40 protein-coding genes (1 of these 40 cut by a window edge) are annotated in these 46332 nt (G+C 62.5%); 22 read left to right on the top strand and 18 right to left on the bottom strand.

Translation table 11 applies throughout. From position 1 onward, the window contains the following. The 3 genes from AC3WQN_RS05555 to AC3WQN_RS05565 all read left to right on the top strand — a co-directional run. Window positions 1-1875: the 3' portion of an autotransporter serine protease gene (locus AC3WQN_RS05555; protein ID WP_103399035.1), read on the top strand. It extends 1209 nt beyond the left edge of the window; the window shows 1875 of its 3084 coding nt (coding positions 1210-3084); its start codon lies off the left edge, out of view; its stop codon occupies window positions 1873-1875. 57 nt (window positions 1876-1932) lie between these two features. Continuing rightward, window positions 1933-3627, top strand: a complete 1695-nt coding sequence (locus tag AC3WQN_RS05560; protein ID WP_103399036.1) for a polyurethane esterase — start codon at window positions 1933-1935, stop codon at window positions 3625-3627. Between the two features lie 98 nt (window positions 3628-3725). Further along, on the top strand, window positions 3726-5579 hold the full coding sequence (locus tag AC3WQN_RS05565) for a polyurethane esterase (RefSeq protein WP_103399037.1): 1854 nt from the start codon (window positions 3726-3728) through the stop codon (window positions 5577-5579). 47 nt (window positions 5580-5626) lie between these two features. On the opposite strand, the gene AC3WQN_RS05570 is transcribed toward AC3WQN_RS05565, so the two are convergent. Next, window positions 5627-6025 (bottom strand): hypothetical protein, encoded by a 399-nt coding sequence (locus tag AC3WQN_RS05570; RefSeq protein ID WP_256587209.1) that lies wholly within the window; start codon window positions 6023-6025, stop codon window positions 5627-5629. 214 nt (window positions 6026-6239) lie between these two features. Then, window positions 6240-6464 carry a YgdI/YgdR family lipoprotein gene (locus AC3WQN_RS05575; RefSeq protein WP_103399038.1) on the bottom strand — a complete coding sequence of 75 codons (225 nt, stop codon included), beginning with the start codon at window positions 6462-6464 and terminating at the stop codon, window positions 6240-6242. 262 nt (window positions 6465-6726) lie between these two features. Between AC3WQN_RS05575 and AC3WQN_RS05580 the strand changes: the two genes are divergently transcribed. Further along, a complete protein-coding gene (locus AC3WQN_RS05580) occupies window positions 6727-8379 on the top strand; it encodes a VRR-NUC domain-containing protein (protein WP_103399039.1) in 1653 nt (550 codons plus the stop codon). Further along, the gene (locus tag AC3WQN_RS05585) at window positions 8376-10640 is read left to right on the top strand and encodes an ATP-dependent DNA helicase (RefSeq protein WP_103399040.1); all 2265 of its coding nucleotides are present in this window, start codon (window positions 8376-8378) and stop codon (window positions 10638-10640) included. Before AC3WQN_RS05580 ends, AC3WQN_RS05585 begins: the two co-directional genes overlap by 4 nt. On the opposite strand, the gene AC3WQN_RS05590 is transcribed toward AC3WQN_RS05585, so the two are convergent. The 5 genes from AC3WQN_RS05590 to AC3WQN_RS05610 form a co-directional block, all read right to left on the bottom strand. Continuing rightward, window positions 10605-11129: a GNAT family N-acetyltransferase gene (locus tag AC3WQN_RS05590; protein ID WP_103399041.1), complete on the bottom strand. Its 525-nt coding sequence runs from the start codon at window positions 11127-11129 to the stop codon at window positions 10605-10607. The genes AC3WQN_RS05585 and AC3WQN_RS05590 overlap by 36 nt on opposite strands. 87 nt (window positions 11130-11216) lie before the next feature. Next, window positions 11217-11579, bottom strand: coding sequence for a cupin domain-containing protein (locus tag AC3WQN_RS05595; protein ID WP_095147684.1), 363 nt, complete (start codon window positions 11577-11579; stop codon window positions 11217-11219). Between the two features lie 35 nt (window positions 11580-11614). Further along, window positions 11615-13009 carry an NAD(P)/FAD-dependent oxidoreductase gene (locus AC3WQN_RS05600; RefSeq protein ID WP_103399042.1) on the bottom strand — a complete coding sequence of 465 codons (1395 nt, stop codon included), beginning with the start codon at window positions 13007-13009 and terminating at the stop codon, window positions 11615-11617. A 19-nt stretch (window positions 13010-13028) separates the two neighbouring features. Then, entirely contained in the window at window positions 13029-14318 is a 1290-nt protein-coding gene (locus AC3WQN_RS05605) for a nucleotide disphospho-sugar-binding domain-containing protein (protein ID WP_103399043.1), read from the bottom strand. A 98-nt stretch (window positions 14319-14416) separates the two neighbouring features. Then, on the bottom strand, window positions 14417-15349 hold the full coding sequence (locus AC3WQN_RS05610; RefSeq protein WP_103399044.1) for a GntR family transcriptional regulator: 933 nt from the start codon (window positions 15347-15349) through the stop codon (window positions 14417-14419). Between the two features lie 397 nt (window positions 15350-15746). On the opposite strand from AC3WQN_RS05610, the gene AC3WQN_RS05615 reads away from it, so the two are divergent. The 9 genes from AC3WQN_RS05615 to AC3WQN_RS05655 all read left to right on the top strand — a co-directional run bounded on the left by AC3WQN_RS05615 (window position 15747) and on the right by AC3WQN_RS05655 (window position 24365). Further along, window positions 15747-16802, top strand: coding sequence for a polyamine ABC transporter substrate-binding protein (locus AC3WQN_RS05615; RefSeq protein ID WP_103399045.1), 1056 nt, complete (start codon window positions 15747-15749; stop codon window positions 16800-16802). 85 nt (window positions 16803-16887) lie between these two features. Continuing rightward, window positions 16888-17748 carry an ABC transporter permease gene (locus AC3WQN_RS05620; protein WP_103399046.1) on the top strand — a complete coding sequence of 287 codons (861 nt, stop codon included), beginning with the start codon at window positions 16888-16890 and terminating at the stop codon, window positions 17746-17748. Then, on the top strand, window positions 17745-18551 hold the full coding sequence (locus tag AC3WQN_RS05625) for an ABC transporter permease (protein ID WP_103399047.1): 807 nt from the start codon (window positions 17745-17747) through the stop codon (window positions 18549-18551). Before AC3WQN_RS05620 ends, AC3WQN_RS05625 begins: the two co-directional genes overlap by 4 nt. Continuing rightward, a complete protein-coding gene (locus AC3WQN_RS05630; protein WP_103399048.1) occupies window positions 18544-19623 on the top strand; it encodes an ABC transporter ATP-binding protein in 1080 nt (359 codons plus the stop codon). The genes AC3WQN_RS05625 and AC3WQN_RS05630 overlap by 8 nt, the downstream gene beginning before the upstream one ends. 32 nt (window positions 19624-19655) lie before the next feature. Further along, the gene (locus tag AC3WQN_RS05635) at window positions 19656-20939 is read left to right on the top strand and encodes a nucleotide disphospho-sugar-binding domain-containing protein (protein ID WP_103399049.1); all 1284 of its coding nucleotides are present in this window, start codon (window positions 19656-19658) and stop codon (window positions 20937-20939) included. Then, window positions 20932-21300 carry a cupin domain-containing protein gene (locus tag AC3WQN_RS05640; RefSeq protein ID WP_103399050.1) on the top strand — a complete coding sequence of 123 codons (369 nt, stop codon included), beginning with the start codon at window positions 20932-20934 and terminating at the stop codon, window positions 21298-21300. The genes AC3WQN_RS05635 and AC3WQN_RS05640 overlap by 8 nt, the downstream gene beginning before the upstream one ends. A 153-nt stretch (window positions 21301-21453) precedes the next feature. Then, window positions 21454-21798 (top strand): cupin domain-containing protein, encoded by a 345-nt coding sequence (locus AC3WQN_RS05645; protein ID WP_103399051.1) that lies wholly within the window; start codon window positions 21454-21456, stop codon window positions 21796-21798. A gap of 5 nt (window positions 21799-21803) precedes the next feature. Beyond that, window positions 21804-22847: an aminoglycoside phosphotransferase family protein gene (locus tag AC3WQN_RS05650; RefSeq protein ID WP_103399052.1), complete on the top strand. Its 1044-nt coding sequence runs from the start codon at window positions 21804-21806 to the stop codon at window positions 22845-22847. A gap of 18 nt (window positions 22848-22865) precedes the next feature. Continuing rightward, complete coding sequence (locus tag AC3WQN_RS05655; protein WP_103399053.1) at window positions 22866-24365, top strand: aldehyde dehydrogenase family protein; 1500 nt, start codon at window positions 22866-22868, stop codon at window positions 24363-24365. Window positions 24366-24422: 57 nt separating this feature from the next. Here the strand turns inward: AC3WQN_RS05655 and AC3WQN_RS05660 are convergent, their stop codons facing one another. The 3 genes from AC3WQN_RS05660 to AC3WQN_RS05670 all read right to left on the bottom strand — a co-directional run bounded on the left by AC3WQN_RS05660 (window position 24423) and on the right by AC3WQN_RS05670 (window position 28305). Further along, entirely contained in the window at window positions 24423-25736 is a 1314-nt protein-coding gene (locus AC3WQN_RS05660; protein WP_103399054.1) for an NAD(P)/FAD-dependent oxidoreductase, read from the bottom strand. Further along, on the bottom strand, window positions 25733-26821 hold the full coding sequence (locus AC3WQN_RS05665) for a polyamine ABC transporter substrate-binding protein (protein ID WP_103399055.1): 1089 nt from the start codon (window positions 26819-26821) through the stop codon (window positions 25733-25735). Before AC3WQN_RS05665 ends, AC3WQN_RS05660 begins: the two co-directional genes overlap by 4 nt. 125 nt (window positions 26822-26946) lie before the next feature. After that, window positions 26947-28305 carry a glutamine synthetase family protein gene (locus AC3WQN_RS05670; RefSeq protein ID WP_103399056.1) on the bottom strand — a complete coding sequence of 453 codons (1359 nt, stop codon included), beginning with the start codon at window positions 28303-28305 and terminating at the stop codon, window positions 26947-26949. A 162-nt stretch (window positions 28306-28467) separates the two neighbouring features. On the opposite strand from AC3WQN_RS05670, the gene AC3WQN_RS05675 reads away from it, so the two are divergent. Then, entirely contained in the window at window positions 28468-29400 is a 933-nt protein-coding gene (locus tag AC3WQN_RS05675; protein WP_103399057.1) for a helix-turn-helix domain-containing protein, read from the top strand. Here the strand turns inward: AC3WQN_RS05675 and AC3WQN_RS05680 are convergent. Continuing rightward, entirely contained in the window at window positions 29397-29996 is a 600-nt protein-coding gene (locus tag AC3WQN_RS05680; protein WP_178081881.1) for a cupin domain-containing protein, read from the bottom strand. The two genes, AC3WQN_RS05675 and AC3WQN_RS05680, sit on opposite strands and share 4 nt — an antisense overlap. A gap of 201 nt (window positions 29997-30197) precedes the next feature. After that, window positions 30198-32159, bottom strand: a complete 1962-nt coding sequence (locus AC3WQN_RS05685) for an oxidoreductase (protein ID WP_103399059.1) — start codon at window positions 32157-32159, stop codon at window positions 30198-30200. A gap of 216 nt (window positions 32160-32375) precedes the next feature. On the opposite strand from AC3WQN_RS05685, the gene AC3WQN_RS05690 reads away from it, so the two are divergent. The 7 genes from AC3WQN_RS05690 (at window position 32376) to AC3WQN_RS05720 (ending at window position 40524) form a co-directional block, all read left to right on the top strand. Then, complete coding sequence (locus AC3WQN_RS05690) at window positions 32376-33425, top strand: ABC transporter substrate-binding protein (RefSeq protein WP_103399060.1); 1050 nt, start codon at window positions 32376-32378, stop codon at window positions 33423-33425. A gap of 73 nt (window positions 33426-33498) precedes the next feature. Beyond that, complete coding sequence (locus AC3WQN_RS05695) at window positions 33499-34284, top strand: class II aldolase/adducin family protein (RefSeq protein WP_103399061.1); 786 nt, start codon at window positions 33499-33501, stop codon at window positions 34282-34284. Window positions 34285-34408: 124 nt separating this feature from the next. Continuing rightward, the gene (locus AC3WQN_RS05700) at window positions 34409-35056 is read left to right on the top strand and encodes a TetR family transcriptional regulator C-terminal domain-containing protein (protein ID WP_103399062.1); all 648 of its coding nucleotides are present in this window, start codon (window positions 34409-34411) and stop codon (window positions 35054-35056) included. 92 nt (window positions 35057-35148) lie between these two features. Next, entirely contained in the window at window positions 35149-35865 is a 717-nt protein-coding gene (locus AC3WQN_RS05705; RefSeq protein ID WP_103399063.1) for a response regulator, read from the top strand. A gap of 5 nt (window positions 35866-35870) precedes the next feature. Then, a complete protein-coding gene (locus AC3WQN_RS05710; RefSeq protein WP_103399064.1) occupies window positions 35871-36644 on the top strand; it encodes a substrate-binding periplasmic protein in 774 nt (257 codons plus the stop codon). Beyond that, complete coding sequence (locus AC3WQN_RS05715; protein WP_103399065.1) at window positions 36641-38902, top strand: ATP-binding protein; 2262 nt, start codon at window positions 36641-36643, stop codon at window positions 38900-38902. The genes AC3WQN_RS05710 and AC3WQN_RS05715 overlap by 4 nt, the downstream gene beginning before the upstream one ends. 209 nt (window positions 38903-39111) lie before the next feature. Further along, the gene (locus AC3WQN_RS05720) at window positions 39112-40524 is read left to right on the top strand and encodes an amino acid permease (protein WP_103399066.1); all 1413 of its coding nucleotides are present in this window, start codon (window positions 39112-39114) and stop codon (window positions 40522-40524) included. 128 nt (window positions 40525-40652) lie between these two features. Here the strand turns inward: AC3WQN_RS05720 and AC3WQN_RS05725 are convergent, their stop codons facing one another. From AC3WQN_RS05725 to AC3WQN_RS05750, 6 genes are all read right to left on the bottom strand, one after another. Next, a complete protein-coding gene (locus tag AC3WQN_RS05725; protein WP_492589280.1) occupies window positions 40653-41291 on the bottom strand; it encodes a DUF6708 domain-containing protein in 639 nt (212 codons plus the stop codon). 200 nt (window positions 41292-41491) lie between these two features. Then, window positions 41492-41803, bottom strand: a complete 312-nt coding sequence (locus AC3WQN_RS05730) for a hypothetical protein (protein ID WP_103402427.1) — start codon at window positions 41801-41803, stop codon at window positions 41492-41494. Beyond that, a complete protein-coding gene (locus tag AC3WQN_RS05735; protein ID WP_103402426.1) occupies window positions 41800-42264 on the bottom strand; it encodes a DUF6708 domain-containing protein in 465 nt (154 codons plus the stop codon). Before AC3WQN_RS05735 ends, AC3WQN_RS05730 begins: the two co-directional genes overlap by 4 nt. 380 nt (window positions 42265-42644) lie before the next feature. Beyond that, on the bottom strand, window positions 42645-42956 hold the full coding sequence (locus AC3WQN_RS05740) for a hypothetical protein (protein WP_146038413.1): 312 nt from the start codon (window positions 42954-42956) through the stop codon (window positions 42645-42647). Continuing rightward, window positions 42953-43417, bottom strand: a complete 465-nt coding sequence (locus tag AC3WQN_RS05745; RefSeq protein WP_103402410.1) for a DUF6708 domain-containing protein — start codon at window positions 43415-43417, stop codon at window positions 42953-42955. Before AC3WQN_RS05745 ends, AC3WQN_RS05740 begins: the two co-directional genes overlap by 4 nt. A gap of 380 nt (window positions 43418-43797) precedes the next feature. Next, the coding region (locus tag AC3WQN_RS05750) for a T6SS effector BTH_I2691 family protein (protein WP_492606937.1) at window positions 43798-46332 on the bottom strand (2535 nt) is incomplete at its 5' end.

The raw sequence follows: 46332 nt of genomic DNA on the forward strand, positions 1-46332 counted from the left end.
TCACTGTACGGCTGGGGCATGATCAACCTGCGCAAGGGCATCGACGGCCCCGGCATGTTCGTCGCCGACGCCGATATCCCGCAGGAATTTCGCGTAGAAGGTGCCTATGGCAACGGCCAGTTCGTCGCCGACCTGCCGGGCATCGGCGCGGTCATCGATGCCGGCAAACCCACGCAACGCCTGTGCACTGACCTCAGTTGCGGCCTGGATGTCTGGGGCAACGACATTGCCGGTCACGGCGGCTTGACCAAGCAGGGCATCGGCACGCTGGTGCTCACTGGCAACAACACCTACAGCGGCCCGACCCTGGTCAATCAGGGACGACTGGCGATCAATGGCTCGCTGGACTCGACGGTGACCGTCAACGACAGCGGCATCCTCGGCGGTTCCGGGCGGGTCGGTGCACTGCACGCGAACAGCGGCGGCACGGTGGCACCGGGTAACTCGATCGGCACCTTGAACGTGGCCGGCGATGTCACCTTCGCACCGGGTTCGACCTACGCCGTGGAAGTTTCACCTACGAGCAGCGACCGCATCGTCGCGGGTGGCCAGGCCACCGTTCAGGGCGCGACCGTCAGCCTGTCCCTGGAAAACAGTCCAACCCTGCTCAGTACCACCCAGGTCCGCAGCCTGCTGGGCACCCAGTACAACATTCTGCAAGCGGCTGGCGGTATCCAGGGTCAGTTCGGCGCGGTGTTGCCCAACTACGCGTTCCTCGGCGGCACCCTCGACTACTCGGCCACCGCCGTGCAACTGGAAGTCGGGCGCAACGGCAACAGCTTTGCCAGCGTCGGCCAGACCCCGAACCAGCGTTCGGTAGCCGCGGCCACCGAGCAACTGGGTGCCGGCAATGCCCTGTACGAAACCGTGCTGCTGTCGCCGGACGCCGCCAGCGCGCAGCAAGCGTTCCAGCAACTGTCCGGGGAAATCCACCCGGCCATCGGCACCTTGCTGGTCAACGACTCGCGCTACCTGCGCGATGCCGTGGGTGAGCGCTTGCGCGATCACAGCCTGTATGACGCCGCCACCCCCGGCAGCGACGACAACAACGGTTGGGTCAAAGTGCTCGGCGCCTGGGGCAAGACCGATGGCGACCAGGGTGATGCCAACTACACCCATTCCATTGGCGGCCTGCTGGCCGGCGTGGACGGCTTGATCGCCGAAAATACCCGCCTGGGCTTCGTCACCGGTTACAGCGACAGTTCGATGAGCATGGGCGACGGTACCCATTCCTCGGCTTCGGTCGACAGTTACCACCTGGGGCTGTACGCCGGGCATCAGCTCGACGCGCTGCGCCTGAGTGTCGGTGGCGCCCACAGCTGGCACCGCATCGACAGCCAGCGGGAACTGCAGTTCGGCGACGTCAGCGCCAAGCAGAAAACCAAGCGCGATGCGCAAACCACCCAGGTGTTCACCGAGGCCGCCTACCGCCTGGACCTGCAACCGATGGCCCTGGAACCCTTCGCCAACCTGGCGTACGTGCACGTGGGCAGTGACAGCTTCACCGAAAAAGGCGGGGCGGCAGCGCTCAAGGGCGGCGACGACAACCGCGATGCCGTGCTCTCAACCCTCGGCCTGCGCGCCAGTCAGCGCGTGGCACTCAGCGCGCAGCAGTCACTGGACCTGTCCGGGACCCTGGGCTGGCAGCACAACCTGAGCAACATTCACAGCGAAGAGAACCTGGCCTTTGCCAACGGTGGCGGTACCCCGTTCAGCGTGCAGAGCGTGTCCATGGACCGCAACGCCGCGGTGGTGGGTGTACGCGCCGGCCTGGCGCTGGCGCGGGATGTCAGCCTGAACCTGGACTACAACGGTCTGCTGGGCTCCAACGACAAGACCCACGGCGTGGGGCTGACCCTCGACTGGCAATTCTGATGGCCGCCTCAACCGTACAACCGCAACACGCAACCGCACTGACCAAGAGGCAAGACCATGGGTGTATTTGATTACAGGAACTTCGGCAGTGAGGCTGGCAAGGCGCTGTACAGCGATGCCATCGCCTTGACGCTCTACGCCTACACGCCGACCGGCCAGCCGCTGGCGTCCGGCTGGACGCCGGTCACGGCCGGGCAATTGGGTTACCAGGGTACCGTGGGTGCCCAAGGTACCTTCTTTGGCGAGCAGGCCGGCTTCACCAGCGCCGAAGCCGAGGTGCTGGCCAGGTACGACGGGGCGGGCAAGCTGCTCGGCCTGGGCATTGCGTTTCGCGGCACCGGCGGCCTGGGGTACAGCGATACCTATGGCGACATGAAGAACAACCTGCTGGCGGCCGTAGGTCCCACGGATTACGCGAAGAACTACGCCAAAAGTGCCTTCGACACCTTGCTCAAGGACGTTGCCGCGTTCGCCACCAGCCAGGGTCTCAGTGCCAGGGACGTGCTGATCAGCGGCCACAGCCTGGGCGGCCTGGGCGTCAACAGTGTCGCCGAGCTGAGCCGTGATCATTGGGGCGGCTTCTACAAGGACGCCAACTATGTGTCCTTTGCCTCGCCGACCCAAAGCTCGCCCGGTACCCAGGTGCTGAACATCGGCTATGAAAACGACCCGGTGTTCCGTGTGCTGGATGGCACCACTTTCACCGCTTCGTCGCTGTACAAGCACGACCAGCCCCAGGCGTCGGCGACCAACAACCTGGTCAACTTCAACGACCATTACGCCTCCACCCAGATGACCCCGTTCAGCATCGCCAACCCGTCACACTGGGCGGCCCATGGCTCATTGGGTTATGCCGATGGCCTCAATCGGGTCATCGACTCGGCGTTCTACGACCTCACCCACAAGGACTCGACGATCTTCGTCTCGACCCTGTCCGAGAGCGCCCGTGGCAGCACCTGGATCGAAGACCTGGGCCGTAGCGGTGAAGCTCACACCGGCAGCACCTTCATCATCGGTACCGACAGCAACGACCTGCTGCGTGGCGGCAAGGGCAATGATTTCCTGGAAGGGCGCGACGGCAACGACAGCTTTCGCGATGGCGGCGGCTTCAACATCCTGCTCGGTGGCCAGGGGCACAACCTGCTGGAACTGCAACAGCCGCTGCAGAACTTCAACCTGGCCCATGACGGCGATGGCACCTTGTACCTGCGCGACAGCTACGGTGGCATCAGCCTGACCCGGGACATCGACGCGCTGGTGAGCAAGGAGTCCGGCGCCCTGTGGGGGATGTTCAACAAGGACGTCAACTACAGCGTCACCGACCAGGGCTTGCTCAACGGCACTGACCTGACCCGTTACAACCATTCGCTCAATGGCGATGCCTACGGTAACTCGCTGGTGGCCAGCGCCGACGGCGACTGGCTGTTCGGTTTGTCGGGCAACGACCACCTGCAAAGCGACAAGCAGCAGGTGACCTTCGTCGGCGGCGAGGGCAATGACGTCATGTCGGCCAGTGGTGCCAACAACACCTTCCTCTTCAGTGGGGCGTTCGGCTTCGATGCCATCAACGGTTACCAGGGTGGCGACAAGTTGGTGTTCATGGGCGTGCAGGGTGCAGGGCAGGGCTATGACTACAGCCAGCATGCCTCGCAATCGGGCAGCGACACCTTGCTCAAGGTCGGCGACTACGCCGTGACCCTGGTGGGCGTCGGCCTGGACAACCTGTCAGGCGCGGGAATCGTATTTGCGTAATCGCATCACCAGGTAATACGCGGGAACGTCCCGTCCGGCGGGGCGTTCCGGCTGCGTGAGCTATCTCTGACAATTCCAACAACGAGAGAGGCAATACCATGGCTGTCTATGACTACAAAGACTTTACCGCATCAGAATCCAAGGCGTTGTTCAGCGACGCGATGGCGATCGCGCTGTACGCCTATCACAACCTCGATAACGGTTTTGCCACGGGCTATCAGCACAACGGTTTCGGCCTCGGGCTGCCCGCCACACTGGTCACTGCGCTGATCGGCGGCACGGATTCGCAAGGGGCGATTCCTGGTATCCCCTGGAACCCCGATTCGGAAAAAGCTGCGCTGGAAGCGGTGCAACAGGCCGGCTGGACCCCGATCACCGCCACGCAGTTGGGCTACGACGGCAAGGTCGACGGGCGCGGCACCTTTTTCGGCGAGAAGCCCGGCTACACCAGTGCCCAGGTGGAGATCCTCGGTAAGTACGACGCCCAGGGGCAACTGACGGAAATCGGCATCGCCTTTCGTGGCACCAGCGGCCCGCGGGAGTCGCTGATCAGCGACTCCATTGGCGACGCGATCAATGACCTGCTGGCGGCGCTGGGTCCTGAGGACTACGCGAAGAACTATGTCGGCGAAGCCTTTGGATCTTTGCTCCAGGACGTGGCCGCCTTTGCTGCCGCCCATGGCTTGAGCGGCCAGGACGTGCTGGTCAGCGGCCACAGCCTGGGCGGGCTGGCGGTCAACAGCCTGGCCGACCTGAGCGGCGATCACTGGAATGGCTTCTATCAGGACGCCAACTACATCGCCTACGCGTCACCAACCCAGAGCAGCAGCGACAAGGTGCTGAACATTGGCTACGAAAACGACCCGGTGTTCCGAGCGCTGGACGGTTCCGACTTCAACCTGGCGTCAGTGGGTGTCCACGACACGCCTCAGGATTCGGCGACCAACAACATCGTCAACTTCAACGATCACTATGCCTCGACGGTCTGGAACCTGTTGCCGTACTCCATCCTCAACATCCCGACCTGGATTTCCCACCTGCCCACGGCCTACGGCGACGGCATGACCCGGGTGCTGGACTCAGTGTTCTACGACCTCACGAGCAAGGACTCGACCCTGATCGTCGCCAACCTGTCCGACCCCGCACGCAGCAGCACCTGGGTACAGGACCTCAACCGCAACGCCGAAACCCACACGGGCAGCACCTTCATCATCGGCAGTGACGGCAACGACCTGATCCAGGGCGGTCAGGGCACTGATTACCTTGACGGAGGCGCCGGCAACGACACTTTCCGCGATGCCGGCGGCTACAACATCATCGAGGGTGGCGGGGGCAACAACAGCCTGGACCTGCAGCAGTCAGTGAAAAACTTCAGCTTCGCCAACGACGGCGCGGGCACCTTGTATGTTCGCGATGCCAATGGCGGCATCAGTATCACCCGCGATGTCGGTAGCCTGAGCAGCAAGGAGCCGGGGTTCCTGTGGGGACTGTTCAAGGACGACGTGGTTCACCGGGTCACCGACACCGGCCTGCTCTCGGACAAGGGCCTGACGCACTACGCGTCATCAGTGAAGGGCGATAGCGGCGCCAACACCCTCACGGCGCACACCGGTGGCGACTGGTTGTTCGGGCAGGACGGCGACGATCATCTGGTCGGGGGCCAGGGCAATGATGTGTTGATCGGTGGTGCCGGCAACGATCTGCTGACGGCGGGCGGTGGCAGCAACAGCTTTGTGTTCAGTGGCGACTTCGGTCACGACCGCATCGTCGGCTTCCAGGACAGTGACACCCTGGTGTTTCTCGGGGTCGCAGGCGTAGGGCTGGGGGATCCACTGCAGGGTCATGCCTCCGCGGTGGGTGCCGACACGCTGCTGAGCTTCGGCAACGACTCGGTGACCCTGGTGGGGGTGAGTCTGGAGCACCTGGGCAGCGCCAGCCTGGTGATCGCCTGAGGTAAGAACGCCCGGCGCGCGGTAGAGCGCGTCGGGCCGATCAAGGCTTATTTGTAGTGAATCACGATGCCTTTGAGTTTGCGTCCCTGGATGGACTGGATATCCCGGTCCCATAGCGGGCCGCTGACATAGGCCGACACCGGCTGGATCCGGTCGTACACCACCACCACAGCATCACCGCCCATCGCGGCGGCTTCGGTGCGCAGCTTCTGTTCGATCTCGGTCACCGGCGGTGGCGGCTCGACACTGGCGTCGACAATCACTTCACCCACCCGGACATGGGGCCGCGTGGGTTCGACGCGCAGCACTTGCACCGACTCGGGCAGGGTGGGCGCAAAGTGCTCGCCGCCCACGTATTGGGTGGAGCTGGCGTTGATGCTGGCGCAGGCACTGAGGCCGAAAACGGTCAGGGCAATGGCCAACACCTTGAAACCCCGCACCGGCAGTGCGAAGTCCTTGAGGCTCAGGGGCGGTTGATGGGTGCTCAAGCGGATACTCCTTTCTGGGGTTCGGCCATCAGGCTGTCGACGCTCAAAAGCATAGACACAATGGGCTGACCGGCCAGACAGGAAGTGGATTTTTATCCACGATGCACCCGGTAACGACGCCGGGACATGCTCATGGGCGGCCCCGGCCCCTTGTTGGTCATGCGGCAGGCGATCATTTTTCCTTGCGGATGGTGGCGACCTCGTCGGCCCTGACCCTGATCACGGTGCCGGAAATATCCTCGAACTCGAAGAAACCGTCTTTGGTGTGGGTGTCGGGCATGTCCTTGGTCACATACTGTGTGCCGTTTTGCAGGGTCACGACGGTGGGCGTCGAGCAGCCCGACAGCGCCAGCAAGGCCACGGCAGCAAACGACAACCCCTGAATGCGGATGTTCATAGCAAAAACCTCTCGTTCAAAAAACACATCATTGTCGCGATGCCCGGGCACCGGGCCGCTTTCAACAGGCCCTTGGCCTACTGTAATCGCGGTAAGTTCGGTCACCCCCTGAAAACGCCCGGTACCTCAATCAAGCGTAAACCCTGTGCAAGGTGCGGAAGCGCTCAAATGACCGCCATTGATCCTTTTCCATTTGCCAGCACCGGTGCCAGGCTGGTATCTGTACGCATAACCAGTATCTGCACGACATGGCGCCCTCTTTGTGACACTCAATCCGCTCGATGATCCCTTCTACTACCTGAACAACTTTCAGCGAGTGCTCGCTTGGCTCGAGCAGCGTTATGCCGACGTGCTCAACCGGCAAGAGCAGCAATTCATTGCTGATTTCGGGCGCTTGCCCCGTGCCTCCCAGGCATTGCTGGTGCGGATGGTGATGCGCAAGGGGCTGCATTTTCGCCTCGGCAAGTTGCAGTATCCCGAGATCGGCGACAGTGCCGAAGCCGCCGAGCCCTTGCTGGCGCTTGGTTGGGTGGACGAACGGGCACCGTTGTCGATCGACGACCTGTTCGAGGTGCTGCTCAAGCCGGAGATCGTTCAGTGTTTTGGTGCGCTGATTGAGCAACCCAAGGCGAAAAAACCGCAGTGGCTAGCGGCATTACGTGAGCGCTTCGACGACCCGCGGACGTTCAATGACTGGTACCCGGCACTGGATGACCGGCTACTGAGCCTGAGCATCATGGACCTGGCCGACCGCTTGCGCCTGATGTTCTTTGGCAACCTGTACCAGGACTGGTCGGAGTTCGTGCTGGCCGATCTGGGCATCTTCACCTACGAGAATGTCGAGTTCTGTGCCGAATCCCGTGGTTTGCGAAGCCGCGACGATCTGGAGGCCTACCTCTATCTGCACCAGTGCCAGCAGCGCTTTGAAGCCGGCGAGGATGTCACGCAGGTGGTCGAACAGATCCACGCACTGCAAACGGCCAACCCCTGGCTTGAGCAACGGCGAGGCAAATTGCTGTTCCAGCTCGGGCAGCACTGTGAACGGGTGGCCGATTGGCCGACGGCGCTGGCGATCTATCGCCAGTGCCGGTATGCCGGGGCCCGCTTGCGGCTGATCCGGGTGCTGGAGCGGTGCGCCGAGTTTCAATTGGCGCTGGAGCTGGCAAGCCACGCCGAGCAGGCACCGGAGAGTGCTGCCGAGCACCAGCAACTGCTGCGGGTCCTGCCCAGGTTGCGGCGCAAACTGGGCGGGGCGCCTGCATCACGGAGCAAGGCGCGGGAGGTCGAGCGCCTGGACCTGACCCTGGAGCGGGTCGACCCGGCCTTGTCGGTGGAGTGCCTTGTCCAGGCTCATCTGGATGATCCCCGTGGGCCGGTGCATTACGTCGAGAACAGCCTGATCAATTCGTTGTTCGGGCTGCTGTGCTGGCCGGCGATATTCGCGCCGTTGCCCGGAGCGTTTTTTCACCCGTTCCAGCGCGGGCCTGCGGACCTGCTCAGCGAAGACTTCCATGCCCGGCGTGCGGACCTGTTCCAGGCCTGCCTGGCAGAACTTGCGGACGGGCGTTACGTCGCGACCATCCGCCAGCGTTTCCATGACAAATACGCGGTGCAGTCGCCCTTCGTGTTTTGGGCCGTGCTGACCGAGGCGTTGCTGGAGCAGGCCCTGGCCTGCCTGCCCGCCGAGCACCTGAAACTCTGGTTCGAACGCCTGCTGCAGGACATCAAGGCCAACCGCGCCGGCATGCCGGACCTGATCCAGTTCTGGCCGCAGCAGAAAACCTACCGGATGATCGAGGTCAAGGGCCCGGGGGATCGCCTGCAAGACAACCAACTGCGCTGGTTGGAGTTCTGCCGCGAGCACCAGATGGCCGTCACCGTCTGCTATGTGCAATGGGCGGGGCCTGAAGGGTGAGCTATGGCATTGCGGTGCGTGCCCTGTGTGAATTCACCGCCAAGACCGGTGACCTGGACCTGCGTTTTACGCCGTCACCCACTGCGTTGGAAGGCATCGCCGGCCATCGCACCGTGGCCTCGCGGCGCAGCGCGACCTATCAGAATGAAGTCGCGCTGCAAGGCCAGTACCGGCAGTTGACCGTCAGGGGCAGGGCGGATGGCTATGATCCGGAGCAGAACCGCCTCGAAGAAATCAAGACCTACCGGGGTGAGCTGGAGCGCATGCCGGCCAATCACCGGCAACTGCATTGGGCACAAGCGAAAATCTACGGCTGGCTGATGTGCCAGAAACTGCAACTGGCTCACATCAACCTGGCACTGGTGTATTTCGACATCGTCGGCGAACGGGAAACCAGCCTGGTGGAAACCTGGAGCGTCACGGCGCTGGAGGACTTTTTCAACGTGCACTGCGGCTTGTTCCTGCACTGGGCCGAGCAGGAAATGGCCCATCGAGATGCCCGCAATCAAGGCACGCAGGCGCTGCTTTTCCCGCACCCGGACTTCCGGCCCGGGCAGCGCCACCTGGCGGAATCGGTGTTCAAGGCCGTCAGCACCGGGCGTTGCCTGATGGCCCAGGCCACCACCGGCATCGGCAAGACCCTGGGCACCCTGTTCCCGATGCTCAAGGCCTGGGTGCCCCAGCAACTGGACAAGGTGTTCTTCCTCACGGCCAAGACACCGGGACGCAAGCTGGCACTGGATGCCGCGCAAGTGCTGGTCGATAGCAGCAATGGCCTGCCGTTGCGCGTGCTGGAGATGGTTGCCCGCGACAAGGCCTGCGAGCACCTGGACAAAGCCTGTCACGGCGAGTCCTGCCCGTTGGCCCATGGCTTCTATGACCGCTTGCCGGCAGCACGGGCGGCGGCGCGCAAGGTCACGTTGCTCAATCAGGCCGCGCTGCGCGAGATTGCCCTCGAACACCAGGTGTGTCCGTATTACCTGAGCCAGGAGATGGCCCGCTGGGCCGACCTGGTGGTTGCCGACTACAACTACTATTTCGACTTCAGCGCGCTGCTGTACGGCCTGGCCCAGGCCAGCCAGTGGAAGGTCGCGGTGCTGGTGGACGAAGCCCATAACCTGGTGGAACGCGGCCGCCAGATGTACAGCGCCAGCCTCGATCAATCGACCCTCGACAGCGTGCGAAAAACCGCGCCCGAGGCATTGAAAAAGAGCCTGCAACGGGTCAACCGCGAGTGGAACGCGCTGCACAAGGAGCAGGTCGCGCCCTATCAGGCATACGCCAGTGTGCCGGACAAGCTGCTGCAAACGCTCGCGTCCTGTACCGCGGCCATCGGTGATTACCTGAACGAGCATCCCCAGGGGCTGGATGGTGCCTTGCAAGGTTTTTACTTCGACGCGTTGCAATTCAACCGGGTGGCGGAACTGTTCGATGAGCAGTTTCTGTTCGACATCAGCCAGCGTGAAGCCAAGGGCAAACGCAGTCTGTCGCGGCTGTGCCTGCGCAACGTGGTGCCGGCCGGGTTCATTCGTCCACGGCTGACGGCGGCACGCAGTGTGGTGATGTTTTCCGCGACCCTGGACCCGCAGCGCTTCTACACCGACATGCTGGGCCTGCCACCGGGCACGGTGTGGGTCGACGTCGAATCGCCGTTTCGCGCCGAGCAACTCAAGGTGCAGATCGTCAGCCAGATCTCCACCCGCTTCGTACACCGCCAAGCCTCCCTCGGGCCGATTGTCGAGCTGATGGCCGACCAATACATGGCGCGTCCCGGCAATTACCTGGCGTTTTTCAGCAGCTTCGATTACCTGCAACAGGTGCAACAACTGCTCGCCGAACAGTGGCCGCAGATTACCCAGTGGGCACAGTCGCGGGGTATGGACGAGACGCAGCGCCAGGCCTTCCTCGACCGGTTCACCACCCGTAGCCAGGGCATCGGCTTTGCCGTATTGGGCGGCGCTTTTGGTGAAGGCATCGACTTGCCGGGGGCACGGCTGATCGGTGCCTTCATCGCGACCCTGGGGCTGGCCCAACTGAACCCGGTCAACGAGCAACTCAAGCAGCGCATGGCTGTGTTGTTCGGTGCCGGCTACGACTACACCTACCTGTTTCCCGGGGTGCAGAAGGTGGTGCAAGCCGCCGGGCGAGTGATTCGTACCCAGCAGGACCAGGGGGTGGTGATGCTGATCGATGATCGCTTCGGCGAGCCCAAGGTCCAGCAGTTACTACCGCGCTGGTGGTCGGTCGACGGTCGGCGCTGAGGCCCATTGAAACTCGAACAGGGTACAGGGGTAACCGTCGATAGACCGTTGCTGGCAAGTGAAACTACCTCCCGTCATCTGCGGGATGACCTTGGCCCAGAACGCCCGGGCCGGCAGGTTGGCGTCGAGGTGGAAAATCTGCCAGTGCCCGGGTAACTGATCGAGCAGGGCCGCCACCGCATAGGCTGCCACCCCGTGCCCGCGATAGCGGCGGCCGACGAAGAAGTAACCGATGTTGTACTCGACGCCCTCGCAATGCGCCTCGTCATCCACGGTGACGAAGCCGGCCAGGTCCCCGTCCACCTTGATCAGGAACGCCTGGGTCGACGGCTTGCGCCAGTAGTTGAGCTTGGGCTGAACGTTGAACAGCCCATGGCGACCGAACTTCAGCGGCAGCCACTCACTGAAGTCGTACAGGTAGAACTGCATCAGGTTTTCGATGCACTCCAGTTCGTCCCGCTGTGCGCGCTGCAGTTCAATGGTGGCCATGGTGCGCGGCTCCTGATTGCGACCCTGCCTATGATCTTAGTGTCCTGTCTCGCACATGCTGTTCCGTTTTGACGGTGTCACAGGACACTAGCGCAAAATCACGTAGACCTTTCTCACGTCCGTGAGGTTTTCCCAGGTGCCCTCGAACCCGGCGGCCACCACGAAGGTACTGCCGGCCTCGAAGGTGCTGCTGTTGCCGGCGCTATCGGTCAGGCGCACTTGGCCTTCGAGCAGATGGCACAGCTCGTCGTAATCGCAGTGGCACCGCTCCTTGTGCGGGCCGGCCTCCCAGACCCCGGCCGTGAGCTGCTTGTCGTCGTTGCTGAAATGCCGCCAGGTGATGCTCTGGTAAGGCTTCTCGACGATCTGCGGATCGCTGACTTCCTGGATCAGCGCTCTGGTTGGTTGCGTGGCAAAGTCAGTGACGAACGCGGGTTGCTGGCGATGCATGAGAGGCTCCTTGTTAACGCAGTTCGCTAGTTTATTCAGGAGTCGAAACCGACCCCGAAGGCATCCAGGGTTTTCAGGAACAGGTTGCGTTGGCCGCTGCGGTCTTCATGGGCCAGGCCGCGTTGCGCCAGGCGCACGCCAATGAAGCGCAAGGGTTCGGGCGGAAAGCGCACCGGGGCGCGGTTGAGCATGTCCAGGCGAGTGCGGTGGCTGTCCTGGCCGTCCAGCAGGTCCAGCATCGTCGCGCCGGCAAAGCGGCTGGCAGCGATGCCCTGGCCAGTGAAACCCATGGCGTAGGCCACCCGGCGGTCATGGGTGGTGCCGGTGAACATCGTCGTGCGCGCGGACGAGTCGATGACGCCGCCCCAAGCATGGCTGAAGCTCACGTCGGCCAAGGCCGGGAAGGTCTGCTGAAACTGCTCGGCCAGGCGCACAAAGGTTTCCGGGCGCTGGGTCAGGCCTTCGTCCAGCTTGCTGGCAAAGGGGTAGATGGCGTCGAAGCCGCCCCACAGGATACGGTTGTCGGCGGTTTTGCGCAGGTAGTGGAACTGGTTGCCGGAGTCGGCAATGCCGTGGCGCCGGTCCCAGCCAATGGACTGTAACTGCGCCTGGGACAACGGCTCGGTAGTCAGGGCGTAGTCGTAGATCGGAATGACCGTGGTGCGCAATGTAGGCAACAGCGATGGGAATACGTTGGTGGCCAGTGCGACCCGGGGGGCCTGGACGCTGCCGTACCCGGTCTGCAGGAGTACGCCATTGCCGAGGGCTTGCAGGCGGGTGACCGGCGAGTGTTCGAACAGCTCCACGCCGTGCTCGATGCAGGCCCGGCGCAATTCGCGAACCATCTTCGCCGGGTTGAGCAGCGCGTAATTGGGCTCATACAAACCGGCGCTGTAGAGTGGTGAGTCCAGGTAAGCCTTGAGTGCCGGACCTTCCAGCCAGATGCTGTCGATGCCATGGTGCCGGTACTTTTGCTCAAGTGCGCGCAAGCCCTCGACTTGCCACGGGGTGGTGGCCACGTTGAGTTTTCCGGGGCGTTCGAATTCGACCTCAAGGCCCAGCCGCAGGATGTCCTGCGCCAGCTCATCGAGATTGTCGCGGCCCAGGCGAATCAGGGTCTCGGCTTCCCTGGGCCAGCGTTTCATGGCGTTGGACACACCATGGGAAATGCTCGGTGCGCAGAACCCGCCACTCCTGCCGCTGGCCGAGGTGCCACAGGTGCGGCCCTCCAGCAGGACAATACGCCCGGTGGGCATCCGTTGCCGGGCCAACAGCGCGGTCCACAGCCCGGTGAAACCCCCACCGACGATCACCAGGTCGGCGTGGATGTCGCCGGTCTGCCGTTCGCACGCCTGGGGCGGCGTGTCGGTGTCCAGCCAATACGGCCTGGGGATCGTGTGCTTGAGGCTGTGCAGGGCGGATGGGCGCATGACGGACTCTTTTTCGTGGCTATGACGAGGGGGTAGGCAACGCCAGGATCGCCCGCGCGGCGAGCTCGGTGCCGCGGGACGCCTGCATGGCCGCGCCGATCGCGGCAAGGCGCTGCTGCATCGAGGTGTCGTTGAGCAGATGCGCGAGGGTGGCGGGCAGGGCGGCCAGCGGATCGGCGAAACGCGGCAGGTAGCGACCGATGCCGACCTCTTCGCCACGCACCGCGTTGTCGTGGCCGTCCCAGCAGTAGGGAATGATCACCGAGGGCAAGCCAAAGAACAGGGCTTCGCAGAAGCTGTTGTTGCCGCCGTGGTGAATGAACAACTGGCACTCCTTGAGCACCGCCGGCTGTGGGAACCAGCTGTCCAGATAGATATTGTCCGGGACCTCGGTGTAGGTCTCGCGGTAGGCACCGACGTTGATCAGGAAGCGATAGGGCAAGGTTTCCAGGGTGGCGATCAGGCGCTTGATCATCCGGGTATCGGCCGCGCCCAGGCTGCCGAAGCTGACGTAGATCAGTGGCGCGTCATTGTGCCGTGGGAAATCGGGCACGATGTACGGCGCTTCGCGGCGCACACACCCGTCGAGGTACAGGTAGCGTTGCGGGTCCAGCGGTTGCTCGCGCTCATAGCGTACCGGGGTCGGCGACAGCAACAGGTTGAGCCAGGGCGAGTCCATCAGGAACTGGCCAGGTGGGCAGGGCGCGGTGTCGTGGCTGGCGAGAAAACGCGAAAAGCGCTCATGGGCCGGGGCGACGGCTTTGTGGTAGTGCTCGACAAAGACCTGGCACGCCACGCTGTCGCGCTGGCTGCAGCCGGACAGGTAGGGGGGCACGGCGTTGTCCGGCAACTCGGTTTCGGCACAGGAGACCATGCGCACCCACGGGCAACCGGCATGGGCGATCGCCGGGAACATCACCACGTTGTCCAGCACGATCGCGTCCGGCTTGAGCCGGGCCAGCAACTGTTGCAGGGGTTTCTCGGCCTCGATGGCCGTGTCGATGATGGCTTCCCAGGCCGGCGCCACGTAGCTGTCGATCTGGGCCAGCGGGGTCTGGTCGAAGTAGGGGATATTGCGCTCGATGAAGCGCTCCCAGTAATGCTGATGTTCGGCCGCTGACAGCGGGTTGGCCTCGGGAATCGGGTACTCGGCAAAACCGTACTCGGCGAAGATCCCCTGGAAATGCCCGTGACAGATAAACACCGGCCGGGCACCCAGCTCACGCAGCGCCTGAGCGATACCGATGCAGTTCAGGGCCGCGCCAAAACTGGCTTCGGGGAACAGCGCGATCAGTTTTTCTTTGCGCATGGCATGGGACCGTCTGTAGCGGGTTGACCCCGCCTTTCTTGAAGGTGTTTTTGATGCTGTCTTATTTCATGAAAAAAAGCACCACAATTTTTCCGGGGTCAACCACGCCCGAAAGGATGGCGATGGGGGATGCCACGGTTGGCGGTTTGTGGGCGTTGCGCCGCGGACAGCCGCAGGTGCAGGCGCATCAGGTCGGCGGCGATCTCCATCTGCCCCCGTTCGATCTGGGCAATGATGTGCAGGTGTTCACGCAGGGCTTCGTGCAGGCGGTGCACGCTGACACTCGGCAGCAGGTTGGGCAGGCGGCGCAGGCTTTGGTGCTGGAGCAGGGCGTCGCTGACGAAACGGTTGCCGCAACTCTGGCCGATCAGTTCGTGAAAGCTGATGTCCAGTTCGCGGAACTGCTGGAGGTCGAAGTCTTCGACCGGTGTCGCCAGCAGGGTTTCCATGCCCGCGCGCAGCAGCGTAAGGCGTTGCGGGTCGGCATTGAAGTGGGGGCTGAGCAGGGCTTCGGGCTCCAGGATCAGACGAAATTTCAGGCTTTCGTCCAGGGCCGCGAGGCTGTTGAGTGAAGGGCGGAACAGCCAGGACTGGCCGGGGCCGCGCTCGATGGCCTGGCTTTCGCTCAGTTGGGCCAGGGCTTTCTGGGCGGCGGGGCGGCCGATGCCGTAGCGGCGCATCAGTTCACTGATGCTGATGCTGTCACCCAGGCGCCCGGCCATGCGGTCGCGCAGTACCGAGGTGGCCAGTTCTTCTTCGGCGGCCTGGGGCAGGGCGCTGTTGAAGGGCTGGCCGGCGGGCGGGGCAACCAGGCGATAGCCCTTGCCCGCCTCATGGCTGAGCAGGTTTTCTTCGTGCAGGACTTTCAATGCCCCGCGCACCAGGGTGCGCGACACCTGGAAAGTGCGGGCCAAGGCTTGCTCGGAAACCGGGTCGCCAGGCACCACTCCCGTCTCCTGAGTGTGCTCGAGAATGCGCCGGGCCAGTTCCAGGTGATTGGTGCGGGGTTTCTTTTCGATTGTTGTGCTCAAGGCGCTCTTCTCTTGTCGTAATGCCGCTCAATTGGCTGTGAACGCCCGTGGCGAGGGAGCTTGCTCCCGCTGGGCTGTGCAGCAGCCCCAAAAAGGTTGCCGAGGTCTCTTTGAAAGACCGCAAGCGCCTTATCAGGGCTGCTTCGCACCCCAGCGGGAGCAAGCTCCCTCGCCACGGGCGTTCCGCGCTTCGACTGAGCTGCATGACTTCTCTGGTCGGTCACTGCGCATTCATGCACTGATCTTATGTCATGGGCAGCCTGTCAGTCAGGTGCGAGAAAACCATTGACATCCTGCTATGCTGGTCCTAATTATTAAAAAAATACACCGCAAGCCGTTTCTTATTTTTTGCCGCACTGCCTTCGAACACAACAATAACAGTCGTTAGGTGAGCATTATGAGAAAGCTGAAGCACCTTGTTTGCGCAGGACTGGCCGTTTCCGTTGCAATCGCCTCATCAGCCGCCAGTGCCAAGGATATGGTCATCTCCATCTGGGACGGCTACATGGCTCCCGATGCGCTGGACAAGTTCAAAGTGGCCAGCGGTGTCACGGTCGACAAGGCCTTGCACGCCACCAACGAAGAAATCATGGGCAAGCTCATGGCCAATGGCGGGGAAGGCTACGATGTGGTCTTCGTGTCCTCGCCCTTTGCCGAAGTCCTGCACAAGCAGGGGCTGCTGGCGGACATCGATCCGGTCAAAGTCCCCAACCTGAAAAACCTTTACCCCGAAGCCACTGACCTGGAATACGACCCGGGCAACCAGTTCTCGGTGCCTTACACCTGGGGCACCACCGGAATCTGCTACCGCTCCGACAAGGTCAACCCTGCGCCCAGCAGATGGAATGACCTGCTCAACCCCAGCGATGCCCTCAAGGGCAAGGTGACCCTGCTCGCCACCGACCGCTGGATGCTCGGCGCCGGGTTCCTGGCCAAGGGCTGGTCGGTCAATGACAACGACACCCAGCATATCGGCGCGGTACGTGACCAACTGATCGCCACCAAGAAGCGCATCCTCGCCTTCGACGACACCACCTTCTACTCCAAGCTCGCCTCCGGCGAATCGCTGATGGCCCATGCGTGGGACGGTTGGTGCAACTACGGCACCCAGGCCAATGCGGCGATCCGCTTCGTGGTGCCCAAGGAAGGTTCCGACCTGTGGGTGGACACCATGGTGGTGCTCAAGGGCTCGAAGCATCAGGACGAAGCCTTCAAGTTCATCAACTTCATGCTGGACAAGGGCAACCACGCCTGGGTCGCCGAAAACATTCTCTACAAGGTACCGAACCAGGCCGCCATGGCCGGGTTGTCCGCCGACCTGCTCAAGCAGTACCCGAACCTGAGCATCGCCCCGGCCGAACTGCTGAAGATGGAGCAGTTACGCGACCTCGGTGGCACCACGCAAAAGGCCTACACCCGGGCCGTCACCGAAATCATGGCGGCGCAGAACTAGCCCGCGGATTCTGACCGGGGCATGCCGACGCATGCCTCGCCATTCTTGGCCACCTTGCTGCGTGCGGGGTCGGAGGATACGGGTAATGAGTGCATTGCATGCCGACAGGCGTCTGTCGGCCTGGTTGCTGACGCCTGGAATTGGCTGGCTGCTGGTGTTCCTGGTGGTGCCGTGCCTGTTGGTACTGGTCTACAGCTTCGTGGAGCGCGGCGCCTATGGCGGTATCGACTGGGTGTTCAGTTGGGAAAACTACCAGCGCGCGCTCGATCCGCTGTACCTGGGGATCGTCCTCAAGTCGGCGAAGATCGCCGGGCTGGCGACCCTGTTTGCAGTGCTGATCGGCTACCCGGCGGCGTATGCGATAGCCCGGGCGCCACGGCGTCGGCAGGCGGTGTTCCTGTTCCTGGTGATGCTGCCGTTCTGGAGCAACTACCTGATCCGTACCTATGCCTGGATCGTCCTGCTCAACCGCGAAGGCCTGATCAACCGCCTGCTGCAGTTACTCGGCTACAGCGGTGACCCGATCAACCTGCTGTACACCGAGGCTTCGGTGGTGCTGGGGCTGGTCTACAACTACATCCCCTTTGTGATCCTGGCGATCTTTTCCTCGCTGTCGCGGATCAACAGCGAACTCTGGGATGCCTCCAGGGACCTCGGCGCCTCGGGCTGGATGACGTTCCGCCGGATCATCCTGCCGCTGAGCGTGCCGGGTATCGCGGCGGGCGCGGTGTTTGTCTTCGTGTTGAGCATCGGCAACTTCATCACCGCTGACCTGTTGGGCGGCAAGCAGGTGCAGATGGTCGGAAACCTGATTTATTCGCAGTTCCTCACGGCACGGGACTGGCCGTTCGGCGCCGCGCTGAGCTTTTTCCTGATCGCCATCATGCTGATCCTGTTGTTCATCCAGGCGCTGGTCGCCCGGCGTGCCGAAGGAGGTCGCCCATGAGCCAGCCACGAACGGTCGGCGGGTCGTTCCTCAACGCGCACCTGGGCTTGGTCTATGCCTTTCTCTATGTACCGATCCTGGTGCTGATCCTGCTGTCGTTCAACAAGTCCGGGCTACCGACGGCCTGGGGTGGCGTGTCGTTCAAGTGGTATGTGTCGCTGGCCAACAACTCGGCGATTCTCTCGGCGGCGCTCAACACCCTGATCGTGGCGCTGTCGGCGACCTTGATTGCCTGCGTGCTCGGCACGTTGCTGGCCTTGGGGGTCGAGTTGCGGCGCAAGGGCAATGACAAGGGCCAGGTGGTCGACACCCTGCTGATGGCACCGATGATCATCCCCGACATTGTGCTGGCTATCGCCTTGCTGAGTTTCTTCAACCTGCTCAAGGTCGGCCTGGGCCTGCACTCGATCATCGTCAGCCATGCGGTGTTCAACATTGCCTTTGTGTGCGCCGTGGTGCGGACCCGGCTCAAGCATTTCGACTATTCGATCCTCGAAGCCTCCATCGACCTGGGCGCCGGCTGGTTCACCACCTTTCGCCGGGTCCTGCTGCCGGTGATTTTTCCCGGTGTGCTGGCGGGTGGGTTGCTGGCGTTCACCCTGTCGGTGGATGAATTCATCATCGCTTTTTTCAACTCCGGGTCCGGCCAGGCCTCGACCACGTTGCCGATGCAGATCTACGCCATGATCCGCTTCGGCGTGACTCCCGAAATCAATGCCCTGGCGACGCTGGTGATGCTGGTCAGCATCACCGCGTTGCTGGCCTCCCAGCGTCTGAACAAGGCTCCGCGCACCCATGAATAGCTCATCTGCGGTACTGATCCTGGACAAGGTCAGCAAGTCCTACGGCAATGGCCTGGCAGTCAACGAAGTGTCGTTGAACATCCGCGAGAACGAGTTCTTCGCGCTGCTCGGGCCGTCAGGCTGCGGCAAGACCACGTTGCTGCGCATGCTCGCCGGATTCGAAACCCCCAGCGCTGGCTGCATCTACCTCGACGGCCTGGACATCTCGCCGCTGCCGCCCAACAAGCGGCCGTTGAACCTGATGTTCCAGTCCTATGCGCTGTTTCCCAACATGACCGTGCGCAAGAACATTGCCTACGGCCTGGAGATGGAGCGCCTGCCGGAGGCGCAAATACGCCAGCGGGTCAATGAGGTGCTGAGCACCGCACAGCTCACTGAACTGGCCGATCGCAAGCCCGATCAACTGTCCGGCGGGCAGCGCCAGCGGGTGGCCCTGGCCCGTGCACTGGTCAAGCGCCCGCGGGTCCTGCTGCTCGACGAACCCTTGGGGGCGCTGGATAAAAAGCTGCGGGAAAAGATGCAACTGGAACTCAAGCGCCTGCAACACGAGAGCGGCATCACCTTCATCGTGGTCACCCATGATCAGGAAGAAGCCCTGGTGATGTCCGACCGCATGGCGGTGCTCGACGGCGGCAAGGTCTGCCAGTGCGGCAGCCCCAGCGAGCTCTACGAAAATCCCAACAGCCGCTTCGTGGCCAACTTCATTGGCGTCAGCAACCTGCTCGAAGGTCTGCGTAGTGGTGAGCAGCGTGTAACGGTCAACGGCCACGAACTGAAGGTCGAGCCCCAGCCCGGCGCGGTGCGTGGCGAAGCGGTGGCGGTGGTGGTACGGCCGGAGCGCCTGCAAGTACTGGGGGAGCAGGGTGGTGAGTGCGACAACCAGGTCCAGGGGCAGGTCGTCGAAGTCGCCTATCACGGGCTGGATACCAACCTGCACGTCAAGACCACCCTCAGCGACAAGCCGCTGATTGTCCGCGTGCCGTCCTCACAGTTCGAGTTTGCCCACTTCACCAGCAGTATGGACATCCGGCTGGGCTGGCAGGCCCGGCACGCCCGCGTACTGACGCACTGAACAATAACAAGACCAGGCAGGAGTAGCTCTCGATGAAACAGAAAGTGATCGCCTTCTTTCCGGAGGCCGCCTACGGCCCGGCCCTGAACTCCGTCGGGATTGCGCAGGCGTGCGAAGCCCTGGGGCACAAGGCGGTGTTCCTGACCGACCCCGGCATGAGCGGCGTGTATGCCGGTTATGGGTTCGAAGAACACCCGGTGAACATGTCGGCGCCGATGCCCGCCGAGGAAATGGCCCGTTACTGGGTCGACTTCATCAACGGTCACATTCCGAATTTTCGCAAGACACCCCTGGAGCAGATCGACAACTACGTGAAGGAGTGCTGGGCCGCCATCGTCGAAACCGCCAAGTGGGCGCAAAAAGACCTGCCGGCGGTGCTGGACCGGGTCAAGCCGGACCTGATCTGTGTCGACAATGTGATTCTGTTCCCGGCGATCAAGCAATACGGCAAGCCGTGGGTGCGGATCATTTCCTGTTCGGAGAACGAGATCGAAGACCCGGACATCCCGCCGCACCTGTCGGGCATGAGCGTCGATGACAAGGCCGGTCATGCCCGATTTCGCCAGCGCTTCGAAGCAGTGGTCGGGCCGATTCACCAGGACTTCAACCAGTTCCTCATGGAGCATGGCGAGGCACCGTACCCGCTTGGGATGTTCTTTGAAGCGTCGCCCTACATGAACCTGCTGCTGTACCCGGATGCGGTCAAGTTCGAGCGCCGTCATCCACTGTCGCCAGAACGTTTTCACTACTTGCAGGGATGCGTGCGCAGCGACACCGCGTACCAGATCCCGGCGTTCCGCGCCCACCCTGACAAACCCCTGATCTACGCCAGCTTCGGCAGCCTGGGCTCGGGTGACGTCGAGCTGCTCAAACGCCTGATCAGTGCACTTGGCGAGTTGCCCTATCGGGCCCTGGTCAATGTCGGCGAGCATCTGGACGAATACCACGACCTGCCGGACAACGTGCAGATCGCCAACTGGTTCCCCCAGCCCTCGGTGATCGCCCAGGTCGACGTGGTGATTCACCACGGCGGCAACAACAGCTTCACCGAGTGCCTGTACTTCGGCAAACCGGCGATTGTCATGTCCTACGTCTGGGACGGCCACGACAATGCCATGCGCGCCGAAGAAAGCGGCCACGGGTTCAAGCTCGATCGCTATGACTGGAGCCCGGCGCAACTGGCCGGGAAACTGGCCGCCTGCCTCAGCGACCCGTCGATGCGCCAGCGCCTGCAGCGCACCAGCGCCCAGATGCAAGCGCGCAAGGGCCCGGAAGACGCGGCGAAGATTCTCGACAAGGTATTGAACGATGAGTGATGTGAACACCACGGCGGGGTTCACGCCGTACCTCGAAGACGTGAGTCGCCGCACCGACCTGGTGGAGTGGGGCGTGCAGAGCGACCCCCTGGAAGGGGTTTCCCGTTCCAGCGGGCGCCTGCTGTTCAAAGGCCCGGACAACCGCCCGGAAACCGGTCTGTGGGTGTGTACGCCAGGCCGCTGGCGGCTGTCGATTCCGCGCGACGAGCTGTGCCATTTCCTGGCCGGGCGTGCCACCTACCGCAACGACGACGGCGAAGTGATCGAGGTCTACCCCAACACCCTGGTGCTGTTCCCGGCCGGCTGGACGGGCGAGTGCGACGTCCGGGAAACCCTGCGCAACGTTTATATGCTGGTGTAGGCGCCGGGCATGCCCGCACACCGCAGATCCCCTGTGGGAGCGGGCTTGGTTCGGGCGGCGTGTCAGTCAAGCTTGATGTTGAAACTGATGGCCTCTTCGCGGGCAAGCCCGCTCCCACAAAAAAGCACATCCACATCGATAGGAGAGCCACCCATGACCACTCCGTTTCTGTATGACCCGCTGAAGATCACCGAAGTAAAAGACTGGGGCGTGATCCCCACCATGCTCGAGGGCGAGTCCCGCGTGTCCGGCGTGGTGCTGCACAAGGGCCCCGAAGGCCAGTCCGAATGCGGCCTGTGGATCTGCACGCCGGGCACATGGTTTTGCCATGTCACGAGCGATGAGTTCTGTCATTTCATGGAAGGCCGCTGCACCTATGTGCATGAGTCGGGGGAAGTGATTGAAATCAGGCCCGACACCATTGCCTTTTTTCGCAAGGATTGGAAAGGCGTGTGCACCGTCCACGAGACCGTGAAAAAGGTCTACATGATCAGGTGAGCGACATGAACGATGCCCTTGCACTGCCGCGGGCCCCCGACGTCGAGCGCGAACAGGCCCGGGCGCAATTCCTGGCCCGGGCCGGGTTCGCCCATGCGCCATTGCAAGCGTTGCCGGCGGATGCGTCCCGACGCCGGTATTTCCGGCTGACGGGGGCTGGCCTGCTGCTGATGGACTCGCCCCCGGACAGCGAGCCTGTGGGCCCTTATGTGCAAGTGGCGCGTTATCTACGCCAGTCGGGGCTGTCCGCGCCGACGCTGGTGCAGGTCGACGAAGAGGCCGGCCTGGCACTGATCGAAGACTTTGGCCAGGACACCTACACCCGCTTGCTGGCGGCCGGGCACCCGGACGAGCCCTTGTATCGCTTGGCGGTCGATGCGCTGCTGGCCTTGCACCGGGCTCCGGCGGTCAGTGGCGATCAACTGGCGCCTTACGATGCCGCCCGCTTGAGTGACGAGTATGGGCTGTTCATCGACTGGTATGCGCCGTTGCTGATCGGCAAGGAGGCGGCCCAGGCCCTGCGTGAGCCCTACATGCAGCTGTTTGCCCACGCCTTGCAGGACGTCGCTCTGCGCCGTGAAACCCTGGTGCTGCGCGATTTTCATGTCGACAACCTGATGCTGCTCAACGGTCGCAGCGGTGTCGCCGCCTGCGGCTTGCTGGATTTCCAGGATGCCCTGTCGGGCTCATGCGCCTATGACCTGATGTCATTGCTCGAAGATGCCCGGCGTGATGTACCCGAAGACTTGCGCGTGGCGCTGCTCAGTCACTACCTGGTCAGTCGCACTGAGATCGATGCGATGCGCTTTCTCAGTGACTACCGCCTGCTGGCCGCACAACGTCACGCCAAGGTGCTGGGGATTTTTGTGCGCCTGGCCGTGCGCGACGGCAAACCCCATTACCTGGCCCATTTGCCGCGCGTCCTGGGTTTGTTTGCCCGGGCACTGGATAGCGAAGCGTTGCAGCCGCTGCGCGGGTTGCTTGATCAACGGATGCCGGGTTGGCGAGCAGGACTGCCGTCGTCAGCCCTAGGACGTACCCCCTATTGATTGGTTCAAGGATTGCCCATGAGCACGTTTCAAACCGAGACTCCGTTGTGTTTCATCACCCCCGACTTCCTCACGCCGCTGAGCCGACGCCTGCGCGAGATTCTCGACCCGGCGACCTTGCAGCCCGTCGGGCAGATCGCCCTGTGCGACGAGGCCGATGTGCAGGCCGCCGTCGAGGCCGCGAATGCAGCGCAACAGGCGTGGCGCAAGGTCGATGCGAAAAGCCGCGCCGCTCGCTTGCACCAACTGGCCAACACCCTCGAGCAGTCCACCGCGCGCAACCGTGAAGTGGCGCGCCTGATGACCCTGGAAATGGGTAAGCCGTTTCCCGAGGCCATGGGCGAGCTGGCCAACTGTGCGCCGATCTTTCGCTACTACGCGGAAATGGCCCGGGATGATGCCGGCAAGGTCGCCGGCACCACCCAGATCGGCTCGTTCCAGCATGTGCGCTACGAACCATTGGGCGTCAGTGTGCACATCATGCCGTTCAACTTCCCGATCCTGTTGATGTGCTGGACCGTCGCCGCCTCGCTGGCGGCGGGTAACGCCTGCATCGTCAAGCCGGCGGAAACCACGACCTTGTGTACCTTGAAGTTCATGGAGCACTTCTGCGAATTGCTGCCGGGGCTGGTGTCCTGCGTGCCGGGGGATGCGCACACAGCGCAATGCCTGGTGCAGTCGACGGGAACCCACGGCGTGGCGTTCACCGGCAGCGTCGCGGCGGGCAAGGCGGTGGCCGTGGCCTGTGCCGAGCGCATGAAGCCTTGTGTGATCGAGGCCGGCGGCAGTGACCCGATGATCATCTCCCGGCATGCACCGCTGGAGGTGGCCGCCGCCGGGGCAGTGACGGCCGCCTTCCATCTCAGCGGACAGATTTGCACCTCCGCAGAGCGGTTTTTTGTGGTCGACGAGATCCACGATGCTTTTGTCGCCCGGTTCGCCGAGCGTACCCGGGCCCTGCGCATCGGCCATGGCCTGGAACGCTCGGAGATCGGGCCGCTGGTCAGCGAGGCGGCGCGGGACAAGGTCATGCGCCTGGTCGACGATGCGCAGGCCAAGGGCGCGACCCTGGTGTGTGGCGGGCGGATTCCGGCGGATCAGCCGGTGGGCTGGTTCTATGAACCGACCATCCTGACCGGCGTCACGGCCGACATGGCAATCTTCCACGAGGAGTGCTTCGGGCCGGTGGCGGCGATCTGCCGGGTCAGCGACTTTGACCAGGCGGTGCGGCTGGCCAACGACTCACCCTTTGGCCTGGGCGCCTCCTTGTTCTCCACGGACCTGGCCGAAGCCATGGAGGCCGCCGAGCGCCTGGAGGCCGGCATGGTCTGGGTCAACAACCCGCTGATCGACAACGACGCACTGCCCTTCGGTGGTTGGAAAATGTCGGGGCTGGGGCGCGAACTGGGGCGCCAGGGGCTGGACGCGTTTCGCCGGTCGAAGATGGTGATCATCGATCACCAGCCCCAGGTCCAGGACTGGTGGTACCCGTACGCGGATGACGTGTTCTACCGCTGAAGGACGATGCCTGCCCCCGACATTGGCGCCGGGGGCAGGTGGGCAGTGCAGGTGTTGTCAGCCGAGTATTTCCCGCAGGCGATACCACATCATGCCCAGGGCCAGCAGCGGTGTGCGCAAGGCCCGTCCGCCCGGGAAGGTGAGGTGGGGCACCGCGCTGAACACATCCATGCCCTGGCTGTGTCCGGCGTGGATGGCTTCGCCCAGCAGGCGTGCGGTCCAGTGGGTGACGTTGAGGCCATGCCCCGAATAGCCCTGGGCGTAGTACACGTTCGGGTGCTGGGGCAGTCGTCCGACCTGAGGGAAGCGGTTGGCGGAAATACCGATCCGACCGCCCCATTGATAGTCGATGCGCACCTTGGCCAGTTGCGGGAACACCTTGAGCATTTGCGGACGCATGTACGCAGCAATGTCCGCCGGATCGCGCCCCGTGTAATGGCAGGCACCACCGAACAGCAAGCGTCGGTCGGCGGACAACCGGTAGTAGTCCAGGCCGACTTTCTGGTCGCACAGCGCCAGGTTCTGCGGGATCAGCTCGGCGGCAGCCTGTTCCGACAACGGCTCGGTGGCGATGATGTAGCTGCCGGCGGGCAGCACTTTGCCGCTGAGCTTGGGCTCCAGCTCCTCGAGGTGGGCATTGCAGCCCAACACCACACGGCCGGCGCGCACCGATCCGCTGGCGCAGCGCAGGGTCACGGTGCTGCCGTGGATAATCTCCAGCACCGGGCTGTGCTCGAAAATCCGCACCCCCAGGGACTCGGCCACCCGCGCCTCGCCCAGCACCAGATTGAGCGGGTGCAAGTGACCCGAGCCCATGTCCACCAAGCCCCCCGCGTAAACTCCCGAGTTCACCACCTGGCGTATGTCCTGGGGGCCGATCAGGCGGGTTTCATGGGCGTAGCCCTGGGCATTGAGGGTCTGCTGCTCTTGCCGGAACGCGGCGAATTGCGCCGGGGTATTGGCCAACTCGCAGAAGCCCCAGCGCAGGTCGCAGTCGATTGCGTGTTGGCGAACGCGTTCGGCAACCACCTGGACCGACTCGATGCCCGCGCGCTCCAGATACCGCACGCCGTCCTCGCCGACGTAGCGGGTAAACCCGGACAGGTCATGGCCGATGCCGCGGATCAACTGGCCACCGTTGCGTCCGCTGGCCCCCCAGCCGATCCGCCGGCCTTCCAGCAGGATCACCGACAGCCCGCGCTGGGCCAGTTCAATGGCGGTGTTGACGCCGGTAAAGCCACCGCCGATCACGCACACGTCGGCGTCAAGGTCGGCGGTCAGCGCAGGGCGTTGCAGCATCCCGTGCGCGCTGGCCGCATAGTAGGAGCGGGCGTGTTCCGCCGCCGGATTGATCAACGTTGCCTGATTCATTTATTGGACTTCACTTTGCTCCAGGAACGGGTCATCAGACGCATGATTTCCGGAGACGAGGTGGTCGAGATGTAGAGTTTGTCGAGCACGGCTTGAGGCGGATACACCTCTGGGTTGTTGATCAGTTCCGCGTCCATGAACGGCTTGGCGGCCGGGTTCGGGTTGGCGTAACCGACAGTGGCGCTGACCTTGGCAATCACTTCGGGGGCCAGCAGGTAGTTGATGAACTCGTAGGCCTCTTTCTGGTGGCCGGCATCCGCGGGAATTGCGAGCAGGTCGAACCACAGGTTGCTGCCTTCCTTGGGAATCGAGTAGGCGATGTTCACGCCATTGTTGGCTTCCTTGGCGCGGTTCGCCGCCTGGAACACGTCCCCGGAATAGCCGAAGGCGATGCAGATATCGCCGTTGGCCAGGTCCGACACGTATTTGGAGGAGTGGAAGTAGGTGATGTAGGGGCGAATGGTCAGCAGCTTGGCTTCGGCCTTTTTGTAGTCTTCGGCTTTTTCGCTGCGTGGGTCCATGCCCATGTAGTTGAGGATCGCCGGGTACACTTCATCGGGCGAGTCCATCATCGACACGCCGCACTGGCTGAGTTTCTTCAGGTTCTCGGGTTCGAACATCACGGCCCACGAGTCGATGCGATCGACCCCCAGCACCTGCTTGATTTTGTCGACGTTGTAGCCGATGCCGTTGGTGCCCCACAGGTACGGCACCGAGTGCGCGTTACCCGGGTCGTTCTTCTCCAGCAGCGTCAGCAGCTTGGGGTCGAGGTTTTTCCAGTTGGGCAGCTGTTCGCGGTCCAGCTTGAGGAAGGCCCCGGCCTTGACCTGACGAGCCAGGAAATGGTTGGAAGGCACCACCACGTCGTAGCCGGTGCGGCCGGCGAGCAGCTTGCCTTCGAGGGTTTCATTGGAGTCGAACACGTCATAGACGACCTTGACACCGGTTTTCGCCTGGAAGTCGGCGAGGGTGGTCTCACCGATATAGTCGGTCCAGTTGTACACGCTGACAGTGGGCTGTGCCTGTGCAACCGCACTGCATAACAGCGCCAGCGCGGCGGGGACGACGGATTTCAATAGACGCATTGCGACACCTCTTTGAATGATTGTTTTCGGATCGTAACCACGTTGCGGAAGCGGAAGTGGACGCAGGGCGCTGATTGTTCCCACGCAGGAGCGTGGGAACGATCAGCGACGATTCGCCTCAGGGATCAAACGCTCAGCAGCAGGAACTCGCGCTCCCAGGAGCTGATCACCCGCTTGAAGTTTTCATGTTCGGCACGCTTGACCGCGACGTAGCCGCGCACAAACTTGCTCCCCAGGTAGCGCTCGATGGCCGGGCAGTCTTCCATGTGTGCCAGCGCATCCTCGATGGTGATCGGCAGGCGCAGGTTGCGGCGCTCGTAGGCCCGGCCTTCGACTGGTGCGCTTGGCTGCAGGCCCTCGACCATGCCCAGGTAGCCGCACAACAGGCTGGCGGCGATGGCCAGGTACGGGTTGGCGTCGGCGCCCGGCAAGCGGTTTTCCACGCGCATGGCGTCAGGGCTCGAGGTCGGCACGCGCAGGCCGACGGTGCGGTTTTCCACGCCCCATTCCACGTTCACCGGCGCCGAGGTGTCCGGCAGGAAGCGACGGAACGAGTTGACGTTGGGCGCGAACATCGGCAGCAGCTTGGGAATGTACTTTTGCAGGCCGCCGATGTGATGCAGGAACAGCTCGCTCATCTCACCGTCGTCATTGGCAAAGATCGGCTTGCCGGTGGCAATGTCCACCAAGCTCTGGTGCAGGTGCATGGCGCTGCCCGGTTCATCGCCAATGGGCTTGGCCATGAACGTGGCGGTGACGTTGTGCTTGAGCGCCGCTTCGCGCAGGGTGCGCTTGAACACGGTGATCTGGTCGGCCAGGTCCAGGGCGTCGCCGTGACGGAAGTTGATCTCCATCTGCGCTGGGCCGTCTTCATGGATCAGCGTGTCGAGGTCCAGGCCCTGGAGTTCGCACCAGTCGTAGACGTCTTCGAACAGCGGGTCGAATTCGTTGGCCGCGTCGATGGAGAACGACTGCCGACCGCTTTCGGCGCGGCCCGAACGGCCCAGCGGGGCCTTGAGCGGCAAGTCCGGGTCTTCACAGCGTTGCGTCAGGTAGAACTCCATTTCCGGCGCGACAATCGGCTTCCAGCCTTTGTCGGTGTACAGCTGCAGCACTTTCTTCAGCACGTTGCGCGGTGACAGTTCGATCGGGTTGCCGAACTTGTCGAAGGTGTCGTGGATCACGATGGCGGTCGGCTCAATCGCCCATGGCACCACGAAGACGGCGTCGGAAACCGGCTTGCAGACCATGTCGATATCCGCCGGGTCAAGCAGGTCGTAGTAGATGTCGTCGTCGACAAAATCCCCGGTTACCGTTTGCAACAGCACACTTTCCGGCAGGCGCATGCCTCGCTCATGCAGGAACTTGTTGGTGGGTGCAATTTTGCCGCGTGCAATGCCGGTCAGGTCGCTGACGACACACTCGACTTCGGTAATCTTGTGATCTTTCAGCCAGGTAAAAAGCTGATCGAAAGGGGCGTTCATAAAGACCTCATTGTTGGTTTTATCAGCGCCAGGGTTGGCATTCCCGAGTGGGAAGGCTTCCCCTGTAGCGCGTTGACGACTATCTTGGGCGACGCTTGCCGTTCCATCTATCCACTTTAAGCAGTCGCAAAGCGCACCAAAAGAGTGCGCACGGATCTCCCCATGACAGCGTCAACGCCCTTGCACGTACAGGCTTTCAACACCGCCGATGTCGCCGACCAGATACGCGCCACACCTGGGTGGGTGCAGCACTATCAGCAGATGTCGCCGGGGCATTTCGCCGGTCTGGTGCGCTACCTGGACCTGCAGGGGGTGGAGATCTACGAGGAATGCATGAACACCCGAGTCGAGCAGAACTTCAGCGCGCCCCCGGGGGCGCTGGCGTTCTGCTTCGACCGCAGCGACAACGCGCTGTATGTGCTCAATGGCGAAAGCCGCAACATCTGGATCACCCCGGAGAATTACCAGGAAGTGGCCGTGGTGTTTGGCCCGGAGTTCGTGCAGCGCCATGGCCTGGGCATCGAACGCCTGGAAGGCTTGTTCATGTCCCCGCTCAACTCCCAGCAGAACGCGCTGTTCAGCCGCTGGCTCAGCGGGACCCTGACCCGGCTCTCGCACACCATCGACCCACCCAGCCGGGAAGCCTTGACCCAGCAGTTGCTGGACGACTGCCTGTTTATCCTCGACAACGCCTGCGTTCGCCTCGACCAAGGGGCATTGCAGCGGCGGGCGGGGGAGCGGGCGATCATGAAACGGGTCGGCGAGTGGGCCGCCGATACCCCGGAAGAACACCTCAACCTGCTGGAGTTGTCCCAGGTCGCCGGGGTTTCATTGCGCCAGTTGCAGCACGCCTTCAAGACCTACACCGGCATGGCGCCGACCCAATGGCTGCGCCTGCGCCGCCTCAACAGCGCCCGCCGCGAACTGCTCGCGGGCAGCATCAGCCAGACCACCGTGGCCGAAGTGGCGATGCATTGGTCGTTCTGGCACCTGGGGCGGTTTTCCAGCAGCTATCGGGCGTTGTTCCAGGAGTTGCCGAGTGACACCTTGAAGCGCTCATGTGCCACGGCGGCCGGTGGGCGGGTGCGACGCTAAAACGTCGGCGGGGTAATCACCCAGATCACCACCGCGTCCACGTCGCCAGGGTTGCCGTAGCGATGAGGTTCCTGGCTGGAGAAGCTGAAGCTGTCGCCTTCATTGAGCTGGAAATACCGTTCGCCGACCCACAGTTCGAAACTGCCCGAGAGCAGGTACCCGGCTTCTTCACCTTCGTGGCTGTAGCTTTGCTGGCTGTAGGTGCCGGGCGGGAAACGCGAATGCAGCATTTCCAGTTGTTGATTGGGTTGCGGGGTCAGCAACTGGTCAACGATGCCGTCCTCGTAATGCACGCTCAGGCGGCTGTGCTTGCGCACCACGATGCCATTGTCTTCGGGGGCGGTGTTGGCTTCGCTGGCGAAGAACCATTGGATGGTCACGCCCAGGCTGCGGGCGATATTGAACAGCGCCGGGATCGACGGGTAGGCGAGGTTGCGTTCCAGTTGGCTGATGTAGCCCGCGGTCAGCTCACTCATCTGTGCAAGGGTCGCCAGGGTCATGCCCCGGCGCTTGCGCAGGCAACGAATCCGGGTGCCGAGAAAATGCGGCTGTGCGGTGCCGTTTTCGGGGGAGGGTGCACTGCTGGCAGGCGGCATCTTGCTGCTGTTGCTCATGGCGAGTTCCAAACCGGGGTCGAACGTTTCCCGCTGTAGGAGCTGGCTTGCCAGCGATGGAGGCAAAAACGCCGCGGTTATCCAGTAAGCACGCGTTATCGTTAACGACCATCGCTGGCAAGCCAGCGCCTACACAGTTCAGCGTTCAAGCCTGTACGTAAAAGTCCCGGAGTATAAACAGGCTTAAAGCTCCCAGGCGACTTTCAAGCCTTCGTAGATCGCTTCTTCGGCGGTGCGCGGGGCCAGGCAATCGCCGATACGGCGAAACTCCACCAGGTCCTGGAGTTCAGCGCCCAGGGTGTCCACCGGCTGATGGCCCTGGCACAACACCAGCGTGTCGATGTTCTCCATCAGCATCGGTTCGCCGCTAGCGGTGTGTTGCAGGTACACGGTGTTGTCATCGCAGCCGTAGAGCCGGGCATAGGGGGTGATCGGGATGCCCAGCTTGTGCAGTTCGCCGGCCAGTTGATCTCGTACATACAACGGCAGGTTTTCCCCGCAATGGGTACCATTGACCGCCAGTTGGACCTGATGCCCGGCGCGCACCAGCCGCTCGGCGATGCCAGGCCCGATCCAGTCGCAGCGCCAGTCGACCACCACTACCGAACGACCGATTTGCACCTCGCCGCGCAACACTTGCCAGGCGTCCACCACTTGCAACTCTCCACCGCGCTCGAACGCCGGCCAGTAGGGCTCGGCACCAGTAGCCTGGATCACCATGTCCGGCTTTTCCCGTTCCACCAGGGCGCGGTCGACCCGGGTATTGCGCACCACGCGTACACCGGCCAGTTCCATTTCCCGCTGCAGGTTGGTGCTGGCACCACCGAATTCGGCGCGCCGGGGCAGCAATTGCGCCAGCAGCACCTGGCCGCCGAGTTGTGAACTGGCCTCGTACAGTGTCACTTCATGCCCGCGCTGGGCGGCCACGGCAGCGGCTTTCATCCCGGCCGGACCACCGCCGGCAATCAGGATGCGCTTGCGTCGGGTGGCGGCTGGACGCTGGCCGAAGATCAGCTCCCGCCCGGTCTCCGGGTGCTGGATGCAGGAAATCGGCAGCCCTTTGTGGAAATGGCCGATGCACGCCTGATTGCAGGCGATACAGGCGCGTACGTCTTCGGCGCGGCCGGCGTTGGTCTTGTTGGGCATTTGCGGGTCGCAGATCAGTGCCCGGGTCATGCCACAGACATCGGCCTGGCCCCGGGCCAGGATCAGCTCGGCTTCCTGGGGCTGGTTGATCCGTCCCGTGACAAACAGCGGAATCGACAGGCTGGCCTTGAAGGTCCCGGCTTCCCTGGCCAGGTACGCCGCTTCGATCGCCATCGGCGGCACGATGTGCACCGCGCCACCCAGCGAGGCCGAAGTACCGGCGACGATGTGCACGTAATCGAGCTGTGTTTGCAGTGACTGCACCGCCGCCAGCGATTCGTCTTCGGTCAGCCCTTCGGGGTCGCGCTCGTCGGCCGAGATGCGCAGGCCGATGATGAACTGTTCATCGGTGTTGGCCCGCACCGCCGCGATGACCTCGCGCAGAAACCGCAGGCGCTGTTCGAGATCGCCGTTGTACCCATCGGTGCGTCGGTTGACCCGAGGGTTGATGAATTGCGCGGGCAGGTAGCCGTGGCTGGCCACCACTTCCACGCCATCGATCCCTGCCTGATGCAGGCGCCTGGCCGCCGCGCCATACCCGGCGACGATCTCGTCGATCATGGCCTGGTCCAGGGCGCGCGGCATGACGCGAAAACGCTCGTTGGGCACCGCCGACGGCGAGTAGGCCACCGCCAGCAGGCCATCGCTGGATTCCATGATCTCCCGCCCCGGGTGGAAAATCTGCGACAGCACCAGGGTGCCGTGGGCATGGCAGTGTTGCGCAAGCGTCCGGTAGCCCTCGATGCAGGCATCGTCGGTGGCCATCAGCACATGGGAGGTGTACCTCGCGCTGTCGTGGACGCCGGCCACTTGCAGCACGATCAGCCCGACACCGCCTTCGGCGCGTGCGCGGTGATAGGCGATCAGTTGTTCGTTGACCAGGTTGTCGGTGGGCATGGAGGTGTCATGACCGCTGGACATGATGCGGTTTTTCAGGCGCTTGCCGCGGATCTGCAAGGGCTCGAACAGATGGGCGAAGGCGGGGGACGAGGTCGGCATGGTACGGGTACTCCAGGCAGGCTGAAGCCGAAAGGCCGGGGTTTCGGCGTTGTTATTATGTGCCTATAGAAATTTACCCTCAGTAAAAAATCAACTTGTTTTTTTACTATTGGTTGCAGTAGTTTCATTTGGCGCCCGCACCTGGGGCGAACCTCACAACAATAAAAAGGGCCAGGCCGGCATCTGTCCGGGTGGCACCCGCACGAGGAACCACTGATGAAATCGAATAGGCTCAAGCACGGTTTTTATCCCTTGGTGTTGACCCTGGCCGCAGGCCTGGGCAGTGCTCAGGCAGGACCGGAAATGGTGGTGGTCGGTTACGGCGGAGCCGGACAAAAAGCCCAGGATGTGGCGTTTTTCCAACCCTTCAGCGCGGTGGATCAAAGCAAGCTGATCCAGAGCGAATACAACGGCGAGATGGCCCGGATCAAGGTAATGGTCGACACGGGTAACGTCGACTGGGATGTGGTGCAGATCGAAGGCCCTGACCTGATGCGCGGTTGCGAGGAGGGCATGTACGAGCGCCTGGACTGGACACGCCTGGGCCACGCCGAGCAGTTGATCCCCGATGCCGCGCAGGACTGCGGTTCCGCCGCGTTGGTGTGGAGCGTGGCGATTGCCTACGACACCGACAAACTGGCCCGGGCCCCGACCTCATGGGCCGACTTCTGGGACGTGCAGAAAATCCCCGGTAAACGCGGGTTGCGCAAGCGTGCGGTGTACAACCTGGAATTCGCCTTGCTGGCCGACGGGGTCAAGGTCGAGGACGTCTATTCGGTGCTCGGCACCCCGCAAGGGGTGGACCGCGCCTTCGCCAAACTCACGCAGCTCAAGCCCTATATTCAGTGGTGGGAAGCTGGGGCGCAACCGGCGCAATGGCTGACGGCCGGCGATGTGGTGATGACCTCGACCTACAGTGGCCGGGTTGCCGCTGCGGCGCAAAACGGCAGCCACCTGGGGCTGGTCTGGCCGGGCAGCCTGTATGGCATGGATTACTGGGCGATCATCAAGGGCTCCAGGCATGTCGATCAGGCCAAGCGCTTCATTGCCTTTGCCAACCAGCCAGAGGCGCAGGTCAAGTATGTGCAGCAGATCCCCTACGGGCCGACCAATACCCAGGCCGCGGCGCGGCTGGATGACACGCTCGCGCAATGGGTGCCCACCGCACCGCAGAACCTGAAGGGGGCGCTGTCAATGGACGTGGCGTTCTGGGTCGACCATGGCGAAGAGCTGGAAGAACGCTTCAACGCCTGGGCCAGCAAGTAATCCTTGGGGCTGGACGTTGCTCAGCGTCCAGCCTTACCGTGTGCCCGGCCGATCAGCCTGGAGAATCACAACAATGAATGAGATCGCTACCCATGCCCTTGAACGCAGCGCCACTGAGCAGCGCCTGCGGGAGGAACTGGCCGCCTGTTATCGATTGATCGCGCACTTTCGCATGACCGATCTGATCTTCACCCACATCTCGGTGCGCCTGCCGGGGCCCGAGCATCACTTCCTGATCAACCCCTACGGGCTGATGTTCGACGAGATCACCGCGTCCAGCCTGGTGAAGATCGACCTGGACGGACGGCCGGTCGAAGCCAGTCCTTACCCGGTCAATCCGGCAGGCTTCGTGATCCACAGTGCCCTGCACGCGGCCCGCGAAGAGGCGCAATGCGTGTTGCACACTCACACCCGGGCCGGCTGCGCGGTGGCGGCCCTGAAGTGTGGGCTGTTGCCGGTGAACCAGATTTCCATGGAGTTCTACGGCCGGGTTGCCTACCACGACTATGAAGGCGTAGCGCTGGACATGAGTGAGCAGCAGCGTCTGGTCCATGACATGGGCGACAAGCCGGTGTTGATGTTGCGTAACCATGGCCTGCTGACCGTCGGCGAAACGGTGAGCCAGGCCTTCTTGCGCATGTACTACCTGGAAAAGGCCTGCGAGATTCAACTCGCCGCCCAGGCCTGCGGTGAACTGGTGTTGCCGCCGCACGAAGTGTGCGCACACACCGAGCGCCAGTTCAACGACCCGGGCCGGCCACTGGAGGACGGTGAATTGAGCGACCCCGATGCCATGCAACTGGCCTGGGCGGCGCTGCTGCGCCTGCTCGATCGGGTGGCACCGGATTATCGCGACTGAATGGGCTGCGCAGGCCATCCGGATACCTGGCACTGGAGACTGTGCACGCTCTTGCTGTACAGTCGTTCAGCTCATCAGGTGTCAGCGTGAGCCGCTAATGAACCCGCCAAGGAGAGTGTTGCCCATGAGTCAGGAAGCCCGTTTTTCCCGTATGGAACCGGAGTTGCGCAAGGCCAACCTGATCGAGGCAACGCTGGTCTGCCTCAAGCGCCACGGCTTCCAGGGCGCGTCGATCCGCAAGATCTGCGCCGAGGCCGGGGTTTCCGTGGGGCTGATCAGCCATCACTACTCCGGCAAGGACGAACTGGTGGCCGAGGCCTACCTGGCGATTACCGGGCGGGTCATGTCCCTGTTGCGGGACGCCATCGAACAGGCCGCCCCCAACGCCCGTGAACGCTTGTCGGCGTTTTTTCGCGGCTCGTTTTCCGCCGAACTGCTCGATCCGCAACTGATCGACGCCTGGCTGGCGTTCTGGGGAGCGGTGAAAACCGCCGAGGCGATCAATCAGGTCCACGAACACTCTTACGCCGAGTACCGCAGTATCTTGCGCAAGGTGTTGTCGGAACTGGCACAGGAAGAAGGCTGGGAAAACTTCGACGCGGACCTGGCCGCCATCGGCCTCAGTGCCTTGCTCGATGGCCTGTGGCTGGAGTCGGGCCTCAACCCCGGGACCTTCAGCCCGCAGCAGGGCCTGCAGATTTGCGAAGCCTGGGTCGACGGTTTGCAAGCCGGGGGGCGCCGCCGCTTCTGTTTGCAGACAAGCAGCTGTTGATCACTTGTTCAGCAGTGGATACTCTCTGGCGTCAATGCAGTCGAATACTCTAATAAGAAACACGCCTTCGGGCATACGCAGGACACCAAGCGATGACTCCTCGGGTACTGATCGTCGATGACGATCCGCTGATTCGCGAACTGCTGCAGGCCTACCTGTCGCAGGAAGGCTACGACGTCCATTGCGCCGCCACGGCGGAGCTGGCCGAAACCTTCCTGGCGAGCCAGGCGGTGGACCTGGTGATGCTCGATATCCGCCTGCCGGGCAAGGACGGCCTGACCCTGACCCGGGAGCTGCGGGTGCGTTCGGAAGTCGGGATCATCCTGATCACCGGACGCAATGATGAAATCGACCGCATCGTCGGCCTGGAATGCGGTGCCGATGACTATGTGATCAAACCCCTGAACCCTCGTGAACTGGTGTCCCGGGCGAAAAACCTGATACGCCGGGTGCGTCATGCACAGACGCCGCAGCCCGTGGCGACAGTCCCGCGGCCGGTCAAGCAATTCGCGGCCTGGTCCCTGGACACCGACCGCCGTCGGCTGATTGACCAGGCCGGCAGTGAAACCCTGTTGACCCATGGCGAGTACCAGTTGCTCAGCGTGTTCCTGCGCAACAGTGGCCACACCTTGAGCCGTGACCAGTTGATGGACCAGATCCGCAACCGCGAGTGGGTGCCGACTGACCGCTCCATCGACGTCCTGGTGGGACGCTTGCGGCGCAAGTTGCATGACGACCCGGCCGAGCCGCAGCTGATCATCACCATCCACGGCGCCGGGTACCTGTTCACCGCCAGCGTGGCGGCCTGACCCTTATGGGGCGGTTGTTCGGGTTGCTGCTGGCGCTGGTCGCCGGCAGCGCGCTGGCTGCTGAAAAAGTGCGCTACTGCGATTACCCGGTCTATCCGCCGATTTCCTGGAGTGACGGCAAGCAGGTGCGCGGCCTGGCGCCGAGCGTGGTGAAGCACCTGTTCGGCCAGTTGGGCTACGACGTCGAGATCGTGGTGCTGGGCAACTGGAAGCGCTGCCTGCTGGACGCCGCCGAAGGTCGGGTTGATGTGGTGCTGGCCTACAGCACCGCGCAACGCGAGCAAAGCATGCTGTTTTCCACGGTGCCGGTGTTGCGCGAGGAGGTGGCGTTGTTCATCAATCGTCAGCACCCGGTCAAGTTCGAGCGGCTGGAAGACCTGGCCCACTACCGTGGCGGACTGTTGTTCGGTGAAAGCTATGGTGTGGATTTCGACCAAATGGTGGCCCGGTACAACAACATCGAATGGGTCTCCGACAGCGGGCAGAACTTCGGCAAGCTGATTCGCGGGCGCATCGATTTCATCACCCAGGAACGTCGCACCGGGCAGCTATATGTAGAGCACCTGCCGGGAGCGCAAGACATCGTCGCCTTGCCCAACGCCTTGAGCGTGGATTACCTGCGGGTCGCGGTCTCGCGCCGGTCACCGCTGGCCAGCCGTATGCCGCAGATCAATGCGCAGTTGCAACGCATGGTGGACGCCGGGGATATCGAGCGCTGGCTCAACGAAAGCGAAGTCACCTACCGCGACATGGTCAACCTGCCGGCGGATTCGCCATGATTCGCGCCCGGCCCGGTGGACTGTTGCGGCGCCTGTTGCTGTTCATTCTGTTGTTCAGTCTGTGCTTTACCGTGCTTGCCAGCACCGTGCAGCTGTACATCGAGTACCGCCGGGAAATGCGCGACATCGATTCGCGCATGGAGCTGATTCGCGCCGGCTATCTGGCCAGTCTTGAACGCAGCCTGTGGGACCTGAACCAGGAACAGTTGAACGTGCAATTGCGCGGCCTGGTGGATTTCTCCGATGTGGCGCGGGTACGCCTGAGCAGCCCCGACTTCGACCTGTTGCAAGGCAACCCGGCCCCGGTCGGGCCATTGCGTATCGAGCGGTTCGAACTGGATTACCAACCACCATCGGGGCCCCGGCGGCATCTGGGCGAACTGGAGGTCAGTACCGACCTGGGGGCGGTGTATCAACGGCTGTATGCCACCGGCTTGACCAGCCTGCTGTGGATGAGCGTGTTCCTGTGCGGCCTGGCGGTGGCGCTGTCCGGCTTGTTCTATCGGTTGGTGACCCGCCACCTGCAAGTGATGGCCGGGTTCGCTCGCCGCATCGCCGCGGGCGAGTGGCACGAGCCGTTGCACCTGGACAAGAGCCGTAGCGCCGCGCCGGACGAAATCGATACCGTGGCCCATGCTCTGGACGACATGCGCCGGGCCATCCTCAGTGACATTGACCGGCGCGAATCCGACCGCCTGGCCCTGCAGGACAATCGTGATGAACTGCTGCGCATGGTCGAGCGGCGCACCGCCAGCCTGATGCGCGCCAAGGACGAGGCCGAGGCGGCCAACCTCGCCAAGTCGCGGTTCCTGGCGACCATGAGCCACGAGTTGCGCACACCACTCAATGGCATCCTCGGCATGGCGCAATTGCTGCGTGGCGCCGACCTGGACGCGCGCGACAGCAAGCGCCTGGACGCTCTGTACAAGGCCGGTGAGGGGTTGCTGACCATCCTCAATGAAGTGCTGTATTTCGCCAGGCTGGAGGAGGGCGAAAGCCCCCTGGAACGGGTGGATTTTTCGGTTCGCCAGTTGCTTGACGAGGTGCTGACCTTGCTGGAACCCCGGGCGTTGGCCAACGACACCACGCTGCACTGCCTGATTGATCCGTTGGTGGAGCCGCGACACCACGGTGCCGAGCAGTTCTTGCGCCAGGTACTGAGCAACCTGCTGGCCAACGCGATCAAGTTCACCGAAGGCGGGCAGGTCAGCGTCGTCGTGCTGCAACTGGCGCAAGCCCCCGACCGGATCGGGCAACGGTTGCGGGTCAGCGTCACGGACAATGGCATCGGGATTGCCCCGGCCATGCAGGCGAAAATTTTCGAGCGCTTCACCCAGGCCAGTGAAGAGGTGGCGCAACGCTTCGGTGGCACCGGGCTGGGCCTGGCCATCTGTAAACATCTGGTGGAGAAGATGGGCGGGGTCATTGGCGTCGACAGTCAACCCGGGCGCGGCAGTTGTTTCTGGTTCGAACTGACGTTGCAGCCGGCAAGTGCCGGGGTCGATGCCGTGGTCAGCCATGCGCCGACGCAGCCACTGAAGATTCTGGTGGTCGAGGATGTGGCGCTCAACCGTGAAGTGGTCAGCGGCTTGCTGCAACGGGACGGGCATCAGGTCTGGCTCGCCGAAGAGGGTCAACAGGCGCTGACGCAGTGCGCCGGGCAGGCCTTCGACTTGATCCTGCTGGACGTGCACCTGCCGGGGATCAGCGGTGTGGAGTTGTGCAGACAGATCCGCGGCGGCGCCGGCCCGAACCGTCATACGCGGATTTTCGCCCTGACCGCCAGCGTGCAGCCGGCACTGGTGCGCGGTTACCTGGATGCCGGCATGGACGGTATCCTGGCCAAACCGCTGAAACTCGACAGCCTGCGCCAGGCCCTGGCCGGTCAGGCGCCAGCACCCCAGCCCGAGCAGGATGACGAGGCCATGGACTGGCCGTTGCTGCACACCCACCGCACCTTGCTGGGCGAGCAGAAGGTCCAGGGGTTGCTGGCCATACTGCGCGAATCGATCACTCAACATCGTCAAGCACTGAGCGAAGCCATCGGGGCTGACGACTGTACCGAAGTCGCTCACCTGGCCCATCGCCTGGCCGGCAGCAGCGACTCTCTAGGGTTCCGCGCCTTGGCCACGGTGCTGCGGGCATTGGAAGAGGCGGCACTGGCCAACGATGAATCGGCGATCCAGGCGTTGTCCCCCCGGGTCGATGAGCAGTTGCAGCGTTCGCTCCAGACGCTCGAAGGCCTGTTGCAGAGCTGACGTACAAGATTGTTACGACTTTCTACAACTTCGATCCTTAAGGTCAACGCGAACTTACATGGCTTTCCAATAATCGACCCAACCGCTGCAAGCGCGGTCTTCGAAGCTTATTGGAGATAATAATAATGAACTGCCGTAAAGCTGATCCTTCCTTGCGCCATGACCTCCTGTCGTGCGCCGCGCCTCTCACTGACCGCTGAGGTGCCGACATGAGCGAATCTATCGAACGCACAGGCATTCACCTGACCCGCGCCCTGAAAAGCCGGCACATTTTCATGCTGTCGCTGGGCGGCGTGATCGGCACCGGGCTGTTCATGGGCTCGGGCGTGACCATCAACCAGGGCGGCCCGGTGGGGGCGATCCTGGCGTACCTGGTGGCCGGTTTCCTGATGTACCTGGTGATGGTCTGCCTGGGCGAACTGTCGGTACAGATGCCGGTGTCGGGTTCGTTCCAGACCCACGCCACCAAGTTCATCGGGCCCGCTACCGGCTTCATGATCGGCTGGGTGTACTGGATGAGTTGGGCCACCACCGTGGGCCTGGAGTTCACCGCAGCCGGCATGCTGATGGTGCGCTGGTTCCCGGAGGTGCCGATCTGGTACTGGTCGGCATTGTTCGTGGTGGTGCTGTTCGGCCTCAATGCCCTGGCGACCCGTGCCTTCGGTGAGGCCGAATACTGGTTCTCGGGGATCAAGGTAGCGGCAATTCTCGGTTTCATCGTGGTGGGCGTGCTGGTGATTTTCGGCGCCATCCCGTTGACCAGCGGTGCACCGGCACCGATGACGAGCAACCTGATTGGCGACTCGCTGTTTCCCAATGGCCTGTCGGCGGTGTTCGCGGTGATGATGACCGTGGTCTATGCGTTCCAGGGCTGCGAGATCATGGGGGTGGCGGCCGGTGAAACCGACCAGCCGGAAAAGAGCATTCCCCGTGCCGTGCGCAACGTGGTATTCCGCGTGCTGATTTTCTACGTGCTGGCGATCGTGGTGCTGTCGGCCATCGTGCCATGGCAGCAGGCAGGCCTGATGGAAAGTCCGTTCGTGCAGGTGTTCGACATGGTCGGTATTCCCTATGCCGCTGACCTGATGAACTTCGTGATCCTGACGGCGATCCTCTCCGTCGGTAACTCCGGCCTGTACGCCTCGACCCGCATCCTGTGGGCGATGTCAAAAACCGGCATGGCGCCCAAGAGCCTGTCGCCGTTGAGCAAGCGTGGCGTGCCGTTGCGGGCACTGAGCATCACCCTGTGCTTTGCCCTGGTGTCGCTGATGACCAGCTTCGTGGCCGCCGACACCTTGTTCATGGTGCTGATGGCGGTGAGCGGCATGTCGGGCACCGTGACCTGGATCGTCATCGCCCTGGCGCAGTACAAGTTCCGTAAAGCCTACCTGCGTGACGGCGGCAAACTCAGCGACCTGAAGTACCGCGCCCCGTGGTTCCCGGTGCTGCCGCTGCTGTGCATCGGCCTGTGCTGCTCACTGTTCGTGTTCCTGGCCCTGGATGAAACCCAGCGCCCATCACTGTACTGGGGCTTCGGCTTTATCGCCCTGTGCTATGGCGCGTACTTCCTGGTCCATCGCAAGCGCCAAGGGGTACTGGCGCCGACGCTGCCGACTGTGTAACAGCGAACGGCAAGAGAAAACGCGACAGTCGACTGTCGCGTTTTTATGGAGGCGTCAGGATTTTCGCGTAACCCGCACCCGGAAAAACCGCAACGCACAGCGTTGGGCCAGAGGCTCTCTGGGGATGGTTATGGTGCTGTCCGAGATTCCAGGTCCATCTCAGCAGGCCACTGCACTTTGGGGGCGAGGCGTCGGGCGAGGTTGAAGCTCACGTCCTCGTTGTTCCAGTCGCGGGGCGGGTAGGGGAAGGTCGGCAGGGCATGCGGACCTTGCTGCATGAAGAGCTGGGCCATGGCCCAGTACATCTCGCCTTGCTGGATTCCGTGAGCGAACTGAAAACGATCCAGCACTTCTGTTGTGCCCGGTTTGAGGATGGTAAGCGTAACGTTTTCAACGAGTGCGGTACCAGGGACGTACAACCTGCAAGCTTCGGCATGCAAATCATCCCAGTCATAAACGGCAGGTCGTACGCCCCAAGCGCTACGGCTGAAGGGGAGAAGTCCGTCATGTCGGAATCGATAAACGTAGATTTTGCGACGCAGACGATTGAAACGAATGGGTTCATCGCGCGGGGCCTCGACATCTATACGATAGAGATATGTCCCAAGCCAGATGCCAATGCCAATCGTAGCTAACCCTGCGATGCTGATTCCTAAAGGGAGAGGAAAATGGGAGCTAACCGCGATCACAGTCATTAAGAATACAAAGTAAGCAGTTATTGCAAATATAAATACCGAACCCCAAAAACCAACCCCGCGAATACTCATGGTGGAACATGCTAGCTCGAGGTACACCTCATCAACGTGATTAGGAGGGTTTGGGAGTACGGGGGGATATGGTGTCCTTGATGGTGGCTGGTTGGGACCTGAAAGATCGTGCTTCCAGCCAGGAGCCGGGTTGTCGAGTAAGGGAGCGGTGTATGCCATCGCTTAATTCCAGAAAGATGGGTTGTGATGGGGTTGGGCGATCATTGGAAGTCCACCATGGTCAGCTCTGCGTAAGCCTCCTGTACCTCGCGGTCGGGCCAGTAGGTCAATGACAACGTCGCGCCTTCTATGTTGTAGTTCCGAGCCTCGAGCAGGAGGACAACCGCCCCCTGGATGTCTTTCACCTGCGTTGAGCGGCCATCGGTCATGTGGACGGTGCGGATGGTCACGTTGGGCGTGGTGCTGTTTGCTCGGTAGTCGGGCTTTTTGGGAGGTGTAGAGGTTGCCAGCGCGGCGCGACGTTCGCTGGCTGAGGTGGCAATGGCGGGGGGATTTAACTCGCCTCCTCTCATGGTGCTGTCCGAGACTCCAGGTCCATCTCTGCTGGCCACATCACTTTGGGGGCGAGGCGTCGGGCGAGGTTGAAGCTCACGTCCTCGTTGTTCCAGTCGCGGGGCGGGTAGGGGAAGGTCGGCAGGGCGTGCGGACCTTGCTGCATGAAGAGCTGGGCCATGGCCCAGTACATCTCGCCTCGATGGATTTCGTGGGCGAACAGAAAGCGATCGATAACTTCGTGGGTGCCGGGTTTGAGAGCGGCCAAGGTGACGGTCTGGATCGAACCGCCCGTACCCATGGGACCGTACACGCCACAGGCTTCGGCGTGCAGATCATCCCAGTCATAAGCTACCGGGCGTACCCCCCAGGCACTGCGGCTGAAGGGTTTTCCCCCGTCATGGTGGAAGCGATAGACATAGACTTTGCGCCGCAGGCGATTGAAGCGGATGGGCTCATTGCGCGGGGCTTCAGTATCCATTCGCCACATATACACTGCGCCCCAAAGATTTACAGTGAATGCGATAAGTAGGGCGATGCTTGGGGCGAGAGGTGGCAAGCTACTTTCTTTTACAATAAAGGCAATCCAAATAAAGGGAGTTCCGGAGGAAAGCAAGAAAAGACCCAATGCAGTCCAAACCCCCACACCTCGCATTCTGAGCGTCGATCGGGGTAACTCCAGATAGATGTCGTCCACATAGTTGGGCGGATTCGGCAGTACCGGTGGATAGGGCACAACGGAGGGTGGGTGGTTGGGCCCTGGCAAGTCGTGTTTCCAGCCGGGCGCCGGCTTGTCGAGTAAGGGAGCAGTGTATGCCATCGCTTAATTCCAGAAAGATGGGTTGTGATGGGTTTGGGCGATCATTGGAAGTCCACCATGGTCAGCTCTGCGTAAGCTTCCTGTACCTCGCGGTCGGGCCAGTAGGTCAATGACAAGCTGGCGCCTTCGATGTTGTAGTGCCGAGTCTCGAGCAACAGGACAATCGCCCCCTGGATGTCTTTCACCTGTGTGGAGCTGCCATCGGTCATGTGGACGGTGCGGATGGTCACGCGAGGCGTGGTGCTGTTTGCTCGATAGTTGGGCTTTTTTGGGGGAGGAGAGGTTGCCAGCACCGCGTGACGTTCGCTGGCTGAGGTGGTAATGGCGGGGGGATTTAATTCGCCTCCGCTCATGGCGCCGTCCGTGACTCCAGGTCCATCTCAGCAGGCCACTGCACTTTGGGGGCGAGGCGTCGGGCGAGGTTGAAGCTCACGTCCTCGTTGTTCCAGTCGCGGGGCGGGTAGGGGAAGGTCGGCAGGGCATGCGGACCTTGCTGCATGAAGAGCTGGGCCATGGCCCAGTACATCTCGCCTTGCTGGATTTCGTGGGCGAATAGAAAGCGATCGATGACCTCGTGGGTGCCGGGTTTGAGAACGGCCAGCGTGACGGTCTCAATGAATCCTCCGGTACCCATGGGGCCGTAGACACTGCAGGCTTCGGCGTGCAGGTCATCCCAGTCATAGGCTACCGGGCGTACGCCCCAGGCACTGCGGCTGAAGGGCTTTCCCCCATCATGCTGGAAGCGATAGACATAGATTTTTCGCCGCAGGCGATTAAAGCGGATGGGCTCATTGCGCGGGGCTTCAGTATCCATTCGCCATATGTACACTCCTGTCCAGAGAAGTGTGTTGAATATGATGAATCCGAAGAAGTTGAGAACGAAGGGAGGTAAGTTGCCCTCCTTAACTATAAAGGCAATCAATCCGAAGGGTATGAGAGTGGATATCAAGCAAAGAATCATAGCAACCCAAACACCCACACCTCGCATTCTGAGCGTCGATCGGGGTAACTCCAGATAGATGTCGTCGATATAGTTGGGTGGGTTCGACAGTACGGGTGGATAGGGCTCAACGGAGGGTGGGTGGTTAGGCCCTGGCAAGTCGTGTTTCCAACCAGGCGTAGGCTCGTCGAGTAAGGGAGCGGTGTATGCCATAGCTTAATTCCAGAAAGATGGGTTGTGATGGGGTTGGGCGATCATTGGAAGTCCACCATGGTCAGCTCTGCGTAAGCTTCCTGTACCTCGCGGTCGGGCCAGTAAGTCAATGACAAGGTCGCGCCTTCGATGTTGTAGTGCCGAGCCTCGAGCAAGAGGACAATCGCCCCCTGGATGTCTTTCAACTGTGTGGAGCTGCCATCGGTCATGTGGACGGTGCGGATGGTCACGCGGGGGGTGGTGCTGTTTGCTCGGTAGTCGGGCTTTTTGGGAGGTGTAGAGATTGCCAGCGCGGCGCGACGTTCGCTGGCAGAGGTGGTAATGGCGGGGGGATTTAACTCACCTCCCACCACGACTTCTCCGCGGATGTACTGCGTGGCAGGTCCGTCGCCATGGCGATGGATCGTCAGGGTCCAGCGGTAAGCAGAGCGAGTGGCGTCGAAGTACGGCAGGGACAGCCGGTACTCCAGGCATTGTTCATAGACCGGGGCGCTCACGCCTGCGATGGGACCGCCATAGTCCGGGGAACTGAGGCCGGTCATTCGTAGTCGGAAATTGACGCCTGCCTCAAGGCCCAGTGTCGCAGCATTGAGCTCGGCAATGGCGATGTGGGCTTGATCCGGTCGTTGCCAATGAACCTTGGGTGTTTCGTTTGCAAGACCGAAATAGCAGCGTTTTGCCCATTGTTCAAAGGGGCTCGACTCCTTTCTTTGGGCCCACTGATAAAAGCCGTAGGCCAGAAAACCCAATACCATGGCGATACCCAAGGGGCCTAGGAGTGCTGTTGCTCCTGAAGCTGCGGCGTAAGTACCCAAGACCGCTCCGCCTACTGAAAGCACCGTAGAAAACCCATATCCAACCGCAGCCGAGGCGTCACCGCTCTGCCTGGTACGATTGACAGCGACGCCAGCTTGTATTGCTTCAAATAGACCCGCAGCAGCACCAATCACCGCCCCGGCTCTCGCCAGCATATGCCCAGCACCCACCGTCGACTTGACCGTCGCCACGCCTCGTACAGACAACGCCCGATTCGTCAGCACCCGATTCGCCCCTCCCACCAATGCACTCCCCACCAGTTCCGCGCCACCCCCCAACACCCCCAGGCTGCTGCCATACAACGCCAACCTGGCCTCCAGCGCCTTGTCCCCGATCACCCGTTCCGCTTCCCTGAGGTTCTTGTTCAACGAATCGCTGAGCAGGTACATCCCGCCGAGTGCCAGCAGCATGTCGCCGCTGGCGGCCCCGCGCAGTCCGGTGAAGCCGCTGCGCACCCAGTGGGCGGCCTGTTGCGAAGACACCTTGAAACTCTGCAGTGCCTTGCGCGCGTGTGGATCGAGGGTGCCGGCCCCGACCGCGACATCGATCTGTGCCAAGTGCGCGTCTTTAGCCAGTGGATCCCTACCGCGCTCGGTATCGCGCAGCAGGCCATCGGCCTTGCCTTCGATCCAGATGCTCACGGTGATGCTCAGCGCGGCCAGTTTCGGGTCGAGCAGTGCCAGGCTGAGCAAGCCGTTCTGGATCAGCGGTCGGACTGTGCGGCGGACCTTGCGCGCTTCGTAATCCACTTCTCCCAGTTCATCGCGGATGCTGTCCCAGGTGCGGTCGATGGCGGCCCCGGCGTTACGTTGCAGGGTGCGCAAGTGCTCCGACTGCAGCGCGTAATACTCGCTGAGCTTCATCGGCACCTGGAGTTCGGTCAGGTGCAGGCGGTTGTGCAGCAGTTGGCTGGCGCTGTTCAGGCGCGAGACCACGCGCGCTACGGCGGGGCTGACGACCGGCTGCAGGCGGGCGCTGGCGGCATTCAGGGCACCGAGGAGGTCGGCCATGATCGCCTTCAGGTGCGGGCGGATCAGGTGCTCGGCCTCGTCGCTGGCCATGAACTTGATCAAGGCGGCGTAGAACCGTTCGCTGTCGTTCCAGGCGATGGTGCCGTTGACCTCGAACGCGGGCAGCAGGCTGGCCAGCAGCGACTTGTCGCGCAACAACAGGGCGCGGTAGATCGGGCTCTGTGGATCGTTCAACCAGACTCGCCACAGCTGGGCGCTGGGACCGATCTCATCACCAGTCTGCGCGGCGGCTTCGCTGATCCCACCACGCAGGCACAGCGCCATGGTCGTGGTGTAGTCCCGTCCGGAGGCGGGGTCGTCACCGTCGTAGTCATGCTGTTCAATGCAGTTGAAAGGTGAGGTGCGACAGGCCGCGGCATAGGCGTCGGCGCTCTGGTCGATGTAGCGTTGATAGCCTTTTAACTGTTGCTCGTAGGTCTGTTGAAAACGGGCGCGAGCGGCTTCGTCGTAGCGTTGCTCCAGGTCCTGGTCGGCCTCGGTCGCCTGCTGGTCGATGACGCGCTGGCGTTCAATCGCGGGGTCGACAAACACCGGCGGCCCATCCCCCGTGGTTGGCTCGAAGGACGGGGTTCGTGCCTGCGCCCAGTCCCGCTGCAGGGCGCGGATCGCCAGCAGGATCTGCGAGGTCTGATGCTGGTAGGCCCGCAGTGGGTCCTCGAGCCATTGCTGGCGGGCCTGTATCCACGCCGTGCGCAGGGCGTTGTACTCCTGCACCAGGCCGAGGGTGTC

Source organism: Pseudomonas sp. FW300-N1A1 (assembly GCF_058789115.1).

What these genes read in the sequence shown, in the direction of transcription:
- AC3WQN_RS05560 (WP_103399036.1), top strand. Translation starts at nt 1,933, where the DNA reads ATGGGTGTATTTGATTACAGGAACTTCGGCAGTGAGGCTGGCAAGGCG.
- AC3WQN_RS05565 (WP_103399037.1), top strand. Translation starts at nt 3,726, where the DNA reads ATGGCTGTCTATGACTACAAAGACTTTACCGCATCAGAATCCAAGGCG.
- AC3WQN_RS05575 (WP_103399038.1), bottom strand. Translation starts at nt 6,464, where the DNA reads ATGAACATCCGCATTCAGGGGTTGTCGTTTGCTGCCGTGGCCTTGCTG.
- AC3WQN_RS05590 (WP_103399041.1), bottom strand. Translation starts at nt 11,129, where the DNA reads ATGGCCACCATTGAACTGCAGCGCGCACAGCGGGACGAACTGGAGTGC.
- AC3WQN_RS05595 (WP_095147684.1), bottom strand. Translation starts at nt 11,579, where the DNA reads ATGCATCGCCAGCAACCCGCGTTCGTCACTGACTTTGCCACGCAACCA.
- AC3WQN_RS05600 (WP_103399042.1), bottom strand. Translation starts at nt 13,009, where the DNA reads ATGCGCCCATCCGCCCTGCACAGCCTCAAGCACACGATCCCCAGGCCG.
- AC3WQN_RS05605 (WP_103399043.1), bottom strand. Translation starts at nt 14,318, where the DNA reads ATGCGCAAAGAAAAACTGATCGCGCTGTTCCCCGAAGCCAGTTTTGGC.
- AC3WQN_RS05615 (WP_103399045.1), top strand. Translation starts at nt 15,747, where the DNA reads ATGAGAAAGCTGAAGCACCTTGTTTGCGCAGGACTGGCCGTTTCCGTT.
- AC3WQN_RS05620 (WP_103399046.1), top strand. Translation starts at nt 16,888, where the DNA reads ATGAGTGCATTGCATGCCGACAGGCGTCTGTCGGCCTGGTTGCTGACG.
- AC3WQN_RS05625 (WP_103399047.1), top strand. Translation starts at nt 17,745, where the DNA reads ATGAGCCAGCCACGAACGGTCGGCGGGTCGTTCCTCAACGCGCACCTG.
- AC3WQN_RS05630 (WP_103399048.1), top strand. Translation starts at nt 18,544, where the DNA reads ATGAATAGCTCATCTGCGGTACTGATCCTGGACAAGGTCAGCAAGTCC.
- AC3WQN_RS05635 (WP_103399049.1), top strand. Translation starts at nt 19,656, where the DNA reads ATGAAACAGAAAGTGATCGCCTTCTTTCCGGAGGCCGCCTACGGCCCG.
- AC3WQN_RS05640 (WP_103399050.1), top strand. Translation starts at nt 20,932, where the DNA reads ATGAGTGATGTGAACACCACGGCGGGGTTCACGCCGTACCTCGAAGAC.
- AC3WQN_RS05645 (WP_103399051.1), top strand. Translation starts at nt 21,454, where the DNA reads ATGACCACTCCGTTTCTGTATGACCCGCTGAAGATCACCGAAGTAAAA.
- AC3WQN_RS05650 (WP_103399052.1), top strand. Translation starts at nt 21,804, where the DNA reads ATGAACGATGCCCTTGCACTGCCGCGGGCCCCCGACGTCGAGCGCGAA.
- AC3WQN_RS05655 (WP_103399053.1), top strand. Translation starts at nt 22,866, where the DNA reads ATGAGCACGTTTCAAACCGAGACTCCGTTGTGTTTCATCACCCCCGAC.
- AC3WQN_RS05660 (WP_103399054.1), bottom strand. Translation starts at nt 25,736, where the DNA reads ATGAATCAGGCAACGTTGATCAATCCGGCGGCGGAACACGCCCGCTCC.
- AC3WQN_RS05665 (WP_103399055.1), bottom strand. Translation starts at nt 26,821, where the DNA reads ATGCGTCTATTGAAATCCGTCGTCCCCGCCGCGCTGGCGCTGTTATGC.
- AC3WQN_RS05670 (WP_103399056.1), bottom strand. Translation starts at nt 28,305, where the DNA reads ATGAACGCCCCTTTCGATCAGCTTTTTACCTGGCTGAAAGATCACAAG.
- AC3WQN_RS05675 (WP_103399057.1), top strand. Translation starts at nt 28,468, where the DNA reads ATGACAGCGTCAACGCCCTTGCACGTACAGGCTTTCAACACCGCCGAT.
- AC3WQN_RS05680 (WP_178081881.1), bottom strand. Translation starts at nt 29,996, where the DNA reads ATGCCGCCTGCCAGCAGTGCACCCTCCCCCGAAAACGGCACCGCACAG.
- AC3WQN_RS05685 (WP_103399059.1), bottom strand. Translation starts at nt 32,159, where the DNA reads ATGCCGACCTCGTCCCCCGCCTTCGCCCATCTGTTCGAGCCCTTGCAG.
- AC3WQN_RS05690 (WP_103399060.1), top strand. Translation starts at nt 32,376, where the DNA reads ATGAAATCGAATAGGCTCAAGCACGGTTTTTATCCCTTGGTGTTGACC.
- AC3WQN_RS05695 (WP_103399061.1), top strand. Translation starts at nt 33,499, where the DNA reads ATGAATGAGATCGCTACCCATGCCCTTGAACGCAGCGCCACTGAGCAG.
- AC3WQN_RS05700 (WP_103399062.1), top strand. Translation starts at nt 34,409, where the DNA reads ATGAGTCAGGAAGCCCGTTTTTCCCGTATGGAACCGGAGTTGCGCAAG.
- AC3WQN_RS05705 (WP_103399063.1), top strand. Translation starts at nt 35,149, where the DNA reads ATGACTCCTCGGGTACTGATCGTCGATGACGATCCGCTGATTCGCGAA.
- AC3WQN_RS05710 (WP_103399064.1), top strand. Translation starts at nt 35,871, where the DNA reads ATGGGGCGGTTGTTCGGGTTGCTGCTGGCGCTGGTCGCCGGCAGCGCG.
- AC3WQN_RS05715 (WP_103399065.1), top strand. Translation starts at nt 36,641, where the DNA reads ATGATTCGCGCCCGGCCCGGTGGACTGTTGCGGCGCCTGTTGCTGTTC.
- AC3WQN_RS05720 (WP_103399066.1), top strand. Translation starts at nt 39,112, where the DNA reads ATGAGCGAATCTATCGAACGCACAGGCATTCACCTGACCCGCGCCCTG.
- AC3WQN_RS05725 (WP_492589280.1), bottom strand. Translation starts at nt 41,291, where the DNA reads ATGAGTATTCGCGGGGTTGGTTTTTGGGGTTCGGTATTTATATTTGCA.
- AC3WQN_RS05730 (WP_103402427.1), bottom strand. Translation starts at nt 41,803, where the DNA reads ATGAGAGGAGGCGAGTTAAATCCCCCCGCCATTGCCACCTCAGCCAGC.
- AC3WQN_RS05735 (WP_103402426.1), bottom strand. Translation starts at nt 42,264, where the DNA reads ATGGATACTGAAGCCCCGCGCAATGAGCCCATCCGCTTCAATCGCCTG.
- AC3WQN_RS05740 (WP_146038413.1), bottom strand. Translation starts at nt 42,956, where the DNA reads ATGAGCGGAGGCGAATTAAATCCCCCCGCCATTACCACCTCAGCCAGC.
- AC3WQN_RS05745 (WP_103402410.1), bottom strand. Translation starts at nt 43,417, where the DNA reads ATGGATACTGAAGCCCCGCGCAATGAGCCCATCCGCTTTAATCGCCTG.